The organism is Streptomyces sp. NPDC058231, from assembly GCF_042882275.1.
Classification (GTDB): Bacteria; Actinomycetota; Actinomycetes; order Streptomycetales; family Streptomycetaceae; genus Streptomyces.
On record NZ_JBHVWN010000027.1, the window covers coordinates 45,851 to 92,066 of the forward strand.

The 46,216-nt window shown below is 69.3% G+C and carries 46 protein-coding genes and 1 pseudogene; 20 read left to right on the plus strand and 27 right to left on the minus strand.

What is annotated here, in order from left to right; translation table 11 throughout:
- Window positions 1–159 precede the first annotated feature (159 nt).
- Window positions 160–2,271, minus strand: coding sequence for a SpoIIE family protein phosphatase (locus ACFVXE_RS19670; RefSeq protein WP_389672553.1), 2,112 nt, complete (start codon window positions 2,269–2,271; stop codon window positions 160–162).
- A 232-nt stretch (window positions 2,272–2,503) separates the two neighbouring features.
- On the opposite strand from ACFVXE_RS19670, the gene ACFVXE_RS19675 reads away from it, so the two are divergent.
- The gene (locus ACFVXE_RS19675; RefSeq protein WP_389672554.1) at window positions 2,504–3,577 is read left to right on the plus strand and encodes an enoyl-CoA hydratase/isomerase family protein; all 1,074 of its coding nucleotides are present in this window, start codon (window positions 2,504–2,506) and stop codon (window positions 3,575–3,577) included.
- A 57-nt stretch (window positions 3,578–3,634) separates the two neighbouring features.
- Here the strand turns inward: ACFVXE_RS19675 and ACFVXE_RS19680 are convergent, their stop codons facing one another.
- The 10 genes from ACFVXE_RS19680 to ACFVXE_RS19725 form a co-directional block, all read right to left on the minus strand.
- Window positions 3,635–5,200: a rhamnulokinase family protein gene (locus ACFVXE_RS19680; protein WP_389672556.1), complete on the minus strand. Its 1,566-nt coding sequence runs from the start codon at window positions 5,198–5,200 to the stop codon at window positions 3,635–3,637.
- The gene (locus tag ACFVXE_RS19685) at window positions 5,197–7,242 is read right to left on the minus strand and encodes a bifunctional aldolase/short-chain dehydrogenase (protein ID WP_389672558.1); all 2,046 of its coding nucleotides are present in this window, start codon (window positions 7,240–7,242) and stop codon (window positions 5,197–5,199) included. The genes ACFVXE_RS19680 and ACFVXE_RS19685 overlap by 4 nt, the downstream gene beginning before the upstream one ends.
- A gap of 81 nt (window positions 7,243–7,323) precedes the next feature.
- Window positions 7,324–8,490, minus strand: a complete 1,167-nt coding sequence (rhaI, locus tag ACFVXE_RS19690) for an L-rhamnose isomerase (protein ID WP_389672559.1) — start codon at window positions 8,488–8,490, stop codon at window positions 7,324–7,326.
- Between the two features lie 398 nt (window positions 8,491–8,888).
- A complete protein-coding gene (locus tag ACFVXE_RS19695; RefSeq protein WP_389672560.1) occupies window positions 8,889–9,116 on the minus strand; it encodes a hypothetical protein in 228 nt (75 codons plus the stop codon).
- Between the two features lie 342 nt (window positions 9,117–9,458).
- Window positions 9,459–11,009 (minus strand): MFS transporter, encoded by a 1,551-nt coding sequence (locus ACFVXE_RS19700; protein WP_389672562.1) that lies wholly within the window; start codon window positions 11,007–11,009, stop codon window positions 9,459–9,461.
- A 92-nt stretch (window positions 11,010–11,101) separates the two neighbouring features.
- Complete coding sequence (locus ACFVXE_RS19705; RefSeq protein WP_389672563.1) at window positions 11,102–11,587, minus strand: MarR family winged helix-turn-helix transcriptional regulator; 486 nt, start codon at window positions 11,585–11,587, stop codon at window positions 11,102–11,104.
- Between the two features lie 192 nt (window positions 11,588–11,779).
- Entirely contained in the window at window positions 11,780–12,160 is a 381-nt protein-coding gene (locus ACFVXE_RS19710; RefSeq protein WP_389672564.1) for a deoxyxylulose-5-phosphate synthase, read from the minus strand.
- A gap of 203 nt (window positions 12,161–12,363) precedes the next feature.
- Window positions 12,364–13,761 carry an RICIN domain-containing protein gene (locus tag ACFVXE_RS19715; protein WP_389672566.1) on the minus strand — a complete coding sequence of 466 codons (1,398 nt, stop codon included), beginning with the start codon at window positions 13,759–13,761 and terminating at the stop codon, window positions 12,364–12,366.
- Complete coding sequence (locus ACFVXE_RS19720; RefSeq protein ID WP_389672568.1) at window positions 13,758–15,035, minus strand: family 16 glycosylhydrolase; 1,278 nt, start codon at window positions 15,033–15,035, stop codon at window positions 13,758–13,760. Before ACFVXE_RS19720 ends, ACFVXE_RS19715 begins: the two co-directional genes overlap by 4 nt.
- 192 nt (window positions 15,036–15,227) lie before the next feature.
- Entirely contained in the window at window positions 15,228–15,689 is a 462-nt protein-coding gene (locus ACFVXE_RS19725) for a hypothetical protein (RefSeq protein ID WP_389672570.1), read from the minus strand.
- A gap of 312 nt (window positions 15,690–16,001) precedes the next feature.
- Between ACFVXE_RS19725 and ACFVXE_RS19730 the strand changes: the two genes are divergently transcribed.
- Together ACFVXE_RS19730 and ACFVXE_RS19735 are read left to right on the plus strand one after the other, a co-directional pair.
- Window positions 16,002–16,763, plus strand: a complete 762-nt coding sequence (locus ACFVXE_RS19730; protein WP_389672634.1) for a metallophosphoesterase family protein — start codon at window positions 16,002–16,004, stop codon at window positions 16,761–16,763.
- 313 nt (window positions 16,764–17,076) lie between these two features.
- Entirely contained in the window at window positions 17,077–17,916 is an 840-nt protein-coding gene (locus ACFVXE_RS19735) for a pentapeptide repeat-containing protein (protein ID WP_389672636.1), read from the plus strand.
- 21 nt (window positions 17,917–17,937) lie between these two features.
- Here ACFVXE_RS19735 and ACFVXE_RS19740 read toward each other — a convergent pair whose 3' ends face one another.
- Window positions 17,938–18,438, minus strand: a complete 501-nt coding sequence (locus ACFVXE_RS19740; RefSeq protein ID WP_389672572.1) for an SRPBCC family protein — start codon at window positions 18,436–18,438, stop codon at window positions 17,938–17,940.
- Window positions 18,439–18,570: 132 nt separating this feature from the next.
- Here ACFVXE_RS19740 and ACFVXE_RS19745 point away from each other — a divergent pair, with 132 nt between their 5' ends.
- Window positions 18,571–19,938, plus strand: a complete 1,368-nt coding sequence (locus ACFVXE_RS19745; RefSeq protein ID WP_389672574.1) for a radical SAM protein — start codon at window positions 18,571–18,573, stop codon at window positions 19,936–19,938.
- Here the strand turns inward: ACFVXE_RS19745 and ACFVXE_RS19750 are convergent.
- Entirely contained in the window at window positions 19,851–20,840 is a 990-nt protein-coding gene (locus ACFVXE_RS19750) for a LysR family transcriptional regulator (protein ID WP_389672575.1), read from the minus strand. The two genes, ACFVXE_RS19745 and ACFVXE_RS19750, sit on opposite strands and share 88 nt — an antisense overlap.
- Before the next feature lie 114 nt (window positions 20,841–20,954).
- On the opposite strand from ACFVXE_RS19750, the gene ACFVXE_RS19755 reads away from it, so the two are divergent.
- Window positions 20,955–21,824 carry an oxidoreductase gene (locus ACFVXE_RS19755; protein ID WP_389672577.1) on the plus strand — a complete coding sequence of 290 codons (870 nt, stop codon included), beginning with the start codon at window positions 20,955–20,957 and terminating at the stop codon, window positions 21,822–21,824.
- 81 nt (window positions 21,825–21,905) lie between these two features.
- Here ACFVXE_RS19755 and ACFVXE_RS19760 read toward each other — a convergent pair whose 3' ends face one another.
- Window positions 21,906–22,763, minus strand: a complete 858-nt coding sequence (locus ACFVXE_RS19760) for an NADPH-dependent F420 reductase (RefSeq protein ID WP_389672578.1) — start codon at window positions 22,761–22,763, stop codon at window positions 21,906–21,908.
- Between ACFVXE_RS19760 and ACFVXE_RS19765 the strand changes: the two genes are divergently transcribed.
- The 3 genes from ACFVXE_RS19765 (at window position 22,755) to ACFVXE_RS19775 (ending at window position 25,122) form a co-directional block, all read left to right on the plus strand.
- Window positions 22,755–23,306 carry a glycoside hydrolase family 25 protein gene (locus tag ACFVXE_RS19765; protein WP_389672580.1) on the plus strand — a complete coding sequence of 184 codons (552 nt, stop codon included), beginning with the start codon at window positions 22,755–22,757 and terminating at the stop codon, window positions 23,304–23,306. The two genes, ACFVXE_RS19760 and ACFVXE_RS19765, sit on opposite strands and share 9 nt — an antisense overlap.
- A 161-nt stretch (window positions 23,307–23,467) precedes the next feature.
- Window positions 23,468–24,481 carry an alcohol dehydrogenase AdhP gene (adhP, locus tag ACFVXE_RS19770; RefSeq protein WP_389672582.1) on the plus strand — a complete coding sequence of 338 codons (1,014 nt, stop codon included), beginning with the start codon at window positions 23,468–23,470 and terminating at the stop codon, window positions 24,479–24,481.
- A 371-nt stretch (window positions 24,482–24,852) separates the two neighbouring features.
- Window positions 24,853–25,122 carry a hypothetical protein gene (locus ACFVXE_RS19775; RefSeq protein ID WP_389672584.1) on the plus strand — a complete coding sequence of 90 codons (270 nt, stop codon included), beginning with the start codon at window positions 24,853–24,855 and terminating at the stop codon, window positions 25,120–25,122.
- Between the two features lie 167 nt (window positions 25,123–25,289).
- On the opposite strand, the gene ACFVXE_RS19780 is transcribed toward ACFVXE_RS19775, so the two are convergent.
- Window positions 25,290–25,937, minus strand: a complete 648-nt coding sequence (locus tag ACFVXE_RS19780) for an HD domain-containing protein (RefSeq protein ID WP_389672586.1) — start codon at window positions 25,935–25,937, stop codon at window positions 25,290–25,292.
- A gap of 312 nt (window positions 25,938–26,249) precedes the next feature.
- Here ACFVXE_RS19780 and ACFVXE_RS19785 point away from each other — a divergent pair, with 312 nt between their 5' ends.
- Complete coding sequence (locus ACFVXE_RS19785; protein ID WP_389672587.1) at window positions 26,250–27,407, plus strand: S1 family peptidase; 1,158 nt, start codon at window positions 26,250–26,252, stop codon at window positions 27,405–27,407.
- 227 nt (window positions 27,408–27,634) lie between these two features.
- Here ACFVXE_RS19785 and ACFVXE_RS19790 read toward each other — a convergent pair whose 3' ends face one another.
- Both ACFVXE_RS19790 and ACFVXE_RS19795 read right to left on the minus strand, forming a co-directional pair.
- Window positions 27,635–28,054, minus strand: coding sequence for an SRPBCC family protein (locus ACFVXE_RS19790; RefSeq protein WP_389672589.1), 420 nt, complete (start codon window positions 28,052–28,054; stop codon window positions 27,635–27,637).
- 55 nt (window positions 28,055–28,109) lie between these two features.
- Window positions 28,110–29,120, minus strand: coding sequence for an aldo/keto reductase (locus tag ACFVXE_RS19795; protein ID WP_389672591.1), 1,011 nt, complete (start codon window positions 29,118–29,120; stop codon window positions 28,110–28,112).
- A 153-nt stretch (window positions 29,121–29,273) separates the two neighbouring features.
- Here ACFVXE_RS19795 and ACFVXE_RS19800 point away from each other — a divergent pair, with 153 nt between their 5' ends.
- Window positions 29,274–30,185: a LysR substrate-binding domain-containing protein gene (locus ACFVXE_RS19800; RefSeq protein ID WP_389672592.1), complete on the plus strand. Its 912-nt coding sequence runs from the start codon at window positions 29,274–29,276 to the stop codon at window positions 30,183–30,185.
- A gap of 9 nt (window positions 30,186–30,194) precedes the next feature.
- Here ACFVXE_RS19800 and ACFVXE_RS19805 read toward each other — a convergent pair whose 3' ends face one another.
- On the minus strand, window positions 30,195–30,674 hold the full coding sequence (locus ACFVXE_RS19805; RefSeq protein ID WP_389672593.1) for an SgcJ/EcaC family oxidoreductase: 480 nt from the start codon (window positions 30,672–30,674) through the stop codon (window positions 30,195–30,197).
- A gap of 173 nt (window positions 30,675–30,847) precedes the next feature.
- Between ACFVXE_RS19805 and ACFVXE_RS19810 the strand changes: the two genes are divergently transcribed.
- Window positions 30,848–31,351: a GNAT family N-acetyltransferase gene (locus ACFVXE_RS19810; protein WP_389672595.1), complete on the plus strand. Its 504-nt coding sequence runs from the start codon at window positions 30,848–30,850 to the stop codon at window positions 31,349–31,351.
- Window positions 31,352–31,505: 154 nt separating this feature from the next.
- On the plus strand, window positions 31,506–32,444 hold the full coding sequence (locus ACFVXE_RS19815; RefSeq protein ID WP_389672597.1) for a MerR family transcriptional regulator: 939 nt from the start codon (window positions 31,506–31,508) through the stop codon (window positions 32,442–32,444).
- Between the two features lie 30 nt (window positions 32,445–32,474).
- On the opposite strand, the gene ACFVXE_RS19820 is transcribed toward ACFVXE_RS19815, so the two are convergent.
- Window positions 32,475–33,326, minus strand: coding sequence for an aminoglycoside phosphotransferase (locus tag ACFVXE_RS19820; RefSeq protein WP_389672598.1), 852 nt, complete (start codon window positions 33,324–33,326; stop codon window positions 32,475–32,477).
- Between the two features lie 231 nt (window positions 33,327–33,557).
- Here ACFVXE_RS19820 and ACFVXE_RS19825 point away from each other — a divergent pair, with 231 nt between their 5' ends.
- Window positions 33,558–34,403, plus strand: coding sequence for a methyltransferase domain-containing protein (locus tag ACFVXE_RS19825; protein WP_389672600.1), 846 nt, complete (start codon window positions 33,558–33,560; stop codon window positions 34,401–34,403).
- Between the two features lie 332 nt (window positions 34,404–34,735).
- Window positions 34,736–35,962, plus strand: coding sequence for a PP2C family protein-serine/threonine phosphatase (locus tag ACFVXE_RS19830; protein WP_389672601.1), 1,227 nt, complete (start codon window positions 34,736–34,738; stop codon window positions 35,960–35,962).
- 221 nt (window positions 35,963–36,183) lie between these two features.
- Here the strand turns inward: ACFVXE_RS19830 and ACFVXE_RS19835 are convergent, their stop codons facing one another.
- From ACFVXE_RS19835 to ACFVXE_RS19845, 3 genes are all read right to left on the minus strand, one after another.
- The gene (locus tag ACFVXE_RS19835) at window positions 36,184–36,372 is read right to left on the minus strand and encodes a ferredoxin (RefSeq protein ID WP_389672603.1); all 189 of its coding nucleotides are present in this window, start codon (window positions 36,370–36,372) and stop codon (window positions 36,184–36,186) included.
- A gap of 31 nt (window positions 36,373–36,403) precedes the next feature.
- Entirely contained in the window at window positions 36,404–37,597 is a 1,194-nt protein-coding gene (locus ACFVXE_RS19840) for a cytochrome P450 (RefSeq protein ID WP_389672605.1), read from the minus strand.
- Window positions 37,598–38,124: 527 nt separating this feature from the next.
- Window positions 38,125–38,568 (minus strand): hypothetical protein, encoded by a 444-nt coding sequence (locus tag ACFVXE_RS19845; protein ID WP_389672606.1) that lies wholly within the window; start codon window positions 38,566–38,568, stop codon window positions 38,125–38,127.
- A 234-nt stretch (window positions 38,569–38,802) separates the two neighbouring features.
- On the opposite strand from ACFVXE_RS19845, the gene ACFVXE_RS19850 reads away from it, so the two are divergent.
- The 3 genes from ACFVXE_RS19850 (at window position 38,803) to ACFVXE_RS19860 (ending at window position 40,396) form a co-directional block, all read left to right on the plus strand.
- On the plus strand, window positions 38,803–39,057 hold the full coding sequence (locus ACFVXE_RS19850) for a WhiB family transcriptional regulator (RefSeq protein WP_389672608.1): 255 nt from the start codon (window positions 38,803–38,805) through the stop codon (window positions 39,055–39,057).
- Window positions 39,058–39,073: 16 nt separating this feature from the next.
- Window positions 39,074–39,358, plus strand: coding sequence for a DUF1232 domain-containing protein (locus ACFVXE_RS19855; protein ID WP_389672610.1), 285 nt, complete (start codon window positions 39,074–39,076; stop codon window positions 39,356–39,358).
- Window positions 39,359–39,466: 108 nt separating this feature from the next.
- The gene (locus ACFVXE_RS19860; RefSeq protein ID WP_389672612.1) at window positions 39,467–40,396 is read left to right on the plus strand and encodes an LLM class F420-dependent oxidoreductase; all 930 of its coding nucleotides are present in this window, start codon (window positions 39,467–39,469) and stop codon (window positions 40,394–40,396) included.
- A gap of 59 nt (window positions 40,397–40,455) precedes the next feature.
- Here ACFVXE_RS19860 and ACFVXE_RS19865 read toward each other — a convergent pair whose 3' ends face one another.
- Window positions 40,456–40,977: a GNAT family N-acetyltransferase gene (locus tag ACFVXE_RS19865; RefSeq protein WP_389672614.1), complete on the minus strand. Its 522-nt coding sequence runs from the start codon at window positions 40,975–40,977 to the stop codon at window positions 40,456–40,458.
- A gap of 501 nt (window positions 40,978–41,478) precedes the next feature.
- On the opposite strand from ACFVXE_RS19865, the gene ACFVXE_RS19870 reads away from it, so the two are divergent.
- Window positions 41,479–41,739: a hypothetical protein gene (locus ACFVXE_RS19870; protein WP_389672616.1), complete on the plus strand. Its 261-nt coding sequence runs from the start codon at window positions 41,479–41,481 to the stop codon at window positions 41,737–41,739.
- 120 nt (window positions 41,740–41,859) lie between these two features.
- On the opposite strand, the gene ACFVXE_RS19875 is transcribed toward ACFVXE_RS19870, so the two are convergent.
- On the minus strand, window positions 41,860–42,285 hold the full coding sequence (locus ACFVXE_RS19875) for a contact-dependent growth inhibition system immunity protein (RefSeq protein WP_389672618.1): 426 nt from the start codon (window positions 42,283–42,285) through the stop codon (window positions 41,860–41,862).
- 259 nt (window positions 42,286–42,544) lie between these two features.
- Between ACFVXE_RS19875 and ACFVXE_RS19880 the strand changes: the two genes are divergently transcribed.
- Window positions 42,545–43,225: a TNT domain-containing protein gene (locus ACFVXE_RS19880; protein ID WP_389672620.1), complete on the plus strand. Its 681-nt coding sequence runs from the start codon at window positions 42,545–42,547 to the stop codon at window positions 43,223–43,225.
- A gap of 80 nt (window positions 43,226–43,305) precedes the next feature.
- Window positions 43,306–43,695 carry a hypothetical protein gene (locus tag ACFVXE_RS19885; protein WP_389672622.1) on the plus strand — a complete coding sequence of 130 codons (390 nt, stop codon included), beginning with the start codon at window positions 43,306–43,308 and terminating at the stop codon, window positions 43,693–43,695.
- Window positions 43,696–43,732: 37 nt separating this feature from the next.
- On the opposite strand, the gene ACFVXE_RS19890 is transcribed toward ACFVXE_RS19885, so the two are convergent.
- From ACFVXE_RS19890 to ACFVXE_RS19900, 3 genes and pseudogenes are all read right to left on the minus strand, one after another.
- On the minus strand, window positions 43,733–43,915 hold the full coding sequence (locus ACFVXE_RS19890; protein ID WP_389672624.1) for a hypothetical protein: 183 nt from the start codon (window positions 43,913–43,915) through the stop codon (window positions 43,733–43,735).
- A gap of 268 nt (window positions 43,916–44,183) precedes the next feature.
- Complete coding sequence (locus ACFVXE_RS19895) at window positions 44,184–44,708, minus strand: hypothetical protein (RefSeq protein WP_389672626.1); 525 nt, start codon at window positions 44,706–44,708, stop codon at window positions 44,184–44,186.
- A gap of 1,180 nt (window positions 44,709–45,888) precedes the next feature.
- Window positions 45,889–46,216 (minus strand): annotated as a pseudogene (locus tag ACFVXE_RS19900) (hypothetical protein); the annotation flags it as partial.

Sequence of the window (46,216 nt, forward strand, 5' to 3'; positions counted from 1 at the left end):
TCTTCACGCCATGGCGTGAAGACGCGCCCCCACTGCTGTCCGCCCGCGTCCCGGTCGGCCCCCGGGCGGGTCTCTCCACCACCGGCCCTCTGCGCGGCCGGTCGGAGACGCAGGCTCCGCGGAGTTCGCCTGAGCCTCGTCCCGTTGCCGGGTCGAGGCTCAGGCCCGGGGTGCGGAGACGGGCGAGGCCTCAGGTCCGATCTCGCACCACACCGCCTTCCCCTCACCGCGAGACTCGATGCCCCAACGGGTCGCCACCGCGTCCAGGAGCAGCAGACCCCGTCCCGATGTCGCGGTTTCGCCCGGGGTCCGCCGTCTCGGCCAGGCACTGGAGCGGTCCTGCACCGACAGCCGCACCCGGCGGACCGGTTCCGGAAGAACTTCCAGCGTGAGGACGGCTCCCCCTTCCGTGTGCAGAAGCACATTCACCAGCAGCTCTCCGGTGACCAGTTCGGCATCGTCGGCGAGTGTGGCCATGTCCCAGTCCTGCAAGGCCTGACGCACGATGGACCGGGCATCGGACAGCCCCTCGGGATCCGCCTGGTGGATGTACTGATGCAAGCGAGGTGCCCGGGGCGATCCCGGGTCCGGACTGCGCCGGAGCACCAGCAGCGCGACATCGTCCCCCGCCGTCCAGCGTTCCTTCAGTCGGTCCGACAGGTGGTCGGCCAGCGCCTGCGCGTTCGCGGGCCCCGTGCTCACCTCGTACATCAGGGCACGTACACCCGCGTCGATGTCGGCGCCCGGCACCTCCACCAGACCGTCCGTGTACAGGACGAGAGTTTCGCCCGGCACCAGATCGAGACGGGTCTCCGCGAATTCCTCGTCCTCGAAGTCGGTCGAGATCCCCAGCGGCAGCCCGCCCCGGATCTGCGGGCTGCCGACCCGTCCGTCCATGTGCCGGATCAGCGGACCGAAATGACCGGCGCGGGTCACGCGTACGGTTCCCGAGCCGAGGTCGACCTGTGCGTACGTGCAGGTGGCGAAGCGGTCCGTGTCCAGTTCGGCGAGAAAGCGCGAGGCGCGGGCCAGCACCGTCGCCGGTGGGTGTCCCTCGCCCGCGTACGCGCGCAGGGCGATGCGCAGCTGGCCCATGATGGCGGCCGCGTGGGTGTCGTGACCCTCCACGTCCCCCACCACGATGCCGACACGGTTCTTGGGCAGGGCGATCACGTCGTACCAGTCACCGCCGACCTGCCGTCCGCTCCATGCCGAGTGGTAGCGCACGGCGATCTCGCCGCCCTCGATCTCCTGGATGTGCCGGGGAAGCATGGCCGACTGCAGCCCGGTGGCGAACTCGCGCTCCTCGTCGAAGAGCACGGCCCGTTGCAGCGACTGGGCCACGATGGCCGCGAGGCCCAGACACAGATTGCGCTCATCGGCGTTGAAGGTCGTGCGCTCCCGGTAGAAGAGTGCCAGACCACCCAGCGGGCGCGCTTGCGCGATCAGCGGCAGGTAGGCGGCGGCACGGAATTTCAGCTGGTCCGCGTAGGGCTCCAGAGCCGGGTACCGCCGGACCAGGGCCGCTGTCGAGGTCAGGAACCGCGGCCGTCCCCTGAGGACCGTATCGGCCAGTGGGAACCTCGGGTCCAGTTGCGCGGTCCCGATCTCGTCGATCGCCTCCGGTGCGTCGCCGCTGGCGGTGATGACGTCGAGCGAGGCGTTGTCCAGCAGGCAGAGTGCGAGCCCGTCCGCGCCGAGCATGGCCAGTCCGCCCGGGCCGGTGAGCGCGGCGGTCACATCCTCCACGGTCACCGCGCGTGACATCGCACTTGTTGTCCGTTCAACGATGCTGGTCTGCCGCTGGCGGCGTTTCTCCAGGTCCAGAACGAAGGCCGAATGGGTGACTTCGGCGGTCGCGTCGCGCACGACCCCGATGATCCGGTGGGCCTGCCCGTCGTCGTCGCGCTGGATGCGGGCCTGGGCATGGGTCCACTGATGGGTGCCGTCCGCGCGCGGCACCTGGAAGTGGAGGCTGTACGAGCTGCCGTCACCGGCGATGGCCGCGTCGATGGCGAGCTCCAGCCGGGTCCGCTCCGGTGGTTCGAGATGCTCGATCAGCGCACCCGGATGGGGGCTGAAGTTGTCCGGGTCCAACCCGAAGACCAGCAGCCCGGCCACATCGATGTTGAGAGTGCGGGCGTCCAGGTCCCATTCGAAGCTGCCCGTTCGATTGAGGGCAAGACGCTCCGCCGTCCCGGTCTCGCCATCGTATGGCCGGTCTATCCGCAGGCGGGGCGTAGCTTCGGAGTCCGGTTCCTGGTCGGTCATTCCTGCTCCGGAGATCGTCCGGCGGGACTTGCGGGCAGTGTGGCCTCTGTGTGCGCCTCGTACGTGTCTCAATTGTCGAGCCGGTTCCGGAGGAATGCCACAGCGGACGGCATATCTGCGGGCCCTCGGCACCCCTGCTGCCCCGCCCGACGGATCGCCGTCGCAGAATGGCAGCGGAAGATCGTCCGTGACCGGCGGGCGGTACCGCACAGGGGCTGACCGGAGCGCATTCATGAACAACGAAGACCCCGTACTGCTGCACACCGTGGGTCACGTCCTGCACATCACGCTCAATCGCCCGCGGGCCATCAACGCGCTCACCCACCCGATGGTGCGCCTCATCGACGAGGCACTCGCGGCGGCGGAGCGCGACGACTCGGTCACCGCGGTGCTGATCACGGGGGCGGGGCAGCGCGGCCTGTGCGCCGGCGGCGACATCCGCGCCATCTACGAGGACGCCCGCGCGGGTGGCCGCACATCGGTGGGCTTCTGGCGGGACGAGTACCGGCTCAACGCCCGTATCGGGCGTTTTCCCAAGCCCTACGTCGCGGTCATGGACGGCATCGTCATGGGCGGCGGTGTGGGCGTCTCGGCCCACGGCAGCATCCGGATCGTCACGGAGCGCTCGCGCATTGCCATGCCCGAGACAGGTATCGGTTTCGTACCCGATGTAGGCGGCACCCACCTCCTCGCCTCCGCGCCCGGTGAACTCGGTACCCACCTGGCACTCACCGGGGATGCGATCGGTGCGGCCGACGCCCTGCTGTGCGGCCTCGCCGACCACTTCGTACCGTCGCAACGCCTCGCGGATCTGGTCCGCGACCTCGCCGGGAGCGCCACACCCGCCGAGATCGCAGGGACGGTCCAGCGGTACGCCACCGCGGCTCCCGCCGGCGAACTCGCCGCGCAGCGCGACTGGATCGACGCCTGCTACGCGGCGCGTTCGGTCGAGGAGATCGTCGACCGGCTCCAGAACTGCGGGGTACCCACCGCCAAGGAGACCGCCGAGACGATTCTCGCCAAGTCGCCCACCGCGCTGAAGACGACCCTTGCATCGGTGCGCAGCGCCCGGCGCCTGAGCAGCCTGGAGGCGGTTCTCGACCAGGAGTACCGCGTCTCCTGCGTCGCTTTCAGACGGCCCGATCTGGTGGAGGGCGTGCGCGCCCAGATCATCGACAAGGACCGCAACCCGCAGTGGCGGCCGGCCCGGCTCGCCGAGGTGACCGAAGCGGACGTGGCCGCCTTCTTCGAGCCGCTCGGCGACCACGAGCTCGGCCTCGCCCGCGCCCACCCGGTCACCGACTGAGACCGGCCCGTGGACGGAGCGCCGTCGAAAACGCCGTACGTCCCGCGACCGGTGACATCAGCAGGCAGGATCACCCCCTCGGTCCTCGGCCGGGGGGACAGGCTGCGACCGTCCGCCGCCGGGGTCGAGCCGGGCGGCCGCCCGGTCCCAGGCCCGCAGGTCCCCGCGAGGGCTGTAGTGACGCAGTTCCTGGGTGCGCGCGACAAGCCGCCGCATCTCGGCGAGGTCGCCCACCAGACCGTGGGCGCGCGCCTGCACAAGAATGTTGCCCAGTGCGGTCGCCTCGGCGGGACCCGCGGTCACGGGGAGCCCGGTCGCATCCGCGGTCCACTGGCACAGCAGCTCATTGCGGGAACCACCGCCGACCAGATGGATCCGGTTCACCTCGCGACCGGCCAGTTCGGCGGCACGGCGCAGCGTCCGGCGATGCGCCAGCGCGAGGCTCTCCAGCACGCAGCGGACATAGCCTCCCGGGCCGTCCGGCGGAACCTGCCCGGTCCGTTCGAGAAAGGCGTCGATCCGCGACGGCATGTCACCCGGTGCCAGGAACGTCCCGTCGTCCGGGTCGATCAGCGCGGCGAACGGCCGCGCGTCGGCGGCAGCGGCGAGCAGCCCGTCCGGCGTCAGAGAGGTGTTCGTCCGGTCCCAGGCACGCCTGCACTCCTCCAGCAGCCACATGCCCATGATGTTGCGGAGATAGCGGACGGTGCCGTCGACCCCGCGCTCGTTGGTGAAGTTCGCCGCCCGTGACTCCTCGGTCAGCACCGGTGCGTCGAGTTCCAGACCCGCCAGCGACCAGGTGCCGCAGGAGATGTACGCGAATCCGGACTCCGTGGCCGGGACGGCGACGACTGCTGACGCCGTGTCGTGCGAGGCGACTGTCGTGACCGCCGTACCCATGGGAAGACCGGTGAACTCCGCGACGTGCGGCAGTAGCGTCCCCGCCGGGTCGCCAGGTTCACGCAGCGGCGGGAACAGCGAACGCGGCAGCTCCAGCCTGCCGATCAGCGCGTCGGACCAGATGCCGGTGCGCGCGTCGAGCAGACCGGTGGTGGACGCGTTCGTGATCTCCGTACCCACCGACCCGGTCAGCCAGTGCACCAGCAGATCGGGCATCAGCAGCAGCGTCCGCGCCGCTGCCCACTGCGCGGTGGAGCGGTGCGCGGCCAGCTGGAAGACCGTGTTGAACGGCAGATGCTGCAGTCCGCTCACCGCGTGGAGCTCCTGCGCGGCGCAGCCCGCCAGTACCTCCCGCACCGCTGCCGCGTTCCGGCTGTCGCGGTAGTGGAACGGCACGCCGAGCAGGGCTCCCGAGCCGTCGAGCAGTCCGTAGTCGACCGCCCAGGTGTCGATGCCGATCGAGGCGATCCAGCTGCCCGTACGGGCAGCTGCCCGGAGGCCGTCCAGCACCCCCTGGTAGAGGGAGAGCACGTTCCAGTGCAGACCGTCCGGCAGTCGGACCGGGGTGTTGGCGAAGCGGTGGACCTCGGTCAGGACCAGTTCTCCGGCCCCGGCCCTGGCGGTGATGACCCGCCCGCTGGTGGCACCGAGGTCCACGGCGGCGAAGACGGGCTCGTGCCGTGGAGCCGTACGCCCGCCCGGTGAGGGGCCGGTCATGGTCATCGCAGGAATGCCGCGGCCACACCGGCGTCCACCGGCACGTGCAGACCGGTGGTGTGCGTGAGGTCTCCACCGGTCAGCGCGAACACGGCGTTGGCGACGTGTTCGGGCAGCACCTCACGCTTCAGCAGCGTGCGCTGGGCGTAGAACTCACCGAGCTTCTCCTCCTCGATCCCGTACGTCGCGGCACGCTGGGCGCCCCATCCCGCGGCAAAGATCCCGGAGCCCCGCACCACTCCGTCGGGATTGACTCCATTGACCCGGATACCGTGCGCGCCGAGTTCGGCGGCGAGCAGCCGCACCTGGTGTGCCTGGTCGGCCTTGGTGGCCGAGTACGCGATGTTGTTCGGACCGGCGAACACGGCATTCTTTGAAGCGATGTAGACGATGTCGCCGCCGATGCCCTGCGCCTGCATCACCCGGGCCGCCTCGCGCGACACCAGGAACGAACCTCGGGCCATGATGTCGTGCTGCAGATCCCAGTCCCGGACCGTCGTCTCGAGCAGTGGCTTCGAGATCGAGATCCCGGCGTTGTTCACGACGAGGTCCACCCCACCGAACGCCAGCACCGCGTCCCGGAACGCTGAGCCGATCTGCTCCTCGCTCGTGACGTCGACGGTCACGGGCACCGCCCTGTCGGACCCCCCGAGCTCCTCGGCGACAGCCGCCGCGCTCTGTGCGTCGACGTCCGCGACGACCACACAGGCGCCCTCGGCGACCAGGCGGTGAGCGATGGCCTTGCCGATCCCCGAGCCGGCGCCGGTGACCAGGGCGATCCGGGTGGCCAGCGGCTTCGCCTCCGGCATGCGGCGCAGTTTGGCCTCCTCCAGCTCCCAGTACTCGATGCGGAACTTTTCGGACTCCTCGATAGGCGCGTACGAGGAGACGGCCTCGGCGCCACGCATGACATTGATGGCGTTGAGATAGAACTCCCCGGCCACCCTGGCGGTCTGCTTGTCCTTGCCGAAGGAGAACATGCCGACACCGGGCACCAGCACGATGGCCGGGTCGGCGCCACGCATCGCGGGGGAGCCGGGCACGGCGTGGCGCTCGTAGTACGCGCGATACGCCTCCCGGTACTCCGCGTGCAGCTCCTTCAGCCGGGCCACGGCCTCGTCCAGCGGCGCGTCGGCGGGCAGGTCGAGCACCAGCGGGCTGACCTTCGTGCGCAGGAAGTGGTCCGGACAGGACGTACCGAGTGAGGCGAGCCGCGGGTGTTCGGAGCGGGACAGGAAGTCGAGCACGGGTCCGGCGTCGGTGAAGTGCCCCACCTGCGGCCGATCCGTGGAGACCAGGCCGCGGATGGCCGGAGCGAGCGCGGCGGCCCGCTCCCGGCGTGCGCCGTCACCGAGGGCCTCGCGCCCGGGCAGGACGGCGCCGAACGGTTCGGGCCTGCCACGCTCTTCGAGAAACGCCTCGGCGGTACGGATCATCCAGAGCGCGTTGCGTTCGCACTCCTCGGAGGTGTCGCCCCACGCGGTGATCCCGTGACCGCCCAGAATGACGCCCACGGCCTGCGGGTTGGCCTCCTTCACGGCCGCGATGTCCAGGCCGAGCTGGAATCCGGGGCGCCGCCATCCCACCCACGCCACCTTGTTGCCGAAACACTCGGTGGTCAGTTTCTCGCCGTCGGCGGCGCAGGCCAGCGCGATGCCCGAGTCGGGGTGCAGGTGGTCGACGTGCGGGGCTTCGACGAGCGCGTGCATCGCAGTGTCGATGGAGGGGGCGGCGCCGCCCCTGCCGTGCAGGCAGTAGTCGAACGCGGGCACCATCTCGTCCTCGTGCTCCACCCCCGGATAGACCTCCTTGAGCGCCCGGACACGGTCCAGCCGCAGCACGGCCAGACCGGCTTCGGTCAGGGTGCCGAGATCCCCGCCGGACCCTTTGACCCAGAGCAGCTCGGTCTCGCCCCCGGTGACCGGGTCGGTGCCGTTTGCCTTGACCGATGTATTGCCACCTGCGTAGTTGGTGTTGCGGGGGTCGGAGCCCAGCCGGTGGGCGCGCTCCAGAAGCGCGGCGACCTCGATGTGCGACGCGGACGTCATGACGGTTCCTTCGGGGTGCGGGCTGCGGGGATGCCGCTGCCGGTCTCGGATGCGATCACGGGTGGTGCGGCGGGCGCGCGGTCAGGCGCCCCATCCGGCCTGCCGGCCACCGACCCGGGCGGCTGCGATCCGCTCCTGGTTGCCCGAGGCGAGATAGGCGGCGAACGGATTGCCCGACAGTCCCTGCTCCTCACGGACCTCGGCGAGCAGCGGCCGTACATCGGTGTTGTATGCATCCATAAGGACCCCGTTGGCGGCGAGTACATCGCCGGAGCGCTGGGCGGCTTCCAGCGCGTCCCTGTCGATGAGCAGTGCCTTGGCCGTCGCCTCCTGGACGTTGGCGACCGACCGGATGACAGCGGGGATCTTCGCCTCGATGTTGTGGCACTGGTCGAGCATGAAGTTGACGTTGGTGCCGGACTCCAGACCGCCGTTCTTGACCACCTCGTGCATGATGCGGAACAGCTGGAAGGGGTCCGCCGCACCGACCATCAGATCGTCGTCCGCGTAGAAGCGGGAGTTGAAGTCGAAGGCGCCCAGCCTCCCCTCACGCAGCAGGAACGCCACGATGAACTCGATGTTGGTGCCGGGCGCGTGGTGCCCGGTGTCCACCACCACCTGGGCCTGCGGCCCGAGCTTCAGGCAGTGCGCGTACGCGGTGCCCCAGTCCGGTACATCGGTCGTGTAGAAGGCGGGCTCGAAGAGCTTGTACTCCAGCAGCATCCGCTGGTCGTCGCCCAGCCGCCCGTACACCTCCGACAGCGCCTCCGCGAGTCGGTCCTGACGGGCGACGATGTCGTCCTGGCCCGGGTAGTTGGTGCCGTCGGAGAACCACAGCTTCAGGTCGGGGGAACCGGTGGCGTCCATGATGTCGACGCACTGCAGCAAATGATCGGTCGCCTTGCGGCGAACCGCCGGATCAGGGTGGGTGACCGAGCCGAGCTTGTAGTCGTCGTCCTGGAAGACGTTGGAGTTGATGGCGCCGATCTGCAGCCCGAGGTTCTCGGCGTGCCGGGTCAATGCGGCGTAGTCGTCGACGAGGTCCCACGGAATATGCAGCGAGACCTTCGGCGCCACACCGGTGAACGCGTGCACCTGGGCGGCGTCCTCCAGCTTCTCGTAGGGGTCGCGAGGGACCCCCGGCTGGGCGAAGACCTTGAAACGCGTTCCGGAGTTGCCGTATCCCCAGGACGGGGTCTCGATCACCTGGGACTTCAGGGCTGCTTTGACGGCCGACACATCAGACATGAACACCTCGTGAGCAGAGTCGTCCAGCGGCCAGGGGCCGTTGAGACCGTATGAATCGTTTCATCTCTGCCGTACGCTAAATTTGGAGCCAGTTGCTCGTCAAGCAGCTCGTCAAGTTTTCTTTACGGATTGAAACAATTCACCACGTCCGCGAGGGTCGCGTGGACGCTCGTCCCGGTGGGCGGGCCCGGTGCCGAACAGGTCCCGGCCGTCCGCCCGCCCACCCGGCACGGCCTCCGGACACCAACCACCGGACTCCGCCTCGGGCGAGCGGAGCTCCGACGGTGCCGGGCTCATGCGGCCCAGCCGGCTGTCGTGCGTGCCCACGGTTCCCGCGAGAAGTGGGGCGGCCGGCCGCCGAAGCCCCCGTCGCATCACATCGCCCTGCCCGGTGTCACTCAGCGCCCGCTGCCGGACATGCTCGGCTGGAGGGAACGTACGAGATCGAAGAACCCCGCCTCATTGCCGCAGAACCCGGCTCGCCGCAGCGCACCGTCGGCCTCGGCCATCGGCGAGGCGAGCAGGGGCAGGTACAACGGCGCCTCGTCCGGGTCCGTGAGGGCGGCCCGGGCAGCTTCCAGCAGCCGGACGTACGCCTGGGCGGCGGCGAGCTCGTCATTGCGCATCTCAGCATCTCCTGGTCAGAGGTGTCGGACCGTCAAGCATCCCTCACGGGTCTGACAACGGGGTTGCCGCGGCATGGTCCGCGGCTCGGACCGGGTGGGCCACTTCTCCTCCCGGGCTCGGGAACGGGCGTGCCGGAAGGCCTCCTCCGGGCACTCGGCCACCCCGGTCCGACGGGGCGGCCGGTGTTCGGTGTTCCTCGGGATCTCGGCAGGCTCGGGGACGGTACGGGGAGGTGTCCGGCGCCGTTGGGTGCAGAAGGACCACCGGGATGTGGAACAGCGCCCGGTGGTCCGTGACCTTCTGCCGTGGAGATACCCTCCGTCGAGGCCGTGAGGGGCGGTTCAGCGGGCCTGAGTGCGGCCTCGCGAACTCCCGACAGGCTTCGGTCGCGCCGCCCGTAGGACCGTGAACGCGACGGCGAACGCGGCGACGAGGAAGCCCGTGCCGACGATGAAGGCCAGGTGGTAGCCGCCCGTCAGCGCCTCGCCCCGGCTCGCTCCTTCGGCGAGCAGTCCGTCGGTGCGGGAGGCCGCCAGCGTGGAGAGCAGCGCGACACCCAACGCCATACCGATCTGCTGGGTGGTGTTGAACAGTCCGGACGCGAGTCCGGCGTCATCGGCTCTCGCGTCGGACATGCCGAGCGTGGTCAGCGCCGGGAGGGCCAGGCCGAAACCGGCCGCGAGGAGCATCACCGGCAGCAGGTCGGTGAGGTAGTGCGCGTGCACGGGGACACGGGCCAGCAGGCCGAGGACCCCGGTCAGCAGTACGAGCCCGGTCAGCAGGACCCGGCGTTCCCCGAAGCGCGCGTTGAGGCGGGCCGAGATGCCCAGGGACACCGCACCGATGACTGCGGCTGCCGGCAGCATGGCGAGCCCGGTCCGAGCGGATCCGTATCCGAGGACCTTCTGCAGATACAGGGCGACCAGGATCTGGAAGGAGAAGAGTGCGGCCACCATGAGGAGTTGGACCAGATTGGCGCCGGCGACCGCGCGTGACCGCAGGATCCGCAGGGGCATGAGCGGGGTTTCGGCGGTGGCCTGGCGGGCCACGAACGCGCCGAGCAGGGCGAGGGCGAGGAGGCCCGTCCCGAGCGTGTGCGCCGAGGTCCAGCCGTACTCCTCGACCTTGACGACGGTGTAGATCCCCAGCATCAGGCCCGCGGTGACCAGGAGGGCGCCGGCGACGTCCGCTCCGGCCCGGAGACCGAGACCGCGGTCGCGGGGCAGGACCGGTACGGCTACGGCGAGGGCCGCGAGCCCGATCGGCAGGTTGATGAAGAAGATCCAGTGCCAGCTGAGCGCGTCGGTGAGGACACCGCCGAGCACCTGTCCGATGGAGGCCCCGGCGGCACCGGTGAAGCTGAACACCGCGATGGCACGGGCTCGTTCCCGGGGCTCGGTGAAGAGTGTCACCAGGATTCCCAGACCCACGGCGGAGGCCATGGCGCTGCCGATGCCCTGCAGGAACCGGGCGGCGATCAGAAGGGCGGGGGTAGTGGCGACGCCCGCCAGGAGCGACGCCGCGGTGAACACCGCAGTGCCGACCAGGAACATGCGCGTGCGCCCGAGCAGGTCGCCGAGCCTGCCCGCGAGGAGCAGCAGGCTGCCGAACGCGATCAGGTAGGCGTTGACGACCCAGCTCAGCCCGGCGGGCGTGAACCCCAGATCGTTCTGGATGGCCGGCATGGCCACCGTCACGATGGAGCCGTCGAGGATGATCATCAGCATCCCGGTGGCGATCACCCCGAGGGCCAGTCGGCGGGAACGGGCCGTGGCGGCAGAGGTCGCGTTCCCGGTGGAGGGCGCTCGGTCCCCGGCGGGGGCGGAAGCGGCTCCGGGGTCCGAAGTGACCGGGGACGTAGAGGGAGTTGAGGCAGCGGAAGGAGCAGACATGCGAACTCTCCTGTCGGATGGGACGACAGGAGAGACGTTAGCAGATGGTTTCGTTGCAGACTATTTGTTTCGGATCCGACTGTGGCTGTCCGTCATCCCTTCTGGCGTGGCCGCCGGACTGCCAGAGGGCTTGGGGACGGCGTGGCCAGATGTCCCTCGACCAGGCGCTTCATCGCGCGCAGCAGGACCTCGCGTTCGGCCTGAGGGAGGGCGTCGAGCGCCTGCTCGTGCACGCCGTCGACGATTTTCTGGCTCTGCTCGGCGACCTCCGCGCCCTTTTCGGTCACGGCGATGATCCGGGCCCGCCGGTCCTTGCTCGAAGGGCGGCGTTCGGCCAGGCCGGCCGTCTCCAGGGCGTCGACCGTCACGACCATCGTGGTCTTGTCCATGTCGCCGATCTCGGCGAGCTGGATCTGCGTCCGCTCCTCTTCGAGCGCGTGGATCAGTACGCAGTGCATCCGCGCCGTCAGCCCGATCTCGGCGAGCGCTGCGGCCATCCTGGTCCGCAGGACATGGCTCGTGTGATCGAGCAGGAAGGAAAGGTCGGGCTCGGCGCGCCTGGGTGCCATGGAGGTCATACCTGCCAGGGTAGCCAAGATTCGGTCCGTGGTGGATTATCCGGCAGCTTGCCTAAATCGCACCTTCCGCGGCGACGACGCCGACCGCGTGTGCGGAAAGCAGGCACGGGACGGCCCTCGGCGAAGGCTGCGGCCGCGATCCGGGGCGGATACGGGAGGTGGTGTCCGGCCTGACCGGACCGGGCGTGGCGGTCACGGCGTCGGGCCGCGTCGCCCTCGGTTCCTGCCCGGGACCGCGGACGGCCGGGGGAGCTCGGGGCGCACCAGGGCGCGCGCGAACGGCTCCCCGGTGGCCCGCGCGTATGCCATCCGCTCACGTACTTCGCGCATGGTCCGTGGGCGGTAACCGGGACCGCCGCAGCAACTCTTGTGGAATCGGATGCCCGCATGCAGGAGCACCGAGAGCGTCCGCCAGGCGTCGTCGTCCCGGCGACGCGGCGTGGCGAAGGCCGAGCCGGCATGGATCAACGGCTCCGCGCAGCGCGGGCAGACCCGCTCGTCGCTGCCCGTCCGGGGCTGCTTGTACGAGGCCCGGCAGGGCAGACAGACGTACGAGCTCTTGGTGGGGGACATGTGGCGAGGGTAGAGGCCTCGCGGCTCGGCAGCCACGGAATTTCGGCCGGACGGGCGGTCACGCGGCCCAGCCGGTGCGGCGGGGGTGGGGGGAGAGGGAAAACCCGCCGGCCCGGTCCTGGCGACCGGTCCGGCGGACTGTTCGTGCGCCGTTCCCGAGGTGCGGCGGGCGGCACGCGTCTGCCCGCCGCACCTCGGTCGACTCATCCGGTGTACTGGGCGAACACCTTCGTGAAGTCCCACGGCTGCTGGCTCACGTTGGAACAGGTGTCGGCTCCACCGCCCGTGCACGGCCGGTCACGGTTGACCGACCAGAAGGTGAGCCGCGCCAGATGGTGCTGCTGGGCGTACGCGAGGATGGTGCGGAAGTCGTCGACCGTCACCGTCTCGTTGTCGTCGGTGACACCGTTCATCGACGAGATGCCGATCGACCGGTAGGTCTGGTCGTCGCTGTATCCGTACGCGTTCTTCACCGCGGACTTCAGGCCTTCGGCGGCGCGGGTCGTCAGGGTGCCCATGTTCTGTCCGGCGCCGCCGAAGTCGAAGGGCATGATCGTCCAGCTGTCGACCGTCAGCCCGGAGGAAGCAGCCCGGTTGATCAGGCCCGTGTCAGGGCCGGACTGGCCGGTTCCGAAGGTGATGTACACCTTGATGCCCGGGTTGTTGGCCTTGACGGTCTTCAGTGCGTCGACCGTGCGCTGCTGGACCGTGGTGTTGCTGTACGCGTCCGCCTCGATGTCGATGTCGATCGCCTTGAGGCCGTACGCGTTGATGACCTTCTGGTAGGCGGCGGCGAGCTCACCCGCGCTGGAGCAGGAGCTCTCCAGCTTGTTGCCGCTCCAGCCGCCGAAGGACGGGATGACGTCCCCGCCGGCGCCGCGCACGGTGTTGATGGTCTGCTGGTCGACACCGCCGGTCAGCGCCCGCCCGCCGTCCCACTGCGGGTTGCAGTATCCGTTGCTGAGCACGAACGCCAGGGTGAACCACTTCACTCCGGTCGCGTTCATGACGGTTGTCGGGTTCGGCGGACTGCCCCAGCCGTTGTAGAGGTACGGCGCGACAGCCATGGTTCCGCCGACAGGGGGCGTGGTGCCGCCGCCCGAGGGCGCGGTCCACTTCTGGTTGGCGGTGCCGCTGCAGGTCCAGATCTGGAGCCGGGTGCCGTTGGCGGAGCTGTTGCCGGTGGCGTCCATGCACTTGTCGGCCTGGGTGTTGACGATGTCATGGGCCGCGGAGACCGACCATTTCTGGTTGGCCGTGCCCCCGCAGTCCCACAGTTGCAGCTGTGTGCCGTCGGCGGTTCCGTTGTCCTTGGCGTCGAGGCACTTGCCGAGGGCGCGGATCGTCCCGTCGGAGCCGACGGTCCACTGCTGGGCGGCGCTGCCGTTGCAGTCGTAGAGCTGGACCGCGGTGCCGTTGGCGGCGGACGCGCCGGCCACATCCACGCACTTGCCGCCCAGCCCGGTGATCGAGCCGGTGGCGGTGGCCGCGGCGCTCGCGGTGGCGGGCAGGGTGACGAGCGCGGCTCCGGCGGCGAGCAGGAGCGCGGCCGGGAGGGCCAGCCGTCCGGTGCGGCGGCGCGAGCCGGGGGTGGGGCTCATGCGGCGTTCACCGTCCACTTCTGGTTGGCGGTGCCGGCGCAGGTCCAGATCTGGAGCCGGGTACCGTTGGCGGAGCTGTTGCCGGTGGCGTCCACGCACTTGTTGGCCTGGATGTTCACGATGTCGCGGGCGCCTGACACGGCCCAGCGTTGATTGGCCGCTCCCGTGCAGTCCCAGAGTTGGAGCTGGGCGCCGTCGACGGTGCTGTTGTCCTTGACGTCGAGGCACTTGCCGAGGGCGCGGATCGTCCCGTCGGAGCCGACGGTCCACTTCTGGGCGGCGGTGCCGTTGCAGTCGTAGAGCTGGACCGCGGTGCCGTTGGCGGTGGAGGCGGCGTTCACGTCCACGCACTTGCCGCCCAGACCCGTGATCGTGCCGCCCGACCCGGGCGCTCCGCTGTCGCTGGTCGTGACGTGCACGTAGTCCACGACGAGCTGCTGCGGGAAGGCGGTGCTGCCGTCGGGGTCGCCGGGCCAGTAGCCGCCTACCGCGAGGTTCAGGATGATGAAGAACGGCTTGTTGAACACCCAGCTGTTGCCACCGACGTCGGCGGGCGTACGCCGCTGGTAGACGTTGCCGTCCACGGACCAGGTGATGGAGTCGGGGGCCCAGTCCACCGCGAAGGTGTGGAAGGCGTCGGCGAACGCCTGGCCGCCGGGCAGGGAGTAGCCGGCGCCGATACCGGCCGAGCCGGAATATCCGGGGCCGTGGATGGTGCCGTGGACGGTTCCGGGTTCGAAACCGACGTTCTCCATGACGTCGATCTCGCCGCTGTTGGGCCAGCCGACGCTGCCGATGTTGTCACCGAGCATCCAGAACGCGGGCCACATGCCCTGACCACGCGGGATCTTCATCCTGGTCTCGACGTGCCCGTACGTCGAGGCGAACTTGCCGGAGGTGTTGAGACGGGCCGACGTGTACTCGCACCGGCCGTACCAGCACTGGTAGTTGCCGGGGTTGTCCTTGCGGGCGGTGATGACCAGATTCCCCTGGCCGTCGAGGGCGGCGTTGTTGGCGCCCGCCGTGTAGTACTGCCGTTCGTGGTTGTTGACGTTGTCGCCGGTCTCGATCTGCCACTTGCTGCCGTCGGCGGCCGAGCCGGCCGGACCGTTGAAGTCGTCGGAGAACGTCGTCGCGGCGGCAGCAGCGGCGGCGGCACGCGGCTCGGGGACGGGCGCGGCACCGGCGGGGGCGGCGGTCACCGCGCCGGAACAACAGAGCAGGGCGACGACGAAGAGCGCCATTCGGTGGCGTCTGGGGGTTCGCACAGTCATCACATCACTTCAATGGGGGGCATGCGCATGACAGATTGCACGGTGAACCGTGCCCGAAGGAGGGCCCGGTACCGCTTGTTAATTCACTTCTTGATTTAAGTGACGGGGTGAGAGGGCGTCAAGGAGTTGGTACAGACCTTGTGTTGTGGGCCTCTGGCCCTTGCGCGTTCAAGTCCTGAACCCATGTCCGTTTCAGGGCTCGACCTCCAGAAATCTTCTGCGCCGAGGCCCGCGGTACAGCAGAGCCGTCCAGCCCAGCCGTCGCAGCGCGTCCGCACACCGGGTCAGCTCGGACTCCTCTTCGTGAGCGGCCCCGCTACCGGGCGGACCGAGCCACTCCACCCGTACGGTGGCAGGCGCCCCACCTGCCTGTACGCGGTATCCGGACGCGACCCGCCGGCCCGACTCGTCGACGGCCGATGCGGGCAGCCCGGCGGCCTCCAACACCAGCGCGACCGCCCGCACCGCCCGGTGGAGCTCCCACCGGGCCGGTACGCCCTCCGGATTCGCCTGCCCGGTATTGGTCAGCCGCCGGATCTGCAGCAGCCCTTCGAACGCGGTCCGCACCGACGCAACCCGCTTCTCGGCCGGCCCCGGCATCAAGGGCCCGTCACCGGTGGCCGGTTCGAACCCGGTGCCGTGCTCGCTGCTCATCCGTGTCCCTCTCACCCGTGCCGCTCCGGTCAGTGTGCGTCCTCCCACTGACAAACAGGCACCTGACATCGTTCCCTGAGGCCGGCACGACCGGCGTGCTACTCCGGTGCGGCCCTTCCCCGGGTTCGGGATGCCGTGCGGATCCGGCGCCACCCTGACCGCGTGATGCGTGGCGAGCACCGCGGGCCCAGCTCCTCGTTCCTGCCGCGCAGCTTCGGCGGCCCACCCCGTTCTCCCCAGCAGTCGCCCACTGAACTACGCGTCAGGCGAAAGGCCCCACCTCCAGACGGACCTCATCCCACAGTGGTGCCCATGCTGAACCGAGTAGCCGTCCTGTCCGACATTCATGGAGTCCTGCCCGCTCTGGAGGCCGTGCTCGCCGAGCCGGAGGTGAGCACCGCCGATCGCATCGTGCTCACCGGCGACATCACCGCCGGCCCACAGCCGACCCAGGTCCTCGACCTGTTGACCAGTCTCGGCGACCGCATCGTCTGGATCAGCGGCAACGCCGACCGCGAACTTCTCGAATACCGCCGCGGTCGACGCGACTCGATCCCCGATCCGATCGCCCCATGGGCTGCCGAACAACTACGCGAAGATCAACTCGATCTTCTCAGTCAGTGGCCGCGATCGCTCTCTCTGCAACTGCGCGGTCTGGGGAAGGTGCTGTTCTGCCATGCCACCCCGCGTGACGATGAAGAAGTTGTCCTGGTCGACTCACGCCTCGACCGCTGGAGAGAGGTCTTCAGCGGGCTCGACAGCGACACCCGCACAGTGGTCTGCGGGCACACGCACATGCCGTTCGTCCGCCTTGCCCACGGCCGCCTCGTGATCAACCCCGGCAGCCTCGGCATGCCCTACGGGCAGAGCGGGGCTCACTGGGCGCTCCTCGGCCCCGGTGTCGAACTACGCTCCACGCACTTCGACGTCGAGGCCGCCGTAGCCCAGGTCACTCAAGACTCCTCCTACCCTCAAATCGCTGAGTGGGCCGATTACTTCCTTCACGCGCGGGCCACCGACGCAGACGCTCTCGAAGCCTTCGGCCCACGGGACGGGCGCAGCCACACGTCATGACGCCGCATACTCCACACGCCGATGTCTGCTCGATCGCCCACGCCCACCGGTGCCATCCCCCGAATCACCCACCCGAAGGGTGCGATCCGCATCACGCTCGATCGACCGGTGTGTTCCTCACGCGAGGGCCACCCCCTTCGACGGATCGGTACGCCCGTCATCGCGTGCACCCGTCCGGCCTGCGACGGAGGACCCGCCACCGTCGTGCGGCAGCGCGGCGGGCCTTCGGTAGTCTCGGACGTCCACACGCTTCCGTACCCCAGAGGATCCACGCTCCGTGTCCGACAACGCCCCGGGTTCCGGCTCCGACCGCATCGTCCGTACCGGGCGGCGCGACGACGGTACGGAGCGTGCTGCCCTGCGCGCCGACTGCGCGAACTGCTTCGGGCTGTGCTGTGTCGCGCTGACCCTGACCCGCTCGTCGGACTTCGCGGTCGACAAGGACGCCGGCGAGCCCTGCCACAACCTGCGGGACGACTTCCGTTGCGGCATACACACCGAACTGCGGACCCAGGGCTTCCCGGGGTGCACGGTGTACGACTGCTTCGGCGCCGGCCAGAAGGTCTCCCAGGAGACCTTCGAAGGACGGGACTGGCGCCGGGCCCCGCAGACCGCCCGGCAGATGTTCCAGGTCTTCCCCGTCATGAGGCAACTGCACGAACTGCTCTGGTACCTCACCGAAGCACTGTCCCTGCGGCCCGCCGTCCCCCTCCACGAAGAGATACGACGCGCCCTCGCCGGCACCGAAGCCCTCACCCGTCTCACCCCCGCCGCGATCGCGGACGTGGACGTGGCCGCGCACCGGGAGAACGTGGCCCGGCTGCTTCTGCGGACCAGTGAACTCGTACGCTCGACCGTTCCTCGCAAGAAGAAGCGCAGTCGTCGCGGCGCCGACCTCATCGGCGCCCGGCTGCACCGCGCCGACCTGCAGGGGGCGGACCTGCGCGGCGCGTACCTCATAGCCGCGGACCTGTCCGGAGCCGATCTGCGTCTGGCCGATGTGATCGGCGCCGACTTCCGGGACGCCGACCTGTCCGGAGCGCATCTCACCGGAAGCCTGTTCCTCACGCAGGCGCAGCTGAACGCGGCGCGGGGCGACGCCGCGACGAAACTGCCGACGTCACTCGCGCGCCCGGCGCACTGGGGCGGCTGAGCGACCCCAGCACGCCCTGTCTCAGCCTTCTTCCAGCGCCGCCTTCAACCGCCGCAGAGTGGTCCGGATGTTGCCCCGCTGGAAGTCGGCGAAGGTGTGCCCCCGAGTGGCAATCCGGTCGAAGGCGTTGGCCAGCGCATCCGGCCAGCCCCGGCGGTCGTCGGTCCAGATCTCGGTGACCCGGGTGCCCGCATCCACCGCCTCGAACCGGTACTCCCAGGTGGCGATGGATCCCGGCAGCCGGGGGCGCCGGGCACCGATCGCGTGGACCCGGAAGGCGAACCGCTCGCCGGGATCGGCCGCCGTCACGGTGCACTGGGTCGTCCAGCGCATCGCCCCGCGCTTGTTGCGGCCCTCGAAGACCATGCCGACGTACGCCTCCCGGCGCTCCCCGAGCACGGTGGCGCCACGGTTCTCCGGGCTCCAACGTCCCATCGCGGTGGGGTCGCTGAGCTGCGCGTACACGGACGGCGGGGCGGCTTCGATCACGATGCTGTCCGACACGGACATGGTGCGGGTCATGGCACGGCTCCTGCATGCGGACGACGTCGCGAAGAGGAGGGGCGGCGTCGCGAACGGTTGATGTACGTGGTTCGTTGCACAGTGTGGCGTACCCGGAAAAACCTTCGACGACCGGACCGAGGAGCCCCGCACATGCCCAGCCGTACCGACACCGGCCGCAGCAGCGACCCCAGCCGCACCGGCACGAGCCGTACCCGCCTGATCGAGCGGCTCATGGAGCAGTTCCCGCACGTACCCAGGGAAGCCGTCATCAAGGAGGATCTGCTGCGCGGCGGCGTGGCGTTCGACGAGTCCGCGCTGAGCGACAACGAGGACGGCGACGTCAAGCCGAAGTCGTACTTCATCTTCTCCTTCGACCACGGCACACTGCCCGAGCTGGGTGCGGCCGCCCTGCGCCGCCCGCCGGAGGAGATCGTGCTCACCGGTGGCCCGTACGAGCTGCGCCGCACGGTCGTCTCGGTCCGGGTGAACCCGGCGTCGCCCTACCGGGTGGCGGCCGGCGACGACGGCGTCCTGGGGCTGTACCTCGACGGCAGGCGGATCTCGGACGTCGGACTGCCACCGATGCCGGACTATTACCGGCACACTCTCGCCAACGGCAAATCGGTGATGGAGGTGGCCCCCACCATCCAGTGGGGTTACCTCGTCTATCTGACGGTCTTCCGCGTCTGCCAGTACTTCGGCGCGAAGGAGGAGTGCCAGTACTGCGACATCAACCACAACTGGCGTCAGCACAAGGCGGCAGGACGCCCCTACACCGGGGTGAAACCGGTCGAGGAGGTGCTGGAGGCGCTCGACATCATCGACCGGTACGACACAGCGAGGACCTCCACCGCCTACACCCTCACCGGGGGTGCCATCACCTCCCACATCGGCGGGCGCGACGAAGCCGACTTCTACGGGCAGTACGCCAAGGCCATCGAGGACGCCTTCCCCGGCCGCTGGATCGGCAAGGTCGTGGCGCAGGCGCTGCCGAAGGCCGATGTGCAGCGCTTCCACGACTACGGCGTCCAGATCTACCACCCCAACTACGAGGTGTGGGACCGCCGGCTGTTCGAGCTGTACTGCCCGGGCAAGGAGCGGTACGTCGGCCGTGACGAGTGGCACCGCCGGATCCTGGACTCCGCCGAGATCTTCGGCGCCCGCAATGTCATCCCCAACTTCGTGGCGGGCGTGGAGATGGCCGAGCCGTTCGGCTTCACGACCGTCGACGAGGCGATCGAGTCGACCACCGAGGGACTGCGGTTCTTCATGTCGCACGGCATCACTCCGCGCTTCACCACCTGGTGCCCCGAACCCACCACACCGCTCGGGAGGACCAACCCTGACGGGGCGCCGCTGGAGTACCACATCCGCCTGCTTGACGCCTACCGCTCGACGATGCAGGAGTACGGGCTCAGCTCGCCGCCCGGTTATGGCCCGCCCGGACCCGGACGCGCCGTGTTCTCCGTCAGTTCGTTCATGGACAGCCTGCCGGCCGGACCGGACGACGGCCGGTAGCCGACGTCGGACAGCGCCCTCGCTCCGGAGGCCAGTTCCCGTACGACCTCGGCGAAGCCGCGCACCAGGGCGTTGTCCGCGCCGTCGGCCCAGGCGAGCACGGTCCGCAGCGGTTCCACGTCCGCCAGGAGGACCCACGACAGATCCGGCCGCGCGTAGTACTGCGCCATGCTGAACGGCGCGAAGCAGATCGCCGACCCCTCCGCGACCTGCTCCAGCATCTCCTCCACGTTGTCATTGGTCGGGCCCCAGCGTGGGCTCGACCCGTCCGGCCGGGGATTGACCGCCCACCAGTCCACCCACTCCCGAGGCGCTCGCTCCGTCCACATCAGCGGCTCGTCGGCGACGTCGAGCACGGAGATCCCGGACCGGCCGGCGAGCGGATGCCCGGACGGCAGACCGACCACCCGCGGCTCGGTGTGCACGACCTCCGCACGCAGCCCCGTCAGGTCGTTGGGCAGCCAGACGAAGGCGACGTCGGCCAGGCCGTTGCGTACGGCCGCGGCCTCCTGACCCCAGTCGTACCGCTTCGGCGCCACCCGGACGCCCGGGTGGCGCCGCGCGAACTCCGCCCTCGCCCGGGTGGTGAGCTCCCCGGCCCCGCTCGCCTCGAACCCCACCCGCAGCACCCCCGTTTCCCCGCGCCGGTGCCGATCCGCCGCGTCCGTCACCCGCTCGGACCGGCGCACCGTGAGACGTGCCTCCTCGATCACATCGCGACCGGCGGCGGTCGCGGTCACACCACCTGCATGGCGTTCGAAGAGCCGCACGCCGAGTTCCGATTCGAGGCTCTTCAGCGCGTAGGACAGGGCCGGCTGGCTGACGTACAGCCGTTGCGCGGCCCGTCCCAGGTTCCCCTCGTCGGCGATCACGGTGAGGTAGTGCAGCTGACGCAGCTCCATCCAGCGATCATAAGCCGCGTTTATGGAGCGAGAGAGCTTCTGTCTTGGACTGCCGACGGCGCCGGATGACATAAAAGGGTCATCCAACGCCCCTTTGAGGAAGCGGAGTTACCGATGGACGCCAACATTCCCGATGCCCGCTCCGCAGCCACCGGACGTGTGTGGCTGATCACCGGAGCGTCCTCCGGTTTCGGCCGGTCGATCGCCGAGGCCGCACTTGCCGCCGGGGACACCGTCGTGGCGACGGCCCGCAGACCCGAGGCGCTCGACTCCCTGATCGCCGCACACCCCGACCGTGCGGTCGCCCTTCAGCTCGATGTCACCGACACGGCGCGTATCGCAGATGTCGTCGCCAACACGGTGCTCTGGTACGGGCGGATCGACGTGGTCGTCAACAATGCCGGTCTCGGGCTGATCGGTGCGGTCGAGGAGACCACCGACCGTGAGCTGAGAGACCTCATGGACCTGCACTTCTTCGCCCCCGCCGCGCTCGTCCGCGCGGTACTGCCGCATATGCGCCGCCAGGGTTCCGGTGCCGTCGTGCAGATGAGCAGCATGGGTGGCCGGTTGTCGTTCGCCGGCGTCGGGGCCTACTCGGCAAGCAAGTTCGCCCTGGAAGGCCTTTCCGAGGCGCTGGCCGCCGAGGTGGCGCCGCACGGGATCAAGGTGCTGATCGTCGAACCCGGATCGTTCCGGACCGGGTTCGCCGGGGGAGGCGCACTGCGCCACACGACGGCCATTCCCGCGTACGAGGAGACGGTCGGCCCGGTCCGCACCCAACTTCCCGGATCGGACGGCAAGCAGGAAGGAGACCCCGACAGGGCCGCCGCGGCCATCCTCGGCGCACTGGCCGCCGACACGACCCCGCTGCGACTGCCGCTCGGCGGCGACGCGACCGATGCGGTGCTCGCCAGTCTCGACGCGGCCCGCGCCGAGACTGTGGCCTGGGAGAAGGTCAGCCGCAGCACCGGCTTCGACGACTGACCACGACCCTGCGCGGGCGGGCTCCGGCCGGGGAACACTGGAACCCGCCCCGTCATCCGGCAACGCCGGTGCGCCGGACTCTCAGGCGCGCCACTGCGCCGTGCGCTCCGGTGAGGCCTCGGCCAGTGCCTTCGCGATGGCGTCGGCGTCGCCCCGGTTGCCGTAGACGGGTGTGCCCGGCTGCTGGCGCCAGGACTCGTCCAGACCGCCCGCATCCACCGTGTCGAAGCCCAGCTCGTCGATGAGGTCGCGCACGGTCTGCTTGGCGGCCGCGTCGTCGCCGGCGACCGGCAGGGCCTGCCGGCCGGGAGCGCCCTTGGGAAGCGCCTTGTCCAGGATGTCCTGCGCATAGGTCCCGTTGAACGCCTTGACCACCGGGTGACCGATCCGTTCCTCGGTCCACCTGCTCTCCGGCAGACCGTCCTCGATGGCGGCGACACGGCCGTCGCGCTCCTGCGGGTAGTAGTTGCCCGTGTCGATGACGACGACCCCTTCCTCCGCGTCGTCGAGGAAGCCCGTGGGAAGGCCGGGTACCGCTCTGACCGGGATGGTCACCACGACGACGCGGGCTCCCCGCGCCGCCTCGGCCACGGTGACCGGAATGGCACCGGTCTCCTCCGCGAGCGCGGTGAGTGTGTGCGGGCCCCGCGAGTTGGCGACGGCCACCTCGTGACCCAGTGCGGTGAGGCGCCGGGTGAGGTTGCCACCGATGTTCCCCGCCCCGATGATGCCGATCTTCATGGCTTCGGCCCTCCGATGAGGTGTGTGATGTGGATGCGGTCTCGTCGGTTCACCAACCCGTCGACGCCAGCCGCTATTCCGGCTGATCGGAAGAACGTTCCCTCGGTGATCGGGCGGATGGATCCAGCGGTCACGGGCACGTAGAGGGTAGAGAAACGGAACCACGGAGCCCCCTTGGAGGCGGTGCCCATGCTGCATGGGGTCGATGTCAGCTCGTATCAGTCATCCTTCGACACGGACGGTCTGGACTTCGTTCTCATCAAGGCGACCGAGGGCCGCACCTACGTCAATCCGCATCTGAGCGCGCAGGTCAAGCGGGCGCGCGACGCCGAATGCGTGGTCGGCTTCTACCATTTCCTCTGGCCGGGCAACCTCACGGCGCAGGCGGAGTACTTCGTGAGCAAGGCGCCGGAGAAGGCCGGCGACCTGCTCGCCGTGGACTGGGAGGTCACCGGGGACGGTACGCGCGCGACCAACGCCGAGAAGGACCGCTTCATCCGCGAGGTCAAACGGCTCCGGCCGCACCACCGGGTGCTGCTCTACTGCAACCGGCACTTCTGGCTGAACTACGACACCACGTCGTACGCCGGCGACGGTTTGTGGATCGCCGACTACGTGACCGCGGGCAAGCCCCGGATCAAGGCGACCTGGCGCATCCACCAGTATTCCGACCAGCCGCTCGACAAGGACGTCGCCGCATTCGCCTCCCGGGCCGCGATGCGCAGCTGGGCGCGACCGTAGCGGACCCGCTGCCGTAAGGCTCCCGCGGTCCGCGGTCGCGGACAAGCGCATGTCGGCGATCAGAAATACCCTGTTTCGAGGCTTGTGTCGCCACCTCGACATGCCAATCGAATCGCGCGGTGGCATCGGCCGAGGCGCCGTCTCGAAGCGGAGGAGTGTCCATGAAGGCCGCAGTTGTCCGCAGCTTCGCCGAACCCCTGGTGATCGAGGAGCGACCGGTGCCGACCCCGGCCGGCCACCAGGTCCTGGTACGGATGGAAACCTCCGGGCTGTGCCACACGGACATTCATGCGGCGCAGGGGGACTGGCCGATCAGACCGAACCCGCCCTTCGTGCCCGGCCACGAAGGCATCGGCATCATCGAGGCCGCCGGTGACCAGGTCGGCCATCTCGCGGTGGGGGATCGAGTGGCCATCCCCTGGCTGGGTGAGGCGTGCGGGCATTGCGACCACTGTGTCTCCGGATGGGAGACGCTCTGTCCGGAGCAGCGGAACAGCGGCTATTCCGTGGACGGCAGCCACACCGAGTACGCCCTGGCGCACGGAACGTATGTCGTACGCGTCCCCGACGGCATCGACCCGCTGGACGCGGCGCCCCTGACCTGCGCCGGTGTCACCACGTACAAGGCGGTGAAACTCTCCGGCGCGCGCCCGGGGACCCTCGCCCTCGTCTCCGGCATCGGCGGCCTTGGGCACCTGGCCCTGCAGTACGCACGGATCTTCGGCGCGGAGACCGTCGCCGTCGACGTCACCGACGAGAAGCTCGCCCTCGCCCGAGAGCTGGGTGCCGACCATGTCATCGACGCCCGGGTGCAGGACGTCGCCGAGGAAATGCGCCGGCTCGGCGGCGCCCACGTCGCCGTCTCCCTCGCGGTGAGCAACGAATCGTTCGATGCCGCCTACGCCTCACTGCGCCGTGGCGGCACCCTCGTTCTTGTGGCGCTCCCTGCCGAGGGCAAGCTGGAACTGCCCGTCTTCGACATGGTGCTCAACGGCACGAAGGTCATCGGTTCGATCGTCGGCACCCGTGAGGATCTCGCCGAGGTCTTCCGGCTGCACGGGCTGGGCCGGACCCGAGTCGTCCGGGAGACCCGCGGTCTGGAGGAGATCAATTCCGCGATCGAGGAGGTGCTGAAGGGCGAGGTGCCGGGTCGTCTCGTCTTCGATATGCGCTGAAGGGAGCACGATCGGGTGCAGCTGACCGAGCGGGTGCGCCCAGGGAGCCGGGAACGGCGGGCCTTACGGACCTTATGTGCGGGAGGAGTTGGCCTCCCGGCTCAGGACCGTCCGCAGCGATGCGGCGGAGGCTCCGGACGATGTCGCGGCCGACGCCGTGCCATCGCCGACGACCAGAGCCGCCCTCGCACACCTCCGCCCGGCGTCCCGGAGCTGCGGATGGATGTGGCCGCGTCGCTCGTCCGGGTCGAATGCCCGTTGACCGTAAGGGACGTTGAGGTGCGCGTACACACACGTCGGCGCATCAGGTCCTACGGACAACGGCCAAGTCGCTGCCCGGAAAAGCGAGTCCGGTGCGGCAGACTTCTTCGGTGACCACAGCAGCGTCCCAGCCATCCCGCGACCGCGCGCTCGGGCGCGGCATCACCACCCTCATCCCACAGGCCGCGACCGCGACCCCGGCGGAGCAGGCGGCAGCCGTGCTGGCCGGGATGCAGACCGTTCCGGTGCGCGTCGGCGTCCTCCAGGCCGCCGTGGTGCTCCTGGAGGAGCGGGTACGTACGACGGAGGACGACACGGAGCGCAGGGCGGCGGCGACCACCGTGGCCATGCTCCGCGGCGCCATCGGACAGGTGGGCTGAACCACCGCCGACGGGTCGCCGGGCTCCGGGCGGAACGGCTTCCGGGCCGCCCGGTCGGTGCGGGGTCGGCCCGACGCGGTTCCGGTGCGATGAGGGCCCTCCCGTCTCCGGAAGGGGCCGGCTGACCGTCACCGAAGCGACCGGAACCGAGCGAAGGCCGTCCCGGCCTACTCCGGCCAGGGGGAGTCGAGGATCGTACGGACGAAGTCGCCGCGCTCGAAACCGGGTACGTAGTGCTCCAGCACGTCGGCCTTCACATTGCCGAAGGTTGTCTCCGGTTTCGGCCGGATCCCGTCGGTGAACGCAGCCAGAATGCGCCGCTTGAAGTCCGGCCTGGGGTGCAGGGCGACAATCTCCGCCCGGTCGGCCTCGGAGATGTCCTCGTACCCGATACCGAGCACGTCGTATTCGACCCCGGCCGTCACCAGAGCCACTTCCGGTTCCATGAACTGTGGAATGCCGGGTGTCGTGTGAAGGGCGATGGCTGTCCACACGCGCCGGATGCTGTCCTCGGGCACATGGTGCGACCGCAGGAACCGCCGGGCCTCGTCCGCGCTGTCCACCTCGAACCGCCGGCCGCTCCCGTGGAAGCGCTCGCCGAGCCCGAGGTCGTGGAAGAGCGCGCCGATGTAGAGCAGCTCCGGGTCGAAACTCAGATCGCGATGACGGCCCTGCAAGGCGCCGAACCAGAACACTCGCCGCGAGTGGTGGTAGACGAGCTCACTCGTGGTGTCGCGGACCAACTGGTCCGCCTCCCTCGCGATTCTGGTGCCCGGCGCATGGATGCCGGCTGCGGAGGACGGGTCGATGGCCACTGTGATGCACCTGCACTCTCTTCTGAGTGGACAGTCATTGGCTCCACCTTCCGTGCTCGCCGATGGGGCGACAACCGGGAGGCGGCGCGCGGCGGGGCGCGGAGTCCATGGCCGGGACGCCGCGGGGGAAGTGGTCCCGTGTCCGTGCGCCGCGCTCGACGGGCACCCGAATTCCAGGGAGTCATTGGCATGGACCTGACCTTATCTCTGGACTACAGTCCGTTGCGGCACACGCTGAGAGCGCTCTCAGAGGGCTCTCGGACGGCTGCTGTTCCTCCCCCACACATCGGAACAACAGAAGGGCCCACTCCCTTGAGACGCACGACTGTTTTACGCGCCGGCATGTCCGCCCTGCTCCTTCTCGGCGCCTGGGCAACCGCCGGCCTCGCTCCGGCCTCCGCCGCCACCCCTGCTGCCACCGCGTCCGCCCCCAGGGCGCAGGCGTCGACCGGCCTGCTCTCCGCGATGCAGAAGGACCTCGGTCTGACCGAGAGCCAGGCCAAGGCACGACTGTCCGCGGAGAAGACGGCGACGGACCTCCAGGGAAAGGCGCGGCGGGCCGCGGGATCCTCTTACGGGGGTTCCTGGTTCGACCCGGCCACGAGCAGACTGACCGTAGCCGTCACGAACGACAGGGAGGCCGGTGCGGTACGGGCGACGGGTGCGGCCGTCCGGTTGGTGGCGCACAGCGCCCGGCAGCTCGATGGGGTCAAGGCGCGCCTCGACAAGCTCTCGGCGCCCGACGGCGTCGCGAGCTGGCATGTCGATCCGCAGGCCAGCCGAGTCGTCGTGAACGTCGTCGCATCCGCAGCGGCTGACAACGATGTCCGCGCTTTCGTGAAGCAAGCGCGTGCGGCCGGTCCGGTCGTCGTGCAGCGGACGGCACAGGCGCCGAAGACGTTCTCCGCCGGGACGGTCGGCGGCGATCCGTACTACACGGGCAATGTGCGGTGCTCCATCGGCTTCTCCGTGTACGGCGGCTTCGTCACCGCGGGCCACTGCGCCCAGGCGGGTGCCGGGGTGAACGGCTGGGACGGTTCGTACATCGGCAACTTCCAGGGGTCCTCCTTCCCGGGCGACGACTACGCCTGGGTGAGCGTGGGCAACGGCTGGTGGACCGTGCCGGTGGTCCTCGGCTGGGGCACGGTCTCCGACCAGTTGGTCCGGGGGTCGGCGGTGGCTCCCATCGGCGCCTCGATCTGCCGCTCCGGGTCCACGTCGCACTGGCACTGCGGCAACGTGCTCGCCACGAACGAAACCGTCAACTACAGCCAGGGCGCCGTCTACGAGATGACCAAGACGAGCGTGTGCGCCGAGCCGGGTGACTCGGGCGGCTCGTTCATCAGTGGCGACCAGGCGCAAGGTGTCACCTCCGGCGGCTGGGGCGACTGCACCAGCGGTGGTGAGACCTGGCACCAGCCGATCAACGAGATCCTGAACAGGTACGGCCTGACGCTGCACACGGCCTGACCGTCCGGAGCCTCTCCGAGGGCCTGTCGTGGTCGGCGCACCGGAACGCCCGCCCACGACAGGCCCTTCACCACCACCGCTTCTACATCCCGGCGTCTCCCTCCCCACCGGCGGATACGCCGTGCCTCGCCGGTGGACTACAGGCTGCCGACTCCCTCGATGATCAGCGCGATGCCGATGAGTGCGAGGACCGGTCGGTGCTCAGGGCGGTGTCGGCGACACCGCCCTCAGGAAGCGGCGAGAGACTGCTTGAGAGCGCTGAGCCCGTCGGTGTAGATGCCGTGGAACAGTTCGACAGCTTCCGCTTCGCTCACACCGTCGGGCGTGAAGGTGCCGGACCACTCGACACGGGTGACGCCGGCGCCGGGTGTCTCGTGGACCGTGAGCGTCGAGAGATAACCGGTCACCGGGAACGGCGCCCGGGCGATCGAGTAGCTGTACGAACGTTCCCGGCTGCTGAACGCTTCGAGGCGTTCGACGATGGTCCCGCCGTCCTCGTTCGTGAGGGTGCGCACACGGCCGCCGTCGCTGAGTGTGCTGACGGTGATGTACGGAAGCCAGTCGGGCAGCGAGTCGAAGCCGCCGATGAGCTCCCACACACGGTCGGCGGATGCGGGAACCTCGATTGACGCGCTGGTGGTAGCCATGGGTTTCTCCTGATTCTTGCGCGGGGCGCGGCGCCCGGGGCGCAGAAGGCGATCGTCAGACGGTGGGGACGGGAGCGTCGGCGGCGATGAGTCCCTCCTGCCGGAGCGCCGTCCAGAACGCGGCCGGGACGCTCGCGGTGAGCGCCGCGGTGTCCTCCGCGATCCTGCTCGGCTTGGTGGCGCCGGGAATCGCGGCGACGACGGCCGGGTGGGCGAGGGCGAACTGCAGAGCGGCCGCCTTGATGCCGATGCCGTGCTCGTGTGCGAGTTCCTTGATCCGCTGCACCTTCGCGACGATCTCCGCCGGAGCCTTCTGGTACTCGAAGTGCCGGCCGCCCGCGAGGATGCCTGAGCTGTACGGTCCACCGACCACGATGTCGACGTTCTGGCTCTCGGCGGCAGGCAGCAGGCGCTGCAGGGCGCGGCGGTGGTCGAGCAGGGTGTACCGGCCGGCGAGAAGGAAGGCGTCGGGCTTCGGTTCGTCGAGATCCAGGGTCAGCTCGAGTGGCTCGACACGGTTGACACCGAGGCCCCACGCCTTGATGACGCCCTCTTCGCGCAACCGGGTCAGCGTGCGGAAGGCGCCGGTGCGGGCGGTCTCGTATGCGGCCAGCCACTCGTCACCGTAGAAGTCCTGGGCCACGTCGTGCACCCAGACGATGTCGAGGCGGTCGGTCTTCAGCCGGGTGAGGCTGTCCTCGATGGAACGCAGTGTGGCGTCCGCGGTGTAGTCGTTGACCATCTTGTTGGGGCGGCCGTGCTCGAAGAGCCCGCCCTTCTCGCCCAGGTCGCGCGCGGTCGGGTCCTCGGTCTCGTCGAGGATCACCCGGCCGACCTTGGTGCTGAGGACGTACTCGTCGCGCGGATGTCCCGCCAGTACGTCGCCGAGCCGGATCTCCGACAGGCCGGCTCCGTAGAAAGGTGCCGTGTCGAAGTAGCGGATGCCCTGGTTCCAGGCGGCCTCGACGGTGGCGGCAGCCTCCTCGTCGGGGATCGCGCGGAACATGTTGCCGAGGGGGGCGGTGCCGAAGCCGAGGGCTCCGGGGAGAAGCGAGGCGATGCTCATGTGAGGGTCCTTGCGGTGGTGCGGTGGTGCCCGTACCGGTGCGTTCCTGTGCGGGAGACGCTGACCGGTGCGGCCTGTGTGATCAGGCTAGGCTCGACATGTTGAGTCCGTCCAAGACTTGCTCGGCCATACTTCAGTCCTCAGAGGTCTTACATGTTGGATCTTCGCCAGCTCCGCTATTTCGTCGCCGTCGCGGAGACGGAACACGTCGGCCGCGCCGCGGAGCAGCTGCACATCTCTCAGTCACCGCTGAGCCGCCAGATTGCCCAACTGGAGAAACACCTGGGTCTGATTCTGTTCGAACGCAGTCAGCAGCGCATCCGGCTGACCTCCGACGGCCGTGTCTTCCTGACCGAGGCCAGAGCGCTGCTGCGTCACGCGGACCGTCTGGAGAATCTCGGCCGTCGCCTGGGCCGTGGGGAGGAGGGGGGACTCTGCATCGGCTACGTACCCGATGCCATGCACACCGGCGTGCTGCCGTCCGCCCTGCGGGCCCTCCGGGCGGAGCGGCCCGCGATCCATGTCGCGCTGTACGGGCAGTCGTCGGTGGAACAGCTGGAAGGGCTTCGGCAGCGGAGTCTCGACATGGCGTTCGTCCACGAGCCCCCGGACGAGGACGATCCGGACCTGACGGCGACGCGGCTGGTGGACGATCCGCTGATGCTGGTGCTGCCTGAGCACCATGCGCTCGCGGACCGGGCCGAACCATCCCCGGACGAGCTGGACGGGCAGCCCTGGATCGCGGTCGGTGACTCTCAGGACCCGGTCTGGCGGGACGCCTTCATCGCGTCGTGCGTGGCCTCCGGCTTCACGCCGGACATACGGCTCCAGGCGGCCGAACCGCTCACCGCGCTCGGCCTCGTCGCATCGGGGCTGGGGGTCGCGCTGATCCAACGGAGCATGCTCCGGGGCAGGACCGATGGCGTCGTGGTCCGTGAACTTCCCTGGTCCGTCACGTCGGTTCAGCTGTGGGCGGCATGGCACCGGATCGATCTGCGGCCGGTGGTGGCGGAGTTCCGGCAGACGGTGCTGGGGGAGGAGGACGACGGGCAGACCCTGGCGTGAGGTGGGCGACTACGCCGGCCCGGAAGCCTCGCGAAGTACCTGCGAGAGTTCGCTGCTGTGCTGCTCCACGAGTTCCGGACGATTGTGATGGGCGGCCGGGGTGTTCTGGAACAGCGCCACCCGCCAGGTTCCGGCGCTGTGTTCGGCGACGAGTGTCTGCACCGTGTTCAGGGCCGGCTTCAGCTCGGTACGGCCCGGCGGCACCATGCCCGCGATGGCGTACACCATCGCCGCGTCGCTGCCCAGCAGCCGTACATCACGGACCTTCCACACGTACCTCGCAGTCGGGTGGTCGGCGAAGACCGGCGCGAGGTGGCCTTCCACCTCTGAGCCGCGCAGGTGGCTCCCGTCGAACCCGACCATCACGGCATCAGGGGCGAACAGCGCCGCGTACCCCTGGGCGTCACGGCGGTTCCAGGCGCTGAGCAGGGATGCGTAGAGGTCCCGCACCGCACGTGCGACGTCTTCTTCGCCGGGCTTCTCGTCCATGGGCCAGATCCTGCCACGGTCCTCACTCCACGTCCGTCGGCATCGTGGTGAGTGGCTTCGCGTCCCCTGCCCCCGAGTGTGCGCGGTCGACCCGTCGTGGAAGAGAGCAGCTCGGCCGTGCCGGACGGTACCGGGCCGATGTCATCAGGACGGAGGCGTGCCAGAATCCGTAGGTGCCCGAATTGATGATCCGTCCCCGTACCGACAGCGACATGCCGGCCTGCGTGGACGCGCTCGCCACCGTCCACGAGGCGGAGCACTACCCGGTCCAGTGGCCGGCCGACCCGGCGCGCTGGCTGACACCTGACGGACTGCTCGGGGCATGGGTGGCCACGAACGGCCCACTGGTACTGGGCCATGTGGTGCTCAGAAGAGCAGGTCGGGATGGGGCGAACGCCGTCGGTCTCACGCCGGTGCGGCTCGCAGCTGTCGCTCGGTTGTTCGTCCGCGTGGGTGCCCGTAGAGAAGGCGTGGCGAGCCGGCTGCTGGAGGCGGCAACGGCAGACGCCGCAACGAGCGGTCTTCGGCTGATGCTGGAGGTCGAGGCAGGGGCTGCCCCCGCCATCGCCCTCTACGAGCGGAGCGGATGGCGTCTCATGGGCAGCGCCACAGCCGAGTGGACGGCGGCCGACGGCCGTGCCGCCCTGGTACATGCGTACATGGCACCCACCGTCTGACGACCGCCGACCCTGCGGGGCCCGCCCGCACTGCCCGGAAGCAGCGTGAACGGGGGAGAGAAACCGCTGATCCGCGCCGGTCGAGAGGCTGTTCGGTACGGCGGTGACGCATCGGCCTTGAGTCTCCAGCAGGGGGAGACACGAAGGTGGAGGCATGGACGGCGGCACGCTCTACTCGATCGGTGACCTGGCACGGCGGACCGGACTGACGGTCAAGACCGTCCGGTTCTACTCCGACCGCGGGATCGTGGTGCCGGCCGGCCGTAGCCCGGCCGGATACCGCCTGTACGACATCGACGCCGCCGCGCGCCTGGACCTTGTGCGGACCCTGCGCGAGCTGGGGCTGGACCTGGCGACCATCCGAAGAGTTGTGGACCGGGAACTGGCACTGCCCGAGGTCGCAGCCGCGCACGCCGATGCCCTTGCCGTGCAGATCCGCACCCTGCGCCTGCGGCGTGCGGTGCTGACGGCGGTGGCGGAGCGCGGCTCCACCCCTGAGGAGATGGAACTCATGCACCGAATGGCCAAGCTCTCCGAGAACGAACGCCGCGTTCTGATCGGTGACTTCATGGATGCCGCCTTCGGCGAACTGCAGACCGCCCCCGCGTTCGGGGCAGTCATGCGCTCGATGACGCCCGAACTCCCCGACAGTCCCGGTGCCGAACAGGTCGAGGCGTGGGTGGAATTGGCCGAACTGACCCAGGACCTGGGTTTCCGCGCCGCCGTGCGAGGACTGGCACGGGAGCAGGTGGCCGAGCGCACCGAGGGCGGCCCCGCGCTCGTGCGCCGTGATCTGGCCGCGGTGGTCCGGGACGAGGTGGCCCCGGCGTTGGCGGCCGGCATCGCTCCGACCTCGCACCGGGCCGATCCCGTTGTCGCGTCCCTCGCTGTTCACTACACCCACATCACCGGCCGCCACGACGACGCCGAGCTCCGACGCGCACTGGTGTCCCGGCTGGAGAGCCTGAACGACCCCCGCCGGGAGCGGTATCTGCGGCTGCTGGCAGTGATCAACGGCTGGTCGGCTCCGGCGAGCCTGGCGCCGGTGCTCGACTGGTCCATCGAGGCCCTTCGCACCCGGATGCGGCGATAGCGGGTACCCCGTAGGGGCGTGCCAGGACGCTCATCCCGGACCGGTGCCGGCGAAGTCGGCCACCAGCCGCGCCACGTGCTCGTACTGGTGGACCTCGGCGAGCGTGCCGGAACCAACTTCGGTGTGCTGGTCGCGGAGGCGCTCGCCCGTCGTCACGAGTCGGAAGACGATCGCGCGGACGACGTACTGGACGAAATCCGGACCGCCGTCGCGAGTCGCCCTGGTGAGCAGCCCGGTGTCGGCACCGTGCCAGATCAGGGCGTCACCGACCACCACCGCCTCGCCGAATGCCGCCGGGCGCCAATACGGTGAGAAGTCGATGACCGCCGGAGCCAGCCCCGGCGCGAAGAGCACATTGCCGGTCAGGTCGCCGTGGATGAGCTGGGACCGCTCCCGCGGCGGCGGCCCGAGCAGACCGACCAGATCTTCGTAAGGGCCTTGGAGAGCCGACGGCAGATGCGGTTTCCGCTCCTGCCAGGCGACCTTGTTACCGGTCTCCCACCAGTTGGCACGACGATCCAGGAAACCGGGACGAGGCAGTCCGGCCAGGGCGCGGTGGAATGCCCGCCCCGCGTCGATGATCTCCGACCAGCGTGGCGCGACCGCATGATCGGGCTCCTCACCGACCACGTACCGGGACGCCGTCCAACCACCGTGGCTCCATGCCCCATCGGCGTTGCGAATCGGGCGAGCAACACGGAAGCCCTGCTCATGAATGGTGTCCAGGATCTCCGCCGTCCAGTCGACGATCTCGCTGTCGCGTTCGGCCGGCTTGAGCACGGCATCGCCGACGCGGACACTGAGGCCCTGGCCGCCCGCGAGAGGGACGGCCCTTCCGGTGAGCCCGAAGGCGTCGAGGACGCTCTGCTCCGGGATGGTCATGCCGCTCCTTCGCCCCGTGGATCAGCTGTCGTCGTCACGCTAGACGCGGCGTCGGCCGGGCGACACGGATTTTTGCCCGGTCGGTACGACGGCACCGGGGCATACCGACCGGACCGGGGCGCGGACGTCCCAGGACGACCGCAGGGGATCTTCCCGGCGGCCGGCTCCGCCTCCTCCTGGCGGGGCGATCCGCCCGTCCTGGACATCGGCCCCGGGACCTAGAGTGCACGCATGATCCGTCGCCAGGAGCAGCACGCCTTCACCGCTGTCGACCGACATCCCGATCCAGGTGAACTCGTCGGCGTACTGAAACGGCTGGCCGCCGAGCCGTTCTACGACGGATACAAACAGCGGCTGAGGATTCTCCTCCGCGCGCATCCGGGAGATGTCTTCCTCGATGTCGGTGCCGGAACGGGAGACAGCGCGCTGGCTCTGAGCGCCGACCACGGGGCACGAGTCGTCGGAGCGGACGCCTCGTTGACGATGGCGAAGTCCATGCGCCGCGCCGGCCTCTCGCATGCCGCTGTCGCCGACGGGCACCGGCTGCCGTTCCGCGGATCGTGCTTCGACGGAGCGTGGGCGGATCGTGTGCTTCAGCACGCGGACCGTCCGACGCGGATGGTCGACGAGATGGTGCGCGTGGTCCGCCCCGGTGGACGGATCGTGCTGGCCGACCCGGACTATGCGACCCAGGTTCTGGACATCGAGGACCAGTGTCTCGCCGGTCAGGTGCTGCGATTCAGAGCCGGAGCCGCCCTCCGCCACGGAACGCTGGCCCACCGGCATGCCGGCCTGCTCGCCGAACGCGGGCTGGAGGACATCGATGTGGAAGCCCGCACGCTGGTCGTACGGGATCCGACCGCGGTCGACAACGTGATGGGCATGCGGACCTGGGCTCACACCGCGGCCGCTCGTGGACACCTCGATAAGGAGGACGCCGACAGATTCGTCGTCCAGTTCGACGAGGCCGTACGCACCGGCCGCTTCACCTACGCCCTGACCTTCTTCCTGACCTCAGGAACGCTGCCCGGCCCTGGAGTCCGTGCGGATTCCGACACGAGCGGAAGCCTTCCGTAGCGGCATGACCGGGGTGGTGCGACACATGCCTTCTCGTACTGCTGGGCGCGCTGCGGTGGACCTCGCCGCGGAGCGAGCGTTCCCCGACGAGCGGGGCGGCGGCCTCGATGCCGTCGGCACGGCCCCGCACGCATGCGGAGAAGGGTCCGGTCGGTGTCACGGGCGTGGTCCTCTCCATGGCCGGAGTCGCGCCGTCGACCGGGAATTCGCCGCTGCGCAAGCCGAGCGGGACTGTCCGTGTGGTCTCCCGTTTCTCGGCGGGCGGTTCCCCCGTGTCGGCCGCATGCGCTCCTATCGTGAGAGCCCGGACGGCGACGGCGGACAGGCGGACCATGACCGAGGCGGGGATCGACTACGCGGCGGTTTTCCGCGCGCTGCCCGGCATAGTGGCGCTGCTCACCCCGGATCTGGTCTACGTGGACGCGAACGACGAGTTTCTGCGGATGTCCGGGCGTACCCGCGAGCAACTGATCGGCCAGTACCTGTTCGACGTGTTCCCCGACAACCCGGCCGACGGCGCGGCCACCGGTATGCGCAATCTGGAGGCATCGCTGCGGCGGGTGGTGGCCGACGGCGAGCGGGACGCCATGGCGCTGCAGCGGTACGATGTCCAGTCCGTCGACCGGCCGGACGTATGGGAGGAACGCTACTGGAGCCCGGTCAACGTCCCCGTCCGCGACGCCGAGGGGAGGGTGGTCCTGCTGGTGCACCGGGTGGAGGAGGTCACCGAACTGATCCGGGCCGAAAGAGCGCCGGAGGGAAGCCGGGCCCGGGTTCTGGAGGCCGAGCTGTACACCCGTGCGCGTGAACTCCAGGACGTGAACGAACGGCTGCGGCGGGCCAATGCCCGCGCGCGCGAGGTGGCCCTGGTTCTGCAGAAGGCGATGCTGCCCGACCTCAGGGAGGCGGGCCACCACCGGGCGGCCGTGCGTTACCGGCCCGCCACGGATGCGCTGAACGTGTGCGGGGACTGGTACGACCTCGTCGACCTGCCCGGAGACCGGATCGGGGTCGCCGTCGGCGACGTCGTCGGTCACGGTCTGGAAGCAGCCGGTGTCATGGGTCAGCTGCGCAGCGCCCTGAGCGCCGCCTCCCTGGTCTCGAGAGGTCCCGCCCAGGCGCTGGAAGTCCTTGGCCTGTATGCGCGTTCCATCGAGGGCGCGGAGTCCACCACCGCTGTGCAGATCCACATCGACTGGGAAACCCGGACGCTCGTCTACAGCAGCGCCGGCCATCTGCCGCCCGCACTGCTCCACACCGACGGCAGCGTCGAGTTCCTGGACCAGGCCACCGATCCACCTCTCGGGGCCCGTCCCGAGCATGTCAGCCGGCCACAGGCGACCACGCCGTTCACCGAAGGGGCCATTCTCGCGTTGTACACCGACGGCCTGATCGAACGCCGGCACGAGGACATCGATGTGGGCCTGCGACGCCTCGCCGATTCGCTGACCCGCCACCGAGGCGACGACCCCGAGACACTGGCCGACGCCCTGCTGCTCGAACTGCTTCCCGCCGACGGAGCCACCGACGACACCGCGCTGCTCGTCGTCGGGCTCTGACGGTTCGGTACGGCGGGTAGAAGACGCGGGGACGCCGGCGACGGGCGGGCTCCTTCGGCCGGAGTCCGCCGTCCGGTGCCGGGTGACCGAGGGAGCCGGAACGTGGTCGGGTCGTTCGTGCTCCCCGCCGAGGGCACCCCCCCGCAGTGCCCGGATCGGCCGTGCACGGTACGGATCGGCCGCCGGGGCGACCGATCCACTCGCAGTGCGGGCCGTGCGGCCTACGTGATCGTGATCGCTCGCACGGGACAGGCGCGGGCCGCCTCCCCGACCAGCGGACCGGTGGCGGCGTCCTCGTACTCGGGCAGCAGTTCGCTGAAACCGTCGTCGCCCTGGGTGAAGACCTCAGGCGCGGCAAGCGCGCACTGCCCGGCGCCGATGCATACTTCCTTGTCAATGCTGATCCACATCACAACAAGGTCCTTTCCGTTCGGATTTCGGTCACCACGCGACGGGCAGTTCAACCATGCCCTGGATGGTGTCGCCCGGTTTGAACGGGATTGCGTCGGCGGGTACCGCCAGCCGCAATCCCGGAAGCCGGTCGAAGAGGGTACGCAGCGCAATCTCCATTTCGGCCCGCGCCAGATTCTGGCCGAGGCATTGATGGATCCCGAAGCCGAACGCGACGTGATTGCGTGACGTGCGGCCGAGGTCCAGCTCGTCCGGCGAGGGATACGCGGCCTCGTCCCGGTTGATCACGGACGTGGACAGGACGACACCGTCCCCGCTCCGGATCGTCACCCCGCCCACCTCGATGTCCTCGGTGGCCACCCGTGACATTCCGTCGGCGATGGACAGGAAGCGGAGCAGCTCCTCGACAGCCGAAGGCATCAGGTCCGCGGAGGTGCGCATCAGCGCCAATTGGTCCGGGTGCTGCAGGAGAGTGAAGGTGCCGAGCGAGATCATGTTCGCGGTCGTCTCGTGACCGGCCACGAGCAGGATCACGGCCAGGCGGATCAGCTCCTCGTGGTCGACGGCGCCGGTGTCGAGTTGCAGGGCGATGAGCTCGTCCAGCAGTCCCTCGCCCGGATCCGCCCGCTTGCGTTCGATCAGAGTTCGGAAGTAGTCGTCGAGAGCGTCCCGTGCGGCCTCGACGTCCTCGGCCGAGGGACCGCGCAGCAGTGTGCGCGACTTGGACTCGAAGAACTCGTGGTCGGAGTAGGGAACCCCGAGCAGCGCGCAGATGACGATCGACGGAACGGGCAGCGCGAAGGCACTCACCAGATCGGTCGGAGGTCCCTGCTCGATCATCAGGTCCAGCTGTCGGTCCACCGTCTCCTGGATCCGCGGCCGCAGCGCCGCCGTTCGCTTGACCGTGAAGCTCGGGATCAGCATCCGGCGTTGCGTGTTGTGCTCGGGGTCGTCGACACCGAGCAGCTCGACGCGTCGCGATGCGATCGACGCCAGCCGCTCCGTGAACACGGGGAACGCGGGGTTCTCCCGGTCGGCCGAAAGTCGCGGGTCGACCAGCAGCGCGCGCGCCTCCGCATGCCCGGTGACCAGCCACACGGTACGGCCGTCGAAGAGTCGGGCTGGTGTCACCGGCTGCCCCTGGCGCTCGGTCCGGTACCCCGTCGGCGGATGGTAGGGACAGGTTCGGTCCTGTGGGAAGGGAATGGTCTCGGTTTCTGCCATGGCGGACCTCGCAAACAGGGCGGGGAGGTCTACCGGCCTCACCCGACTGGATTCCTCAGGCACCTGAACGGCCTGGGTGATGTTCAGCCAATTCGTCGTGGACGGCGTTCATCTCGTTGTGCCTCGGCCGGGCAGGACGAGCCACTGAGGCGGCGAGCCCGGATTCCCGTACGCGGTCGGACACCTGTCACATGTGAAGCACATGACGGTGAACCGGCGAATCAGGACCGCGCCGAGAGTTTCCTGCGGGGACGAGTCCGCCCCCTGTCCCGCACGTACGGCTCTGACTCACGTACGTCGTACACGATATGGAGGATTCGTCCGATTACCGCGCCGGGGCTCACGAGAAGCCCCTGAACATCCACTGAATGGCAGGCAGGAACCGTGCCGGGCTGCGGCGCGGCGCACACGGCCCGCAGGGATGAACACCGCCGCTCCGTGCCGGGCTGCGGCGCGGCGGCGGCCGGCCTGCGCCGGGACCGGCCCCACGGTCGTGCGCGCCACCGTACGCGGCACTCCTCGCCGGGTCAGCCCAGCGATTCCTGCCCGTTCAGGAGCTCGACGATGCGCTTGGCGGTCTTCTCGCCCGCCCGCTGCTTGATCAGCCCCTCCTTGGCAGCACCGCGGACGGACACCCTCGTGTGTTCAGGCCCGTTGTCGGCCAGACCGACGGTGATCAGGACCGGATTCATGTTTCCGAGCCCGCCCCCGACGATCGCCCTGACGACCCGTTCCGTGGCGAGGGGTTGAGCGCCTTCGGCTTCCAGCAGGTCCCCCGCCCGGGCGAGGACGCCTGCGACGTGATCGACAGCGGCACTCAGCGGCATCGACAGCGTCACGTCGATCACGTGCACGTTCTTCTTGAGGCGCTTTGCCGTGAAAGTGGCTCCGCGCCGCCCGCCGGCCCCGCCGCCGATCGCTCCCACCGCGCCCAGCGCAGTGGTCAGAATCTGATCCTCGTCATCGATCATGACCACAGCGTATCCCTCGGCATTCGGCCCCGGGGAGGCGTCGGGCACGAGCAGAGATGAGAGGTCGGCCCAGGCTCTGAGAGCCCCATGTCACCTGGGCGATACGTCGGTCAGAGGCCGCTCCAGGAACAATTCCGGCTGCGAGCAGAGCATGCGACGGGGTTTCAGAAGGCAGATGACGGTCACCCGCAAGGTACGGACCGAACGGACAACCTGCCCTTGGGAGTGAGACCTGTGGAGAACTGGCGCACGCACGCGGCCTGCCGTGACGAGGACCCGGATCTGTTCTTCCCCATCGGAAGCACGGGCCCGGCCCTGGTGCAGACCGAGGAGGCGAAGGCGGTGTGCAGGGGCTGCCCCGTGAGGGAGCAGTGTCTGGCGTGGGCCATGGAGAACGGCCAGGACTCCGGCGTGTGGGGCGGCCTGGGCGAGACCGAACGGCGTGCACTGAAGCGACGCACCCGCAGGCACGCTCAGTCATCCGGATGAGGACGGACAATGTGCCATGGACACCAGGGCTTGGTTGCTCGTCGCAGCGGTTGCCGCACTGCTCACGATGGGAATTGCCGCGGTTCTTCTGATCAGACTGTTCCGCACGAGGAAGCTGCTGCTCGACGCGGGTGTCCCGCTGCGCAACAAGGCGCTGGTGTGGGCCGCGGTGCTGTACACGGTATGCCCCGTCGACCTCATCCCCGACCCCGTCTACCTCGATGACATCGGGTTCCTGCTGCTGGCCCTGCGCTCGCTGTCGGCCCAGGCCCCCGGCCGGTTCGGGCGCCGCGTTCCCTGAGAGGGGGAGGCGCTCGTCCGCCGCGCCGGAGGAACGCGGCAAATCGGATCGGGCAGACGTCGGGTGGCATACGGTGGTTGAATCGCCGTCCTCGCAAGGAGCGCATGCATGCCGGTCACGCTGGGTCTCGGCCTTCCTCAGATGAAGCAGTACGACATCGGCCGCGATGTGGCCACGGTGGCCCGTGCCGCGGAGGATGCCGGGTACCGGAGCCTGTGGGTCTTCGAGCGTGTCCTGTTCCCCGAACCGGCCACCCAGGGGTTGTACGGCGTGCCGGGGCTGCCCTGGCCCGACCAGTACCGCGGTGTCGCGGACCCACTGATCACACTCACCCTGGCCGCCGCGGCCACCGATCGGGCCCGGCTCGGCACCAGCGTCCTGATCGCCCCGCTTCACGTACCGTTCCAGCTGGCACGCTCCCTCGCCTCGCTCGATGTCGCGAGTGGCGGCCGGGTGATCGCCGGTCTGGGAACCGGCTGGTCGCTCGACGAGTACGCGGCGGCGTCGGTCGCCCCGTTCGAGAAGCGTGGCGCGGTCCTGGACGAACTGCTCGACGTATGCGCGGCCGTCTGGGGTCCGGACCCGGTTTCGTATCAGGGTGCCCTGACCACCATCGCTCCGGCCGAGGTCGGCCCCAAGCCGATCAGCCCCATTCCGGTCTATCTGCCGGCCAACAGCCCGCGTGCCACCCGTCGGCTGGTGGATCGAGCGGACGGGTGGATGCCGGTGGCCATGGGAGCCCCGGCACTGTCCGAACAATGGCAACGGGTACAGGAGCTGGCCGGCGAGCGTGACAGGGTGAAGCCGATCGAGGTGTGTCTCCGCGTCAATGCGAGCTACAGCGCCAAGCCGTTCGAGGGCGCGGACCGGCAGCCGTTCCAGGGCAGTGTGGCCCAGATCGTGGCGGACCTGGCGGAGCATGCGGCGGTGGGTGTACCGGAGATCCTGCTGGACCTCCAGGCGACGACCCGCGACGCCGCCGAACTGGCGGACGTGGCGGCCGAGGTGTACCAGGCGGCCCGAGCTGCCGGTGTGTGAGGAGAAGCGTTGGGCGAGCGGTGAGCCGCGGGGCGGGACTCAGCGTCGACGAGTCGCCCTCAGCCGCCTTCACCTTCCGGCGCACTGTCGTTCACGGCTCGCCGCAGATCTAGTACGAAGCGGAGGCCGGGGCGGCCGTTGAGCTGGACGTCGCCGGTGGATATGAATCCTGTACGGGTCAGTACGGCTCGTGATCCGGCGTTGTCCAGGGTCGTGACGGCTCGCAGTGTGGTCAGCCCGTAGTCCGCGGCGGCAAGGACGCAGATCCGGCGAACGGCGGCTGTGGCCAGCCCCTGTCCGGCGCTCCTCTCGGCGATCCGGTACCCGAGCTCGGCCGAGCCATCCGTCACACCGAACAAGTTGACACGCCCGAGCACCGCGCCGCTGTCATCGACCAGCACATGGAAGTGGCTCAGCCCGGAGGCCTGTTCGGTGAGCAGGTTTTGGTGCCGTACAGCGAAGTGGGCGAAGTAGTCGTCACCGCGGTCGGGGATCGACAAGGCGAAATAGGCCCGGTTCTCGCGCTCGAACGCAAGAAGCGCCCGGGCATGGTCGGGACGGAGGCGCTGGAGTTCAGGCATGCGGGCATGCTACTGACCTCCATGCGCGATCACCTTGCCCACCGGGTGGCTTCGGGCGGGTGTGGGCCTTCCCCCAGCCGAAGACCTCGGTGCTCGGCCCGCGTTCGGAGAACAGGCACGTCGGGGAGACCTCCCGCAGCAGTCTGCGCAGCGTCTCCTCGAAACTGTCACGGCCCTCGCACCGGGACGCGGATGCGCCCGGTGCGGATCAATGGGGTGATTGGGAGCCACCCGATGTCAGGTTGGTGAGGCTGTGGGGGTACTGGAAAGGCGGGGGGTGAAGACCCCGGGAAAACATTGACGACTTGTGGGATGTGATCAAGCTGTTCATGCCGAAGGCCGGGCTGCGCACGAGCCGCACACGCTGAACCGGCGCACCCGCCGAACAGCGCCTGACTCGCCTGAGGGCTGTCCCGGCCTCACCTCATTCCGTATTTCGTAGGCACCCTCGACCACACCCCGGGACGGCCGCACCGTCGTCACCGTCCACCAGGAGCATCCATGACCACCGAGCAGGAAGCCCGCGACGCCATCCTCCACGCCTTCGGCGACACGGCGCACGCAGACATCAAGACGTTCCCCGCCGGAAACCTCTCCATCACCATCACCAAGGGCAAGCACGCGGCAACCATCGACGGGCATGCCGAAAGCGGCTGGGGCTGGACCGTGGACCCGGGCGAGGACGACGGCTTCAGTGGCCACGAGAACGTCGTGACCACTCTTGACGAGGCGCTCGCCGACGTGCGTGCCGCGCTGCTCTGAACCTCCCCGCGCGGGGAGCCTTCGAGCCGGGGCCTTACCACGCCCGTCGACGCGTGAGGTGTGCTCGCCCTGATGTCGGAGAGCAGGAGGGCCAGGCGAAAGTCTGCTGCGAAGCACGAGTCAGCGAGGTGAACCAGGCTGTGCGGCGAAGCGGGCGAGTTCCTCGGCGACGCCGTGCGGCAGATCGCCGACCGCCGTCTCCGGCAGGCCCATGATCACGGCACGCAGCCGCGCAGCAAGGTCGGGCAGTAGGGCCCAGGCCGATGTCGGGGCTGCTACGGCCGCGAGCAGTAGGTCCCCCTCGTAGAAGTACGCGTCCAGCAGAGGCTCTTCGAGCAGCAAGCCCACCGCGAGCGGGAGTACGTACGGCAGGGCGACCCGCTGGGTGAGCAGCATGCGTAGATCCGCCGGGCGGAGTTCACTCAGTGGCACGCGCCGCAACTTGTGCACTGTGCGGACCAGGTGAGTCGCGTCGGCGTCCGGAGCCGCCCAGCGGGGCGGGTCCAGATCGTCGAGCGTGCGGTCGAGGTGCATGAGACGGCCCATGGGTCCATTGTCCGCGGTCCATTGTCCGCGCGGGAGCACCCGTGATCGTCCGGTTCGCCCGTCCTGCTACGCCAATCAGGAGAAAACCCAGGTCCGATCGGGTTGCGGCGCGAATTACGATCACCATGCGCCGTCCATCGCGCTATTGACTGAGCGTCACCAAGCTACGGCGCCCCTGTCATGGGTGCCCTCGCACGACCGTGTCGCCCGTGTGCGCTGTTCCTATGGCATGCACTGGGCAAAGAGAAGGGAACACCGCATGCGGGTGCTGCGGAATTTCGTATCGAGTGCGATTGCCTCGCTACTTCTGGTCGGGCTGGCACCGACAACCGCCCACGCCGACGGCGGCCACGCCCGTCCAGGGGTCCAGTGCCCCACCGAGAAGCGAGGGCGCGGAACGAACAGGGCGCCCAATCCGGCGCTGGAGCGCTACTACCACGGCGACTGGCGGCTGGGCCCGCGTGAACTCCCGAAGACCGGCCCCATCGGCAAGATGCTGCGGGGCTACAACCGGACGGGCAACGCCTCGCCGTACTGGTTCCTCGGGTGCTACTGGCAGACCGACCCGGTGACGGAGAAGTCCGGTTGGTGGTATCCGAACAACGACGGCTTCGTCCTCGACCGCCGCGGGAACCCGGTGAAGAAGTCGCTGCGGCTCCGTGTGGGGCAGCTGGTCGATCTCTTCGGCAGCGGGTTCGGTAACTTCCTCGCACCTGCCGGAACGCCGTACGCCAAGCGCGCCATTCCGCCGACCAACCTTGTCCAGTACACCACCGCCTACCCGTTCAGCTACCACCTGTACCGGGTCATCAAGGCGTTCACCGTACAGGCCGGGCCGATTCGGCCTTGGTTCGGCCAGCCCGGGCTGGGAATCCAGTACGTGACGGACAAGACCATTCCGGAGTTGGTCACCGCGAAGAAGCTGAAGGCGCTGAACTGACCGTGACCGTTTCGCTCCTGGGCAGGTTCCGGCTTCGCCGGGGCCGGTCCGGGAGCGCGTCGAGGGAGTGGAGTCGCGGAATGGACAGGGCGGAACTCGCCGACCGGCTCCGCCGGGAGGGAGTCCCGGACGCCCTGTACGAGATCCCGGGCATCCACAGCGTTCCCGTTCAACTGGACGCCTACTACGTCCTGCGCCCGGAGGCGGACGCGTGGCTGGTCGTTCTGCGTCAGCGGGGCGAGGACAGTGTCATGGCGAGCTTCGGGACGGAGGCGGAGGCGTGCCGTCACCTGTACGACACGATCGGCCGGGTTCCACCCCCTGTGCCCGGAGGGGCGGAGCGGATCGCCCGGCTCCTGGCGGACACCGACGAGATTCAGCGCCAGGCTCAGGAGGACTACGACCGGGCGCCTTACCACAGCGGTGACGACCTCATGCCGCGGGACGACGACGGGCCGCACGGCGCCTAGTGCTGCGATGCGTTCCAGAAGACGGGGCCACAGCTCATCAGCTGTGGCCCCGTCTCCATGGGCTCTGGGGACCAGCGGGTGGCGCGGGGGGCACGGAGGCTGCCGCCAGCTGCGCGTGCAGAGTGGTCTTGGCGGTGTCCATCTCGCGCAGCACGCCTTCGGGCCACAGGTGCGACTGGGTGTCGTCCGGCCCCAGGGCGGTGATCACGATCAGCGGCACGGCCGGCAGGGCCGACGATGCGCGAGGTGATCGCGGCACGCATGACCCAAGGACCCTCAACGGAACGCGGTCGACCCGGGGTCCTGCCGTCGCTCGGAATAAGTGCCTGAGGCATCAGTGATAATGATGTGGTGGCCCAGGGGATTCCTGGCGCGGGGCGCACGTATGTGCGTTTTTCCGTAGCCGGTCTTTCCTGGAGCCCATCCATGCCGGAAACCCCGGCCCGATTCCGACGGGCCGGGGTTTCCGTTATTCGGGGATGGGGCTGTTACCACTGGCCGTGGCGGTTTTCGATCACCCGGAAGCTGCCCACGACACCGTTGCGGACGAAGACGCCGCCGCGAACGGTGCGAGCGAAGACGCTGTTGCTCGTGCTCCACGGGCCGATCGTGGCAACCGGGGAGCCGTTGTCGCAGGTGGCGCCACGGAAGACCTCAACGGTCCGGCGGCTGTCGTTGCGGACGTTGAAGGTCCTGGAGCCGAGGCCGCTGACGACGGTGATGCAGCCATCCGTGCGCGCGGAGTACGAGCGCTCGTTGATGTGGATGCGTCCCTCGTAGTAGTTGTGGCCGCCGCGGCCGCCGCCGTAGCCGCCACCGCCTTCGTTGCCCTTGCCCTCGTTGCCCTTCCCGTTTCCACTGTCGCCACCAAGGGGGGCCTGGGCGGCGACGGCCTGCTGGACGGCCGGGGCTGCCTGGGGGGTCCCAGAAGCCGAGGCGTAGGAGATGCCGGTTACGGCCAGGGCCGTGGCGCCGACAACGGCGGCGGTCACGGCGACGGTTCGTGTGGTCATGGCACTACTTCCTGTCTCAGAGACGTCGGCCGGACAGCCGACCTGTGATGAACGTACTAATGCGCTCATTAGCTGTCATATCGGGCGTGCCAAAGGTGGGTGGTCAGGGGGCCGACCGGGTGTACGAGGAGCCTGTGCCGCGTACGGGGCGAGTGTCCGACGTCTCATCAACTCATATATAGATGAGGGTATTTGGTGCGCCATTAGGCCTTTTGAGCGACCCGCTGACGCCTGCTCACCCTGTCGGCAGCATGCTGCTGCTTCTGCGGGTCGAAAACGCAAACGCATCGCGCCGACCTGAACGACCGTCACCCTGACTTGCCTACCACTCAGGTCGCGCGCCTCCTGAGTGCCGACCTGCTTCCGTTCGTCATCGCCATGCCGTCACTGCGGACCCGGGGCGTGGGCGGCTCGCATGCGGTCCGGACTGACGGCGCGTCGGGCGGGGGCCGGTGGTTGCGTCGCAGATGTCGGCTGCCGGGTCGGTCGGGAGTCGCACATTCAGCGGCCGTGAAAGGCCTGTCGGGACGGGTGGGCGAGAGGGAGTGTGCGCCGGTCGGGTGGATTCCGATGTGCTTACGCATACATTGCCACAGGGTGGAACAGAGTTTGTGGAGCCCAGGTATCGGCTTCGATGCCGAGGTCGATGAAGTGGGGCCGGCCCCGGCCGAGTGTTCTCTCCGGTGCCCGGCCGCTCTTCACGGCCGTTGCCTGTCGTGGCCCGACGGGTCCGAACCAAGGGCGTCCGTCGCGAGCCCGGCAATATGGGCGGCGAGGCGGGAGGCCGTACCGGATGCTGGTCTCTTGATGAGGATCACGGCTCAGGTGTGGGCGTCGACTCCCGGCGAACGGCCCGGGGCCCGGGGGAGGGGGTGGGGCCTCGGTGGATCCTCGATCGGGTCAGTCGGGTGTCGGGGTGGTGGAGGGCTTGGGGGTCCTGTGGTCGGCGGGGTGTGGTCGGGGTGGGGCGGGGGCTTTCATACGCTGTCGGGTCGGATCTGCCTAGGGCGACACGCGGGGTGGTCGAAAAACACTTAGGATGGCGTAGCGGGTGTTGGGGCTTGGCGGTGCGGGCGGTGTGTGTGGCCGTGCGGGGCCGGGCATCCGCTGGGGGCGCTCATGCCGGAAACCCCGGCCCGATTCCGACGGGCCGGGGTTTCTGTGTTGTGGGGTGGGTGGGTTACCAGTCGAAGCGGTGGTTCTCGACGACGCGGAAGCTGCCGACGACGCCGTTGCGGACGAAGACGCCGCCGCGGACGAAGCGGGGGGTGACGCCGTTGCTGCTGCTCCAGGGGCCGACGGTGGCGACGGGGGAGCCGTTGTCGCAGGTCGCGCCGTTGAAGACCTCGACGGTGCGGCGGCTGTCGTTGCGGACGTTGAAGGTCCTGGAGCCGAGGCCGCTGACGACGGTGATGCAGCCGTCGGTGCGGGCGGAGTAGGAGCGCTCGTTGAAGTGGATGCGTCCCTCGTAGTAGTCGTGGCCGCCTCGGCCGCCGTAGCCGCCGTAG

What these genes read in the sequence shown, in the direction of transcription:
- ACFVXE_RS19670 (WP_389672553.1), bottom strand. Translation starts at nt 2,271, where the DNA reads ATGACCGACCAGGAACCGGACTCCGAAGCTACGCCCCGCCTGCGGATA.
- ACFVXE_RS19675 (WP_389672554.1), top strand. Translation starts at nt 2,504, where the DNA reads ATGAACAACGAAGACCCCGTACTGCTGCACACCGTGGGTCACGTCCTG.
- ACFVXE_RS19680 (WP_389672556.1), bottom strand. Translation starts at nt 5,200, where the DNA reads ATGACCATGACCGGCCCCTCACCGGGCGGGCGTACGGCTCCACGGCAC.
- ACFVXE_RS19685 (WP_389672558.1), bottom strand. Translation starts at nt 7,242, where the DNA reads ATGACGTCCGCGTCGCACATCGAGGTCGCCGCGCTTCTGGAGCGCGCC.
- rhaI (WP_389672559.1), bottom strand. Translation starts at nt 8,490, where the DNA reads ATGTCTGATGTGTCGGCCGTCAAAGCAGCCCTGAAGTCCCAGGTGATC.
- ACFVXE_RS19695 (WP_389672560.1), bottom strand. Translation starts at nt 9,116, where the DNA reads ATGCGCAATGACGAGCTCGCCGCCGCCCAGGCGTACGTCCGGCTGCTG.
- ACFVXE_RS19700 (WP_389672562.1), bottom strand. Translation starts at nt 11,009, where the DNA reads ATGTCTGCTCCTTCCGCTGCCTCAACTCCCTCTACGTCCCCGGTCACT.
- ACFVXE_RS19705 (WP_389672563.1), bottom strand. Translation starts at nt 11,587, where the DNA reads ATGACCTCCATGGCACCCAGGCGCGCCGAGCCCGACCTTTCCTTCCTG.
- ACFVXE_RS19710 (WP_389672564.1), bottom strand. Translation starts at nt 12,160, where the DNA reads ATGTCCCCCACCAAGAGCTCGTACGTCTGTCTGCCCTGCCGGGCCTCG.
- ACFVXE_RS19715 (WP_389672566.1), bottom strand. Translation starts at nt 13,761, where the DNA reads ATGAGCCCCACCCCCGGCTCGCGCCGCCGCACCGGACGGCTGGCCCTC.
- ACFVXE_RS19720 (WP_389672568.1), bottom strand. Translation starts at nt 15,035, where the DNA reads ATGACTGTGCGAACCCCCAGACGCCACCGAATGGCGCTCTTCGTCGTC.
- ACFVXE_RS19725 (WP_389672570.1), bottom strand. Translation starts at nt 15,689, where the DNA reads ATGAGCAGCGAGCACGGCACCGGGTTCGAACCGGCCACCGGTGACGGG.
- ACFVXE_RS19730 (WP_389672634.1), top strand. Translation starts at nt 16,002, where the DNA reads ATGCTGAACCGAGTAGCCGTCCTGTCCGACATTCATGGAGTCCTGCCC.
- ACFVXE_RS19740 (WP_389672572.1), bottom strand. Translation starts at nt 18,438, where the DNA reads ATGACCCGCACCATGTCCGTGTCGGACAGCATCGTGATCGAAGCCGCC.
- ACFVXE_RS19745 (WP_389672574.1), top strand. Translation starts at nt 18,571, where the DNA reads ATGCCCAGCCGTACCGACACCGGCCGCAGCAGCGACCCCAGCCGCACC.
- ACFVXE_RS19750 (WP_389672575.1), bottom strand. Translation starts at nt 20,840, where the DNA reads ATGGAGCTGCGTCAGCTGCACTACCTCACCGTGATCGCCGACGAGGGG.
- ACFVXE_RS19755 (WP_389672577.1), top strand. Translation starts at nt 20,955, where the DNA reads ATGGACGCCAACATTCCCGATGCCCGCTCCGCAGCCACCGGACGTGTG.
- ACFVXE_RS19765 (WP_389672580.1), top strand. Translation starts at nt 22,755, where the DNA reads ATGCTGCATGGGGTCGATGTCAGCTCGTATCAGTCATCCTTCGACACG.
- ACFVXE_RS19760 (WP_389672578.1), bottom strand. Translation starts at nt 22,763, where the DNA reads ATGCAGCATGGGCACCGCCTCCAAGGGGGCTCCGTGGTTCCGTTTCTC.
- adhP (WP_389672582.1), top strand. Translation starts at nt 23,468, where the DNA reads ATGAAGGCCGCAGTTGTCCGCAGCTTCGCCGAACCCCTGGTGATCGAG.
- ACFVXE_RS19790 (WP_389672589.1), bottom strand. Translation starts at nt 28,054, where the DNA reads ATGGCTACCACCAGCGCGTCAATCGAGGTTCCCGCATCCGCCGACCGT.
- ACFVXE_RS19795 (WP_389672591.1), bottom strand. Translation starts at nt 29,120, where the DNA reads ATGAGCATCGCCTCGCTTCTCCCCGGAGCCCTCGGCTTCGGCACCGCC.
- ACFVXE_RS19800 (WP_389672592.1), top strand. Translation starts at nt 29,274, where the DNA reads ATGTTGGATCTTCGCCAGCTCCGCTATTTCGTCGCCGTCGCGGAGACG.
- ACFVXE_RS19805 (WP_389672593.1), bottom strand. Translation starts at nt 30,674, where the DNA reads ATGGACGAGAAGCCCGGCGAAGAAGACGTCGCACGTGCGGTGCGGGAC.
- ACFVXE_RS19815 (WP_389672597.1), top strand. Translation starts at nt 31,506, where the DNA reads ATGGACGGCGGCACGCTCTACTCGATCGGTGACCTGGCACGGCGGACC.
- ACFVXE_RS19820 (WP_389672598.1), bottom strand. Translation starts at nt 33,326, where the DNA reads ATGACCATCCCGGAGCAGAGCGTCCTCGACGCCTTCGGGCTCACCGGA.
- ACFVXE_RS19825 (WP_389672600.1), top strand. Translation starts at nt 33,558, where the DNA reads ATGATCCGTCGCCAGGAGCAGCACGCCTTCACCGCTGTCGACCGACAT.
- ACFVXE_RS19830 (WP_389672601.1), top strand. Translation starts at nt 34,736, where the DNA reads ATGACCGAGGCGGGGATCGACTACGCGGCGGTTTTCCGCGCGCTGCCC.
- ACFVXE_RS19835 (WP_389672603.1), bottom strand. Translation starts at nt 36,372, where the DNA reads ATGTGGATCAGCATTGACAAGGAAGTATGCATCGGCGCCGGGCAGTGC.
- ACFVXE_RS19840 (WP_389672605.1), bottom strand. Translation starts at nt 37,597, where the DNA reads ATGGCAGAAACCGAGACCATTCCCTTCCCACAGGACCGAACCTGTCCC.
- ACFVXE_RS19845 (WP_389672606.1), bottom strand. Translation starts at nt 38,568, where the DNA reads ATGATCGATGACGAGGATCAGATTCTGACCACTGCGCTGGGCGCGGTG.
- ACFVXE_RS19855 (WP_389672610.1), top strand. Translation starts at nt 39,074, where the DNA reads ATGGACACCAGGGCTTGGTTGCTCGTCGCAGCGGTTGCCGCACTGCTC.
- ACFVXE_RS19860 (WP_389672612.1), top strand. Translation starts at nt 39,467, where the DNA reads ATGCCGGTCACGCTGGGTCTCGGCCTTCCTCAGATGAAGCAGTACGAC.
- ACFVXE_RS19865 (WP_389672614.1), bottom strand. Translation starts at nt 40,977, where the DNA reads ATGCCTGAACTCCAGCGCCTCCGTCCCGACCATGCCCGGGCGCTTCTT.
- ACFVXE_RS19870 (WP_389672616.1), top strand. Translation starts at nt 41,479, where the DNA reads ATGACCACCGAGCAGGAAGCCCGCGACGCCATCCTCCACGCCTTCGGC.
- ACFVXE_RS19875 (WP_389672618.1), bottom strand. Translation starts at nt 42,285, where the DNA reads ATGGGCCGTCTCATGCACCTCGACCGCACGCTCGACGATCTGGACCCG.
- ACFVXE_RS19880 (WP_389672620.1), top strand. Translation starts at nt 42,545, where the DNA reads ATGCGGGTGCTGCGGAATTTCGTATCGAGTGCGATTGCCTCGCTACTT.
- ACFVXE_RS19885 (WP_389672622.1), top strand. Translation starts at nt 43,306, where the DNA reads ATGGACAGGGCGGAACTCGCCGACCGGCTCCGCCGGGAGGGAGTCCCG.
- ACFVXE_RS19895 (WP_389672626.1), bottom strand. Translation starts at nt 44,708, where the DNA reads ATGACCACACGAACCGTCGCCGTGACCGCCGCCGTTGTCGGCGCCACG.